Origin of the sequence: Streptomyces sp. NPDC002133 (assembly GCF_040296405.1) — a bacterium.
Lineage (GTDB): Bacteria > Actinomycetota > Actinomycetes > Streptomycetales > Streptomycetaceae > Streptomyces.
The window spans coordinates 1-56,523 of record NZ_JBEOXF010000032.1 but is presented as its reverse complement, the minus strand read 5'-3'; the positions used below and the strand labels follow the sequence as shown (position 1 = coordinate 56,523).

The 56,523-nt window shown below is 70.8% G+C and carries 53 protein-coding genes (1 of these 53 only partly in view); 18 read left to right on the top strand and 35 right to left on the bottom strand.

The annotated features are described in order from the left end of the window. On the bottom strand, window positions 1-744 hold the 5' end (the start) of the coding sequence (locus tag ABT078_RS26255; protein ID WP_351231783.1) for an MDR family MFS transporter. It extends 867 nt beyond the left edge of the window; 744 of the gene's 1,611 nt are visible here — the first part of the coding sequence; it begins with the start codon at window positions 742-744; its stop codon lies beyond the left edge, outside the window. Between the two features lie 132 nt (window positions 745-876). Here ABT078_RS26255 and ABT078_RS26250 point away from each other — a divergent pair, with 132 nt between their 5' ends. Beyond that, entirely contained in the window at window positions 877-1,440 is a 564-nt protein-coding gene (locus ABT078_RS26250) for a TetR/AcrR family transcriptional regulator (protein WP_351231781.1), read from the top strand. A gap of 26 nt (window positions 1,441-1,466) precedes the next feature. On the opposite strand, the gene ABT078_RS26245 is transcribed toward ABT078_RS26250, so the two are convergent. Beyond that, entirely contained in the window at window positions 1,467-2,117 is a 651-nt protein-coding gene (locus ABT078_RS26245) for a M23 family metallopeptidase (RefSeq protein ID WP_351231779.1), read from the bottom strand. Window positions 2,118-2,598: 481 nt separating this feature from the next. Between ABT078_RS26245 and ABT078_RS26240 the strand changes: the two genes are divergently transcribed. Next, window positions 2,599-5,583: an NACHT domain-containing protein gene (locus ABT078_RS26240; RefSeq protein ID WP_351231777.1), complete on the top strand. Its 2,985-nt coding sequence runs from the start codon at window positions 2,599-2,601 to the stop codon at window positions 5,581-5,583. Window positions 5,584-5,674: 91 nt separating this feature from the next. On the opposite strand, the gene ABT078_RS26235 is transcribed toward ABT078_RS26240, so the two are convergent. Then, window positions 5,675-8,203 carry an ATP-dependent Clp protease ATP-binding subunit gene (locus ABT078_RS26235; RefSeq protein ID WP_351231775.1) on the bottom strand — a complete coding sequence of 843 codons (2,529 nt, stop codon included), beginning with the start codon at window positions 8,201-8,203 and terminating at the stop codon, window positions 5,675-5,677. A gap of 428 nt (window positions 8,204-8,631) precedes the next feature. Here ABT078_RS26235 and ABT078_RS26230 point away from each other — a divergent pair, with 428 nt between their 5' ends. Beyond that, window positions 8,632-9,237, top strand: a complete 606-nt coding sequence (locus ABT078_RS26230; RefSeq protein ID WP_351231773.1) for an SCO3374 family protein — start codon at window positions 8,632-8,634, stop codon at window positions 9,235-9,237. Here the strand turns inward: ABT078_RS26230 and ABT078_RS26225 are convergent. From ABT078_RS26225 to ABT078_RS26175, 11 genes are all read right to left on the bottom strand, one after another. Continuing rightward, a complete protein-coding gene (locus ABT078_RS26225) occupies window positions 9,216-9,551 on the bottom strand; it encodes a histone-like nucleoid-structuring protein Lsr2 (protein WP_351231771.1) in 336 nt (111 codons plus the stop codon). The two genes, ABT078_RS26230 and ABT078_RS26225, sit on opposite strands and share 22 nt — an antisense overlap. A gap of 211 nt (window positions 9,552-9,762) precedes the next feature. After that, on the bottom strand, window positions 9,763-10,302 hold the full coding sequence (locus ABT078_RS26220) for an amino-acid N-acetyltransferase (protein WP_351231769.1): 540 nt from the start codon (window positions 10,300-10,302) through the stop codon (window positions 9,763-9,765). A 9-nt stretch (window positions 10,303-10,311) separates the two neighbouring features. Beyond that, on the bottom strand, window positions 10,312-10,785 hold the full coding sequence (locus tag ABT078_RS26215; RefSeq protein ID WP_351231767.1) for a BlaI/MecI/CopY family transcriptional regulator: 474 nt from the start codon (window positions 10,783-10,785) through the stop codon (window positions 10,312-10,314). 133 nt (window positions 10,786-10,918) lie between these two features. Beyond that, the gene (locus tag ABT078_RS26210; RefSeq protein ID WP_351231765.1) at window positions 10,919-11,107 is read right to left on the bottom strand and encodes a hypothetical protein; all 189 of its coding nucleotides are present in this window, start codon (window positions 11,105-11,107) and stop codon (window positions 10,919-10,921) included. Window positions 11,108-11,121: 14 nt separating this feature from the next. Next, window positions 11,122-11,757 carry a hypothetical protein gene (locus tag ABT078_RS26205; RefSeq protein WP_351231763.1) on the bottom strand — a complete coding sequence of 212 codons (636 nt, stop codon included), beginning with the start codon at window positions 11,755-11,757 and terminating at the stop codon, window positions 11,122-11,124. Between the two features lie 149 nt (window positions 11,758-11,906). Then, window positions 11,907-12,704, bottom strand: a complete 798-nt coding sequence (locus ABT078_RS26200) for a type III pantothenate kinase (protein ID WP_351231761.1) — start codon at window positions 12,702-12,704, stop codon at window positions 11,907-11,909. Continuing rightward, complete coding sequence (gene nadC / locus ABT078_RS26195; protein ID WP_351231759.1) at window positions 12,704-13,741, bottom strand: carboxylating nicotinate-nucleotide diphosphorylase; 1,038 nt, start codon at window positions 13,739-13,741, stop codon at window positions 12,704-12,706. The genes ABT078_RS26200 and nadC overlap by 1 nt, the downstream gene beginning before the upstream one ends. Continuing rightward, entirely contained in the window at window positions 13,738-15,540 is a 1,803-nt protein-coding gene (locus tag ABT078_RS26190) for an L-aspartate oxidase (protein ID WP_351231757.1), read from the bottom strand. Before ABT078_RS26190 ends, nadC begins: the two co-directional genes overlap by 4 nt. After that, window positions 15,537-16,547, bottom strand: coding sequence for a pantoate--beta-alanine ligase (panC, locus tag ABT078_RS26185; protein WP_351231755.1), 1,011 nt, complete (start codon window positions 16,545-16,547; stop codon window positions 15,537-15,539). The genes ABT078_RS26190 and panC overlap by 4 nt, the downstream gene beginning before the upstream one ends. After that, entirely contained in the window at window positions 16,544-17,482 is a 939-nt protein-coding gene (locus tag ABT078_RS26180) for a Rossmann-like and DUF2520 domain-containing protein (RefSeq protein ID WP_351231753.1), read from the bottom strand. The genes panC and ABT078_RS26180 overlap by 4 nt, the downstream gene beginning before the upstream one ends. Before the next feature lie 181 nt (window positions 17,483-17,663). Beyond that, on the bottom strand, window positions 17,664-17,876 hold the full coding sequence (locus ABT078_RS26175) for a hypothetical protein (RefSeq protein WP_351231751.1): 213 nt from the start codon (window positions 17,874-17,876) through the stop codon (window positions 17,664-17,666). Window positions 17,877-17,976: 100 nt separating this feature from the next. Between ABT078_RS26175 and ABT078_RS26170 the strand changes: the two genes are divergently transcribed. Further along, window positions 17,977-19,074, top strand: a complete 1,098-nt coding sequence (locus ABT078_RS26170) for a DUF5937 family protein (RefSeq protein ID WP_351231749.1) — start codon at window positions 17,977-17,979, stop codon at window positions 19,072-19,074. Between the two features lie 172 nt (window positions 19,075-19,246). Here the strand turns inward: ABT078_RS26170 and ABT078_RS26165 are convergent, their stop codons facing one another. Together ABT078_RS26165 and ABT078_RS26160 are read right to left on the bottom strand one after the other, a co-directional pair. After that, window positions 19,247-19,921 (bottom strand): response regulator, encoded by a 675-nt coding sequence (locus ABT078_RS26165; protein ID WP_351231747.1) that lies wholly within the window; start codon window positions 19,919-19,921, stop codon window positions 19,247-19,249. A 102-nt stretch (window positions 19,922-20,023) separates the two neighbouring features. After that, window positions 20,024-21,223 carry a sensor histidine kinase gene (locus tag ABT078_RS26160; RefSeq protein WP_351231745.1) on the bottom strand — a complete coding sequence of 400 codons (1,200 nt, stop codon included), beginning with the start codon at window positions 21,221-21,223 and terminating at the stop codon, window positions 20,024-20,026. 96 nt (window positions 21,224-21,319) lie between these two features. Here ABT078_RS26160 and ABT078_RS26155 point away from each other — a divergent pair, with 96 nt between their 5' ends. Both ABT078_RS26155 and ABT078_RS26150 read left to right on the top strand, forming a co-directional pair. Beyond that, window positions 21,320-22,375 (top strand): SAM-dependent methyltransferase, encoded by a 1,056-nt coding sequence (locus tag ABT078_RS26155; RefSeq protein WP_351231743.1) that lies wholly within the window; start codon window positions 21,320-21,322, stop codon window positions 22,373-22,375. 280 nt (window positions 22,376-22,655) lie between these two features. After that, the gene (locus ABT078_RS26150; protein ID WP_351231741.1) at window positions 22,656-23,798 is read left to right on the top strand and encodes an NADH-quinone oxidoreductase subunit D; all 1,143 of its coding nucleotides are present in this window, start codon (window positions 22,656-22,658) and stop codon (window positions 23,796-23,798) included. A 101-nt stretch (window positions 23,799-23,899) separates the two neighbouring features. Here ABT078_RS26150 and ABT078_RS26145 read toward each other — a convergent pair whose 3' ends face one another. The 4 genes from ABT078_RS26145 to ABT078_RS26130 all read right to left on the bottom strand — a co-directional run bounded on the left by ABT078_RS26145 (window position 23,900) and on the right by ABT078_RS26130 (window position 27,416). Next, complete coding sequence (locus ABT078_RS26145; RefSeq protein ID WP_351231739.1) at window positions 23,900-24,913, bottom strand: hypothetical protein; 1,014 nt, start codon at window positions 24,911-24,913, stop codon at window positions 23,900-23,902. Window positions 24,914-25,031: 118 nt separating this feature from the next. Next, complete coding sequence (locus ABT078_RS26140) at window positions 25,032-26,018, bottom strand: ABC transporter substrate-binding protein (protein ID WP_351231737.1); 987 nt, start codon at window positions 26,016-26,018, stop codon at window positions 25,032-25,034. A 28-nt stretch (window positions 26,019-26,046) separates the two neighbouring features. Next, on the bottom strand, window positions 26,047-26,724 hold the full coding sequence (locus tag ABT078_RS26135; RefSeq protein ID WP_351231735.1) for an ABC transporter permease: 678 nt from the start codon (window positions 26,722-26,724) through the stop codon (window positions 26,047-26,049). After that, window positions 26,724-27,416: an ABC transporter permease gene (locus ABT078_RS26130; protein ID WP_351231733.1), complete on the bottom strand. Its 693-nt coding sequence runs from the start codon at window positions 27,414-27,416 to the stop codon at window positions 26,724-26,726. Before ABT078_RS26130 ends, ABT078_RS26135 begins: the two co-directional genes overlap by 1 nt. 164 nt (window positions 27,417-27,580) lie before the next feature. On the opposite strand from ABT078_RS26130, the gene ABT078_RS26125 reads away from it, so the two are divergent. Beyond that, on the top strand, window positions 27,581-28,747 hold the full coding sequence (locus ABT078_RS26125; protein WP_351231731.1) for an ABC transporter ATP-binding protein: 1,167 nt from the start codon (window positions 27,581-27,583) through the stop codon (window positions 28,745-28,747). Here ABT078_RS26125 and ABT078_RS26120 read toward each other — a convergent pair. Beyond that, a complete protein-coding gene (locus ABT078_RS26120) occupies window positions 28,734-29,846 on the bottom strand; it encodes an alpha/beta hydrolase (RefSeq protein ID WP_351231728.1) in 1,113 nt (370 codons plus the stop codon). The genes ABT078_RS26125 and ABT078_RS26120 overlap by 14 nt on opposite strands. 171 nt (window positions 29,847-30,017) lie before the next feature. On the opposite strand from ABT078_RS26120, the gene ABT078_RS26115 reads away from it, so the two are divergent. From ABT078_RS26115 to ABT078_RS26090, 6 genes are all read left to right on the top strand, one after another. Then, window positions 30,018-31,943 carry a phosphatidylglycerol lysyltransferase domain-containing protein gene (locus ABT078_RS26115; protein WP_351231726.1) on the top strand — a complete coding sequence of 642 codons (1,926 nt, stop codon included), beginning with the start codon at window positions 30,018-30,020 and terminating at the stop codon, window positions 31,941-31,943. Window positions 31,944-31,992: 49 nt separating this feature from the next. Beyond that, window positions 31,993-32,889, top strand: coding sequence for a dihydropteroate synthase (gene folP, locus ABT078_RS26110; RefSeq protein ID WP_351231724.1), 897 nt, complete (start codon window positions 31,993-31,995; stop codon window positions 32,887-32,889). Continuing rightward, window positions 32,886-33,347, top strand: coding sequence for a nuclear transport factor 2 family protein (locus ABT078_RS26105; protein ID WP_351231722.1), 462 nt, complete (start codon window positions 32,886-32,888; stop codon window positions 33,345-33,347). Before folP ends, ABT078_RS26105 begins: the two co-directional genes overlap by 4 nt. Window positions 33,348-33,542: 195 nt before the next feature. Then, window positions 33,543-33,902, top strand: coding sequence for a dihydroneopterin aldolase (gene folB / locus ABT078_RS26100; RefSeq protein WP_351231720.1), 360 nt, complete (start codon window positions 33,543-33,545; stop codon window positions 33,900-33,902). Then, window positions 33,899-34,486: a 2-amino-4-hydroxy-6-hydroxymethyldihydropteridine diphosphokinase gene (gene folK / locus ABT078_RS26095; protein ID WP_351231718.1), complete on the top strand. Its 588-nt coding sequence runs from the start codon at window positions 33,899-33,901 to the stop codon at window positions 34,484-34,486. Before folB ends, folK begins: the two co-directional genes overlap by 4 nt. Window positions 34,487-34,526: 40 nt before the next feature. Then, window positions 34,527-35,012, top strand: coding sequence for a DUF3180 domain-containing protein (locus ABT078_RS26090; RefSeq protein WP_351231716.1), 486 nt, complete (start codon window positions 34,527-34,529; stop codon window positions 35,010-35,012). 753 nt (window positions 35,013-35,765) lie between these two features. On the opposite strand, the gene folE is transcribed toward ABT078_RS26090, so the two are convergent. The 6 genes from folE to dacB all read right to left on the bottom strand — a co-directional run bounded on the left by folE (window position 35,766) and on the right by dacB (window position 43,386). Next, window positions 35,766-36,371 carry a GTP cyclohydrolase I FolE gene (gene folE / locus ABT078_RS26085; RefSeq protein ID WP_351231714.1) on the bottom strand — a complete coding sequence of 202 codons (606 nt, stop codon included), beginning with the start codon at window positions 36,369-36,371 and terminating at the stop codon, window positions 35,766-35,768. A gap of 117 nt (window positions 36,372-36,488) precedes the next feature. After that, window positions 36,489-38,525: an ATP-dependent zinc metalloprotease FtsH gene (gene ftsH, locus ABT078_RS26080; RefSeq protein WP_351231712.1), complete on the bottom strand. Its 2,037-nt coding sequence runs from the start codon at window positions 38,523-38,525 to the stop codon at window positions 36,489-36,491. Between the two features lie 184 nt (window positions 38,526-38,709). Beyond that, window positions 38,710-39,249, bottom strand: a complete 540-nt coding sequence (gene hpt / locus ABT078_RS26075) for a hypoxanthine phosphoribosyltransferase (RefSeq protein ID WP_093660903.1) — start codon at window positions 39,247-39,249, stop codon at window positions 38,710-38,712. A 63-nt stretch (window positions 39,250-39,312) separates the two neighbouring features. Then, complete coding sequence (tilS, locus tag ABT078_RS26070; RefSeq protein ID WP_351231710.1) at window positions 39,313-40,401, bottom strand: tRNA lysidine(34) synthetase TilS; 1,089 nt, start codon at window positions 40,399-40,401, stop codon at window positions 39,313-39,315. Between the two features lie 187 nt (window positions 40,402-40,588). Continuing rightward, window positions 40,589-41,713 carry an Rv3626c family coenzyme F420 biosynthesis-associated protein gene (locus ABT078_RS26065; protein ID WP_351231708.1) on the bottom strand — a complete coding sequence of 375 codons (1,125 nt, stop codon included), beginning with the start codon at window positions 41,711-41,713 and terminating at the stop codon, window positions 40,589-40,591. Window positions 41,714-41,988: 275 nt separating this feature from the next. After that, entirely contained in the window at window positions 41,989-43,386 is a 1,398-nt protein-coding gene (gene dacB / locus ABT078_RS26060; protein ID WP_351231706.1) for a D-alanyl-D-alanine carboxypeptidase/D-alanyl-D-alanine endopeptidase, read from the bottom strand. Between the two features lie 136 nt (window positions 43,387-43,522). Here dacB and ABT078_RS26055 point away from each other — a divergent pair, with 136 nt between their 5' ends. Together ABT078_RS26055 and ABT078_RS26050 are read left to right on the top strand one after the other, a co-directional pair. Further along, entirely contained in the window at window positions 43,523-44,017 is a 495-nt protein-coding gene (locus tag ABT078_RS26055; RefSeq protein ID WP_019888410.1) for an inorganic diphosphatase, read from the top strand. Between the two features lie 159 nt (window positions 44,018-44,176). After that, window positions 44,177-45,823 (top strand): threonine/serine exporter family protein, encoded by a 1,647-nt coding sequence (locus ABT078_RS26050; RefSeq protein ID WP_351231704.1) that lies wholly within the window; start codon window positions 44,177-44,179, stop codon window positions 45,821-45,823. Window positions 45,824-46,040: 217 nt separating this feature from the next. Here the strand turns inward: ABT078_RS26050 and ABT078_RS26045 are convergent, their stop codons facing one another. Further along, window positions 46,041-46,739, bottom strand: a complete 699-nt coding sequence (locus ABT078_RS26045) for a DedA family protein (protein ID WP_351231701.1) — start codon at window positions 46,737-46,739, stop codon at window positions 46,041-46,043. A gap of 171 nt (window positions 46,740-46,910) precedes the next feature. Here ABT078_RS26045 and ABT078_RS26040 point away from each other — a divergent pair, with 171 nt between their 5' ends. From ABT078_RS26040 to gad, 3 genes are all read left to right on the top strand, one after another. Further along, window positions 46,911-47,279, top strand: coding sequence for a YbjQ family protein (locus ABT078_RS26040; RefSeq protein ID WP_351231699.1), 369 nt, complete (start codon window positions 46,911-46,913; stop codon window positions 47,277-47,279). A 102-nt stretch (window positions 47,280-47,381) separates the two neighbouring features. Continuing rightward, entirely contained in the window at window positions 47,382-48,653 is a 1,272-nt protein-coding gene (locus ABT078_RS26035) for an ion channel protein (protein WP_351231697.1), read from the top strand. 13 nt (window positions 48,654-48,666) lie between these two features. Beyond that, window positions 48,667-50,091, top strand: a complete 1,425-nt coding sequence (gad, locus tag ABT078_RS26030; RefSeq protein WP_351231695.1) for a glutamate decarboxylase — start codon at window positions 48,667-48,669, stop codon at window positions 50,089-50,091. A 170-nt stretch (window positions 50,092-50,261) separates the two neighbouring features. Here the strand turns inward: gad and tatC are convergent, their stop codons facing one another. The 7 genes from tatC to ABT078_RS26000 all read right to left on the bottom strand — a co-directional run bounded on the left by tatC (window position 50,262) and on the right by ABT078_RS26000 (window position 56,251). Then, window positions 50,262-51,110: a twin-arginine translocase subunit TatC gene (gene tatC / locus ABT078_RS26025; protein WP_351231693.1), complete on the bottom strand. Its 849-nt coding sequence runs from the start codon at window positions 51,108-51,110 to the stop codon at window positions 50,262-50,264. A 93-nt stretch (window positions 51,111-51,203) separates the two neighbouring features. Continuing rightward, window positions 51,204-51,470 (bottom strand): Sec-independent protein translocase subunit TatA, encoded by a 267-nt coding sequence (gene tatA, locus ABT078_RS26020; protein WP_351231691.1) that lies wholly within the window; start codon window positions 51,468-51,470, stop codon window positions 51,204-51,206. 200 nt (window positions 51,471-51,670) lie between these two features. After that, window positions 51,671-52,051, bottom strand: a complete 381-nt coding sequence (locus tag ABT078_RS26015) for a Sec-independent protein translocase subunit TatB (RefSeq protein WP_351231689.1) — start codon at window positions 52,049-52,051, stop codon at window positions 51,671-51,673. A gap of 263 nt (window positions 52,052-52,314) precedes the next feature. Further along, a complete protein-coding gene (locus tag ABT078_RS26010; protein WP_351231687.1) occupies window positions 52,315-53,460 on the bottom strand; it encodes an alpha/beta fold hydrolase in 1,146 nt (381 codons plus the stop codon). 203 nt (window positions 53,461-53,663) lie between these two features. After that, entirely contained in the window at window positions 53,664-54,137 is a 474-nt protein-coding gene (locus ABT078_RS26005) for a VOC family protein (protein WP_351231684.1), read from the bottom strand. Window positions 54,138-54,457: 320 nt separating this feature from the next. Continuing rightward, window positions 54,458-54,820 carry a cupin domain-containing protein gene (locus ABT078_RS42820; protein ID WP_502981321.1) on the bottom strand — a complete coding sequence of 121 codons (363 nt, stop codon included), beginning with the start codon at window positions 54,818-54,820 and terminating at the stop codon, window positions 54,458-54,460. An 834-nt stretch (window positions 54,821-55,654) separates the two neighbouring features. Continuing rightward, on the bottom strand, window positions 55,655-56,251 hold the full coding sequence (locus ABT078_RS26000; protein ID WP_351231682.1) for an ABATE domain-containing protein: 597 nt from the start codon (window positions 56,249-56,251) through the stop codon (window positions 55,655-55,657). Window positions 56,252-56,523: the final 272 nt, after the last annotated feature.

Here is a 56,523-nt window from a genome sequence, read left to right as displayed (position 1 = left end):
CATGATCACGGCGGAGCCCCAGGCGTACTCCGTACCGCCCCAGGTCGTGACGAGCACGATCGAGGTGATGCCGACGGTGAGCAGCGCGGCACCCAGGTAGTCGATCCGCACCTTGCCCGCGCTCCGGTCCCGCTTCGGCAGGTGCAGCACGACGGTGAGCATGGCGAGCGCGACCGCGCCGAGCGGCAGGTTGATGTAGAAGCTCCAGCGCCAGCCCCAATGGTCGGTGATGGTGCCGCCGACCAGCGGCCCGCCGATCATCGCGAGGGCCATGACGCCGGCCATCATGCCCTGGTACCTGCCCCGCTCGCGGGGCGGTATGAGGTCACCGATGATGGCCATGACGCCGACCATCAGCCCGCCCGCGCCCAGACCCTGCACCGCGCGGAAACCGATCAGCTGGCCCATGTCCTGGGCCATGCCGCTGAGCGCGGAGCCGATCAGGAAGATCACGATCGCGGTGAGGAAAACGCCCTTGCGGCCGTACATGTCGCCGAGCTTGCCCCAGATGGGGGTGGAGGCGGCGGTGGCCAGGGTGTACGCGGTGACGACCCAGGACAGATGCTCCAGGCCGCCGAGTTCGCCGACGATCGTCGGCATCGCGGTACCGATGATCATGTTGTCGAGCATCGCGAGCAGCATCGCGACCATCAACGCGAGGAGTACGACACGGACGCTGCGCTGACGCGCCCCGCCGGGTTCCTCGGGTATCGCCTTCGTCGCCGCTTCCTGTCCCGCCGCCATCGATCCCACTCCCTGGCCCCCGACCACTTACTTGCCGCCCGGCTAGTTCACTACACTGGGGAAAGTAGACCCGTAACTAGCCGGGCGTCAAGTAAGTAAATCGGTGATACGCGCGCCCCCCAGGAGAGCCCCATGGCCCGAGGCAACACCCGCCAACGCATTCAGGACGTGGCCCTGGAACTCTTCGCCGAGCAGGGCTACGAGAAGACCTCGCTCCGCGAGATCGCCGAGAGGCTGCAGGTCACGAAGGCGGCGCTGTACTACCACTTCAAGACCAAGGAAGACATCGTCATCAGCCTCTTCCAGGACCTGAACCGGCCGGTCGACGAGCTGATCGCCTGGGCCGAGGATCAGCCGCGCACCCTGGAGACCAAGCTGGAGATCCTGCGCCGCTACCAGGAAGCCCTTACCGGGGCCGCACCGCTCTTCCGTTTCATGCAGGAGAACCAGGCCACCGTGCGGGAGCTCAGCATCGGCGTGACCTTCAAGGAGCGCATGGTCACGCTGGTCCAGCTGGTCCAGGAGCCGGACCTCGGCATGACCGACCGGGTCCGCTGCGTCAGCGCGCTGTTCACCATGCACGCGGGCACGTTCTTCATGCAGAACGTCGAAGGCGACCCCGAGGAGAAGCGCGAAGCTGTCCTCGAGGTCGCCATCGATCTGGTGACCCAGGCCCACCAGGGGCCGCAGGTCTAGGCATCGGTCGCCATCGGCGGCAGGCGTCAGATGAAGACGCCGACGCCGCGCAGGAAGGTCGCCGGGTTCAGGGCGGAGCCGTAGTTCGGGGTCGTACGGATCTCGAAGTGCAGGTGCGGGCCGGACGAGTTGCCGGTGTTGCCGGAGAGGGCGATGACCTTGCCTGCGTTCACGCTCTGGCCCACGCCCACGTTGATCTTCGACAGGTGGGCGTACTGCGAGTACTTGCCGTTCGCATGCTTGATCACGATGGCGTTGCCGTACGCGGGGCCGTCGCCGCCGCCGTTCGGACCGGCCTTGACGACGACGCCGCCACCGGCGGCCTTGACCGGGGTGCCGACCGGAACGGCGAAGTCCTGGCCGGAGTGCTTGTGGGACCACATCGCGCCGCCCTGGTTGAAGCTGGCGGTCAGGGTGTAGCGGGAGACCGGCTTGACCCAGGAGCCGGCCTTCTTCGCGGCAGCGGGCTCGACGGCCACGTGGGCCTGCGCGGCAGCCTTCGCCTGCGCCTTGGCCTGCTGGGCGACAGCGACAGCGGGGGAGGCCTTCACCGTATCGGCGGCGGCCACACCGGCACCGGCTCCGACGACCATCACGGCGCCGAGTCCGGCAGCCACGACGGCGCCACGGGTACGGAGCACGGACAGGCGGAGACGGTTGATGTTGCGCTTCGACATGCGGGGAGAACCTCCGGGCTGATCGGGCAAGTACCGACCCGGCGCTTGAGCACCGGGTGCCCCACCTTGGTAACCCGGACCGCCAACTCGCCTCAAACACCCCATCTACGACATCTCGTCGTAGATGGGGCCGTGTGAGCGGGACCCTTGACGAGAGCCGACCACCTGTCCGGCATCGTCCGAAATCTCCTGACGAAGGCTGGTTTAACCCCATGTAGAGGCCGTGCAGGACGGATACCGGCCCCGGATCCCCTGCCTGCCCGCCACCACCGGGCCGAAAGTCCCTCCCGGTGCCCCCGAAAGCCCCCGAGCGGCACCCGGAACCCCCACTAAGAGGCCTAGTAGGCTCGGAACGGCCTGTGCGCCTTGTCACGACCGCGACCCGTCCGATGCGTCGTGGGTCACACCGAAAACGGCGATTTTCCGGGGGAAACGGCCCCTTTCAGGCCGGCCCGGGATCGAGGATCTGGGGGGATCACGCATGGAGCCCGCACTCGTCGGCACGCGGCTTGCCTCGGCGGCCATCGCGCCGCTCCTGAAGCAGCTCCTGGTACGGGAGGGCAGCGGCGCCGCGCTCACGGACAGGCCCGTGCGGCTCTCCGGGCTCGTCTCCTTCCGCGGCGAGAAGCGGACCCTGACGGAGAGGGACGTACGCAAACTGGCGGGCACCCTCGTCAGCCGCTCCCTGACCGAACGCGGCGAGCGCGCCGAGCGCCCGTTCCCGGCAGACGAGACCGAGGCCGTCACCGGCGCCCTCGCGCGCACCCTGCTGACCCTCGGCGACCTGGAGATGGACGACGTCCAGGCCGTACGCCTCGGCCACCGGGAGCTGGCACGACAGCTCCGTGCCGCGGTGGCGGGCGACGTCCACGGGCTGTCCGCGGATGCCTCTCTCTTCGTCGACTCGCTCACCGAGTGGGCCTGCCTGCACATCCTGCAGTTCTTCACCCAGCGCTCGTCCTTCGTCGCCCGCACCCTGATCGAACAGAGCCGGGCCCAGACGGAGATGATCGCCAAGATCGACGAGCTGATCCTGCGCACACCGCGCGCCGATGCCCGCGACGTGGCCTTCGAGCGCCGCTACCTCTCGTACATCGCGAAGAAGCACGGCAGCCTGACGATCTACGGCATCGACCTGCATGACTCGCCGGACGCCTGGCCGCTGGACGTGGCGTATCTGTCCCTGGAGACGCTGGAAGCCCCGCAAGCACACGAAGCGCTGGAAACCCCCGAGGCGACCGCACCGGCGCGGCGCCGGACGGAGCCATGGGCCGAACCCTCCTCGAGCACCCCGGCCGACGAGACCCTCGCCCGCCAGGACAGGGTCCTGCTGCGGGGAGTCGCGGGCTCCGGGAAGACCACGCTCGTCCAGTGGCTCGCCGTCTCCACCACCGGGCAGGACGGCGAGAGGCACGGGCGGACGGCCTACCTCCGCGACCGCATTCCCTTCGTGCTGCCCCTGCGCACCCTCACCCGCCATGGCGAGCGGCTCCCCGCCCCCGACCACTTCCTCGCCGCCGTCGGCTGCCCGCTCACTCCACCCGACGGCTGGGCCGACCGCGTCCTGTCCGCCGGACGCGGGCTGGTCCTCGTCGACGGCATCGACGAGATCCCCGAGGCCGAGCGCGAACGCACCCGCCGCTGGCTGCGCGACCTGCTCGCCACGTACGACGCCGGCAACCGCTGGCTCGTCACCTCGCGCCCCTCCGCCGTACGGGACCACTGGCTCACCCCCGAGGGCTTCACCGAGCTCACCCTCTCCCCCATGCGGCACACCGAGGTGACCGCCTTCGTCCGGCGATGGCACCGGGCCGCGGGCGCGGACGCCGCGTCGTACGAGAAGCCACTGCTCGACGCTCTCCGTACGAAGCGGGACCTCGCCCTCCTCGCCACCAACCCGCTGATGTGCGGCCTCCTCTGCGCCCTGCACCGCGATCGGCGCGGCTTCCTGCCGCGCGGCCGCAAGGCCCTGTACGAGGCCGCGCTGTCGATGCTGCTCGACCGCCGCGACCGGGAACGCGACATGGGCAACCCCTCCGGGGTCGACCTCTCCGAAGCCCCGCAGATCCAGCTGATCCAGCGCCTCGCGTACTGGCTCACTCTCAACGGGCGCACGGAAATGGACCGTTCACGCGCCGAGTCACTCGTCGTAGGCGCGATCCCGGCGGTCCCCGACGCCGCGGCCGCCGGCGAACCCCGAGCGGTCTTCGCCCACCTCCTCCACCGCAGCGGCCTGCTCCGCGAGGCCTCGCCCGGCGCTGTGAGCTTCGTCCACCGCACCTTCCAGGACCACCTCGCCGCCAAGGCCATCGTCGACGAATGGCACATCGGCGTCCTCACCCGGCACGCGGCGGACGACCAGTGGGAGGACGTCATCCGCATGAGCGTGGCCCATGCCCGGCCCCGCGAAAGCGCAGAGATCTTCGCGGAGTTGCTGGCAGCGGCAGACGCGGCCGAGGACCGCTTCATCCAGTTGCGCATCCTGGTGGTCGCGGCGGCGGCGATGGAACAGGCGACGGAGATCTCCCCGGACATCCGCGAGGCACTGCGCCGCCGTACGGCGGAGGTCATCCCTCCCCGGACGATCGAGGAGGCGCGCAAACTGGCCGCAGCGGGCCCGCTCGTTCTCGACCTGCTGCCCGGCCCGGACGCCGTATCCGACGACGAGTCGGCCCGCCTGACCGTCACGACCGCCTCGCACATCGCAGCCGACGCGGCCATCCCGTTCCTGGCCCGGTACGCGGCCCACCCGTCGCTGCGGGTGCGGTCCCAGCTCGCCTGGGCCTGGCACCGCTACGACACCGAGAAGTACGCCACCGAGGTGATCGCGGCCGTCGATCCGCACGGCCTTCAGTACACGATCCGCAACGCCGAGCAGGCCAAGGCCCTGGTCGCTCTCGGCGGCCGACGCGCGATCCACTTCCAGGGCGACCTTCCCGAGGAACTCATCGCCGAGACGGTGCAGGCGTGCTCACCCACGACAGTCCGCATCTCCCTCAACGCGGGGCTGAGCGACCTCGCCTGCCTCCGGGACGCCCACGCGTTGGTGAGGCTCGAACTCGACCGTTGCCGCGCGCTCACGGACCTCTCCCTTTCCGGCCTTCCCTGCCCTCCCTGCCCTCCCTGCCCTCCCTGCCCTCCCTGCCCTCCGGACGACGCGGAGCCCCTCGACCTCGTGATGGACGACGTGCAACTGGCGCTCGCCGACGTCGTGCCACCGGTCAGCGGTCTCCGTCTCGAGCTGCGCGGCCCGGAACCGTCCCTGCGCCTGGTCCCGCACCTTCTGCCGGGCGTGAACTCCGTCGTCGTGGTGCATCTCTTCCGGCGGGACCAGCAGGTGGATCTGTCGCCGCTCCGCGCGCTGGAGCAGCTCCGGAAGGTCCATGTGCTGGGAGACCGCAGCAGCGTCTCGGGCACGGACGGCTTCCCGCCCCACGTCCTCGTGACGTTCGACGAGTCGCGCTAGGCCCAGAGCCGCCGCCCGGCGCGGAAAAAGGGGCTGCCCCGGACCCTCAGGTCCGGGGCAGCCCCTTCGGTCGCTCGGCTCAGCGCCGGCGTCACGCGTCCTTCGACAGGTTCGGACCGCTGCCGCCGCCCGCCGCCGACTCGATCGGCGGGACGTCCGGCAGGGCCGACTTCTCCTCGCCGCGGAAGGTGAACTTCTTCTCCTCACCCTCGCCCTCGGTGTCGACGACCACGATGTGGCCGGGGCGCAGCTCGCCGAAGAGGATCTTCTCCGACAGCAGGTCCTCGATCTCGCGCTGGATCGTCCGACGCAGCGGTCGGGCGCCCAGGACCGGGTCGTAGCCCTTCTTCGCCAGCAGGAGCTTCGCCTCCTGGCTGAGCTCGATGCCCATGTCGCGGTCCTTCAGCCGCTCGTCCACCTTGGCGATCATCAGGTCGACGATCTGGATGATGTCCTCCTGCGACAGCTGGTGGAAGACGACCGTGTCGTCGACGCGGTTGAGGAACTCGGGCCGGAAGTGCTGCTTCAGCTCTTCGTTGACCTTCGCCTTCATCCGGTCATAGGTGCTCTTGGTGTCGCCCTGGGCGGCGAAGCCCAGGTTGAAGCCCTTGGAGATGTCCCGGGTCCCGAGGTTGGTCGTCATGATGATGACGGTGTTCTTGAAGTCCACGACCCGGCCCTGGGAGTCGGTCAGACGACCGTCCTCCAGGATCTGGAGAAGGGAATTGAAGATATCGGGGTGGGCCTTCTCGACCTCGTCGAAGAGGACGACGGAGAACGGCTTCCGGCGCACCTTCTCGGTGAGCTGGCCGCCCTCTTCGTAACCCACGTATCCGGGCGGGGAGCCGAAGAGACGGGAAACCGTGTGCTTCTCGCTGAACTCCGACATGTCGAGGGAGATCAGCGCGTCCTCGTCGCCGAAGAGGAATTCGGCGAGCGTCTTGGAGAGCTCGGTCTTACCGACACCGGACGGGCCGGCGAAGATGAACGAGCCGCCGGGGCGCTTCGGGTCCTTCAGGCCGGCACGGGTGCGCCGGATCGCCTGGGAAAGCGCACGGATGGCGTCCTTCTGGCCGATGACCCGCTTGTGGAGCTCGTCCTCCATGCGGAGCAGACGGGAGGACTCCTCCTCCGTCAGCTTGAAGACCGGGATGCCGGTGGCCGTGGCGAGGACCTCGGCGATCAGATCGCCGTCGACCTCGGCGACGACGTCCATGTCGCCGGCCTTCCACTCCTTCTCCCGCTTGGCCTTCGCCGCCAGCAGCTGCTTCTCCTTGTCGCGGAGAGACGCCGCCTTCTCGAAGTCCTGGGAGTCGATCGCGGACTCCTTGTCCCGGCGGACGGCCGCGATCTTCTCGTCGAACTCGCGGAGGTCCGGCGGCGCGGTCATCCGGCGGATACGCATCCGGGAGCCGGCCTCGTCGATCAGGTCGATCGCCTTGTCCGGGAGGAAGCGGTCCGAGATGTACCGGTCGGCCAGGGTCGCGGCCTGGACCAGGGCCTCGTCCGTGATGGAGACGCGGTGGTGCGCCTCGTAACGGTCGCGCAGACCCTTGAGGATCTCGATGGTGTGCGGCAGCGACGGCTCCGCGACCTGGATGGGCTGGAAGCGGCGCTCGAGGGCCGCGTCCTTCTCCAGGTGCTTGCGGTACTCGTCCAGCGTCGTCGCACCGATGGTCTGCAGCTCACCTCGCGCCAGCATCGGCTTGAGGATCGAGGCGGCGTCGATCGCGCCCTCGGCGGCGCCCGCACCCACCAGGGTGTGGAGCTCGTCGATGAACAGGATGATGTCGCCGCGGGTGCGGATCTCCTTGAGGACCTTCTTCAGGCGCTCCTCGAAGTCACCGCGGTAGCGGGAGCCGGCGACCAGCGCGCCGAGGTCCAGGGTGTAGAGGTGCTTGTCCTTGAGGGTCTCGGGCACCTCGCCCTTGACGATGGCCTGCGCCAGGCCCTCGACGACCGCCGTCTTGCCGACGCCGGGCTCGCCGATGAGCACCGGGTTGTTCTTCGTCCGGCGGGACAGCACCTGCATGACCCGCTCGATCTCCTTCTCGCGCCCGATCACCGGGTCGAGCTTGGACTCACGAGCGGCCTGGGTGAGATTCCGGCCGAACTGGTCGAGGACGAGGGAGGTCGAGGGCGTGCCCTCGGCCGGGCCGCCGGCCGTGGCGGCTTCCTTGCCCTGGTAGCCGGAGAGCAGCTGGATCACCTGCTGCCGCACCCGGTTGAGGTCGGCCCCGAGCTTCACGAGGACCTGGGCGGCGACGCCCTCGCCCTCGCGGATCAGGCCGAGCAGAATGTGCTCCGTGCCGATGTAGTTGTGGCCCAGCTGAAGAGCCTCGCGGAGCGACAGCTCCAGGACCTTCTTGGCACGGGGGGTGAAGGGAATGTGCCCGGACGGAGCCTGCTGGCCCTGGCCGATGATCTCCTCCACCTGCTGGCGGACCGCCTCGAGCGAAATCCCGAGGCTCTCCAGGGCCTTAGCGGCGACACCCTCACCCTCGTGGATAAGGCCCAGGAGGATGTGCTCGGTGCCGATGTAGTTGTGGTTGAGCATCCGGGCTTCTTCCTGAGCCAGGACGACAACCCGCCGCGCGCGGTCGGTGAACCTCTCGAACATCGTTAATCGCTCCTCAGAGCGGTCAGTCAGTAAGGGGTCGATCCCCTCCCTGTCCTTCCGCAGCTTAGTCCCGCAAGCGGGGACCGCTCATTCCAACTGCCGACACCCGTCGCTGCCCTCCTGCCCCGAACGCCGACAACTGCTCTAACTTGATGGTGCGAGACGATGTTCCCGCAGGCCAGGCAGTTACCCGTGCCACCTGTACGCCGATGGCGAACGTGAGACCCCGAAGACTGCGTGTCGCCCGTCCTCACTAGGGATGTCTTACCCGCAAGCACTGACACTCCATGCGGCGAACGCCGGTTCCCTCAGCTATGGGCGAACATCCTTGCGTCGCCGAATACGTCGACATCCCCAGTTTCGGCCACACTGTGCAATCCGCCAGCAACAATGCGTAACCATCAGGTGGGCTCGGAAGTTCCCGGGGCATGGACTCCCATGTCCCGCTCGCCCATCTGTCGCTGCCGGTACCGGCGCCGCTCGACGACGGCGTCGCGCGCTGGTACGAGAACGAGCTCGGGTGGGCCACGGCCGGGGGTCGGCCGGTGCAGCTGCCGACCGGGCTCCGCTTCGATGTACTGGAGCTCCCTGCCGATGCGGGATTCGCCCTGCTCAGGCGGCACGAACGGACCGGCCCGGTCGCGATCACGGGCAGGGTCCCCCGGGCGGGGGGCCGGGCGAGGATGCGGCTGCTGGTGGCCGCGGGCAGCGCCGAGGAGCTGCCGGGGCTGCTCGACTGGCTGGAATGGGGCGGGATCGGTCTCGATCTGACCGCCCTCGGCACGGGTATGCGGATGTCCGCCCCGGCACCGCCCGGCTTTCCCGTCGCGCAGGGGGCCGCCCGGTGGGTGCGGCCCCCGGAACCGGGGCGCGAGGTGGAGCCGTCACTGCCGACGCTCGCCCCCGTCGGGCAGAGTGCCGGACCCGGGGGCGTTGGGGGCACCCCCGACCTCGTACGGCTCGTGGCCACGGCGGCGCATGCATGCCACCGGGCCCGGTTGCTGCGTGCGGCTCAGCCGTTGGCCTTCTCGTAGGCCTCGCGGATCTCGGCGGGAACGCGGCCGCGGTCGTTGACGCTGTAGCCGTTCTCCTTGGCCCACTTGCGGATCTCCGCCGTGTCCTTGCTGCCCGTCGCGGCCGCGCGGCCCTTGCCACGGCCCGTCGCGGCACGGCCACCGGTCCGCCGCCCGCCCTTGGTGTACGGGTCGAGGAGGCTGCGGAGGTTGTCGGCGTTGGCGGTGGTGAGGTCGATCTCGTAGGTCTTGCCGTCCAGCGCGAATGTCACGGTCTCGTCCGCCTCGCCGCCGTCGAGGTCGTCGACAAGAAGGACCTGAACCTTCTGTGCCACCGGATTTCCTTTCATCGAAAATGCAGTACGCGGAAAGGAAACCGCTTTTCCCTGGAAAACACAAACCCTCGGCAGAGGTTCAGAACCTCGAGAACGCGGGAAACATGCGCGATTCGGACATAGAGACCGGTCGTCGTTCCGGCCCGTCTTCCGACCGCTGTTCCCGACGGCCTTCCGATCCACGTTCCGGTCCGCGTTCCGCCCGGTTCGATCACAGGTGCAGAAGCATGCGGCTGTTGCCCAAGGTGTTCGGCTTCACTCGTTCGAGGCCCAGGAACTCGGCGACACCCTCGTCATAGGAACGCAGGAGCTCGCTGTACACATCTCCGTCGACCGGTGTCTCACCGATCTCCACGAAGCCGTGCTCGGTGAAGAAGTCGACTTCGAAGGTGAGGCAGAAAACCCGGCGCACTCCCAGCCAGCGAGCGGTGTGCAACAGCTGCTCCAGCACCTGACGGCCGATGCCGTGACCCTTCACCTGAGGGTCCACTGCCAGAGTGCGCACTTCGGCGAGATCTTCCCACATGACGTGGAGAGCGCCGCAGCCGACCACTCGGGCGTCGGCATCGCGTTCCGCGACCCAGAACTCCTGGATGTCCTCGTAAAGCGTCACCGTCGCTTTGTCGAGCAGGATGCCTTCGCTCACGTAAGGATCGACGAGCCGGCGCACGGCCGGTACATCGCTGGTCCTGGCCCGCCGTACGGTGACGGCATTTGCTGCGGCATTGGGAAGCGGATGCACTGAGGACATGAGCGGACGCTATCGCCCCGCTCCACCCGCCTCGTCGTCGCCCTCACCGCGCTGTTCGGGAGGCGCTTGCCCGGAGGCCTCACGGGGCTCTTCCCTCGCGCCTTCCGCAGCCCCTTCCTGGATCTGGGGCTGAACGATGCGCATCGCGTCCTGGAGCGCCTCGCGTTGCTCCTGCGACATCATGCCGAAGAAGGCGACAAGGGCCGCCGCGGGGTTGTCACTCTTCGACCATGCTTCGTTCATCAGTGCGGCCGAGTACGCGGGCCTGGTGGAGACCGCGGTATATCGATAGGCGCGCCCTTCGACTTCCCTGCGCACCCAGCCCTTCTGATGGAGATTGTCCATTACCGTCATGACGGTCGTGTAGGCGATGGACCGTTCCTGCTGCAGATCTTCCAGGACTTCCCGCACGGTCACCGGGCGGTTCCATTGCCAGATCCGTGTCATGACGGCGTCTTCGAGCTCTCCCAATTGGCGGGGCACATCGCCACCATAGTGGGAGATGTCTGAATGGATGGCTATTGACGTAGTTCTGGTACGAAAAAGGACGTACGGCCGTGGGCGGCCGTACGTCCATGAGGAGGGTCGGGACCTCCAGGGCCGGGCAGCCCCGGATTCAGGCCCCGGTCGGGCGGTCCGCCGGGGTGGACGGCCCGGCGGCCTCCGTGCGGGCGATCGCCGCGTCCACGGCGTCGTCCTCCTTGGCCTTGTTGGGTCCGCCCTGGCTCTTGACGATCGTCACGACGAGACCGATGAAGAAGGCGGCCATCACGACGGGGGGCAGGAGCGCGGATACGTAGTCCATGTCCTCCAGAGTAGCTATCCGGCAGCCCGCTCCTCCGGCGGGGGCGTGGGCTTGCGGCGCGGGGGGAAGACCTCGCCGGGCGTGGGGATCGGACGGTCCGGTCGCGGCGCGGGAGAGGGGGCGGGGGACGGCTTCGGGGCGGCAGGGCGGGGCTCCGGTTTGTCGCCTGCGGCGGCCAGCCCACCGGGGAGGGCCGTCAGTCGCGCCCGGGAGGCGGGCGCGGCCGGCGCGGCGGAGGTCGTGGTGCGGCGGGCGAGGCGGGCGCGCACCGACTGTTCCGCGAGGCCCTGGCAGCGCTCCAGCAGCTCGGCCGCGACGGGCGTGCGGTGCTGGAGGCCGCGCAGGGCCGCGAGATCCTCGGGGCGGGGGTCGTAGCCGGCGGCCAGGGCGTCCTGGAGGAGCTCCAGATAGCCGCCGGACGAGCCGGGGAGTGCGGCACGGTAGCGGACGAGGTCGGCGAGCAGGAACGCGCGCAGCCGCTCCGCCTCGCTCACGGCCTCGTCCACGGACTCGGCGAGCCGCAGACAGTCCTGGACGACGTTCTCGCGGGGCTGGGCGGGATTGAGGGCGACGGCGAGGGCGCGTCGGAGCACACGCAGCTCGTCCGCGCTGAACGCCATGCCGCCACGGGATCCGTATGGCGTGGGCATGCGCCGACAGTACGCGCTAATCGGACAAAATTCGTTTACCCCGGATACGTGGCGCGGCGCCGCTTCGCGTGACGGCGCGTGCCCGGCCCGTACGGCGCGGACGCGGCGCTCGCCGGCCGACCCGTGCGGCGCCCGCGGCGAGCGGGCGGTCACATACGGGAGACGTTCCGCTCGTACACGAGCCGCAGGCCGATCAACGTCAGCCACGGCTCGTGCTCGTCGATCGCGGAGGACTCGGCCAGCACGACCGGCGCCAGTCCGCCGGTGGCGATCACGGTGACGTCCTCCGGATCGTCGGCCAGCTCGCGCTTCATGCGCTCCACGACACCGTCCACCTGGCCCGCGAAGCCGTACACGATGCCCGACTGCATCGCCTCCACGGTGTTCTTGCCGATCACGCTGCGCGGGCGCGCCAGCTCGATCTTGCGGAGCTGGGCGCCCCTGACGCCGAGGGCATCGACCGAGATCTCGATGCCGGGGGCGATGACGCCGCCCGCGTACTCCCCGCGCGCGCTCACCGCGTCGAAGGTCGTGGCCGTGCCGAAGTCGACGACGATCGCCGGTCCGCCGTAGAGCTCGACGGCGGCGACCGCGTTGATGATGCGGTCGGCGCCGACCTCCTTGGGGTTGTCCGTGAGGACCGGCACACCCGTCTTGACGCCGGGCTCGACCAGGACGGCGGGGACGTCGCCGTAGTAGCGGCGGGTCACCTCGCGCAGCTCGTGCAGCACGGAGGGGACGGTGGCGCAGATGGAGATGCCCTCGATGCCGTCGCCGAGCTCCACGCCGAGCAGCGGATGCATGCCCATCAGGCCGTTGAGGAGCACCGCGAGTTCGTCGGCGGTGCGGCGCGGGTCGGTGGAGACGCGCCAGTGCTCCACGATGTCCTCGCCGTCGAACAGGCCGAGGACGGTATGGGTGTTGCCGACATCGATGGTGAGCAGCATCAGTCCCGGGCCTCTCGCAGGTCGAGGCCGATGTCGAGAATCGCGGACGAGTGGGTGAGGGCGCCGACGGCGAGGTAGTCGACGCCGGTCTCGGCGTACGCCCGGGCGTTGGCCAGCGTGAGCCGGCCGGAGGACTCGAGGACCGCGCGGTTCTTGACGAGGGCGACCGCCTCTTCGGTCTCGGTCGGGGTGAAGTTGTCGAGCAGGATCAGGTCGGCACCGGCGTCCAGGACCTCACGGACCTGGTGGAGGGTGTCGACCTCGACCTCGATGGGGAGGTCCGGGGTGCCGAGCTCGACGAGCTTCTCCCGTACGGCCTTGAAGGCCTGGGCGACGCCACCCGCGGCGACGACGTGGTTGTCCTTGACGAGGGCCGCGTCGGACAGCGACATGCGGTGGTTGACGCCGCCGCCGCAGCGCACGGCGTACTTCTCCAGGGCGCGCAGGCCCGGGGTCGTCTTGCGGGTGTCGCGCACGCGGGCGTTGGTGCCGCCAAGGAGGTCGGCCCAGGCACGGGTGGCGGTGGCGATGCCGGAGAGGCGGCAGAGGATGTTGAGGGCACTGCGCTCGCCGGTGAGGAGGTCCCGGGTGCGGGCGGTGACGGAGAGCAGCTTCTGGCCCGCCTCTACGCGGTCACCGTCCTCGACGTGCCGCTCGACCTCGAACGCGTCGGTGCAGACGATCGAGAGGACCGCCTCGGCGACGCGCAGGCCCGCGACGACGCCGGCATCCCGGGCGGTGAAGTCGCCGGTGGCGACGGCGTCCTCGGGGACGGTGGCGACGGTCGTGATGTCCACGCCGCCGTCGAGGTCCTCCTCGATCGCGAGGTGCGCGATGTCCTCGACCTGGACGGGGTCGAGGCCCGCCTCGGCGAGGAGCTCGGCGAGGGCGGGGTCCAGACCGCACTCGTACACCCCCTCGGCGCAGCCGCAGTCCTCGCCGCAGCCGCCCGCCGTGTCGTCGGACGCGGAGGCGGGTGCGCTGATCTGGATCAGAGGTACGTCCACGGGCTCCGGACGTTCTTCGGGCGTGCTCACTGTTGCGGCTCCCTGGGGGCAAGGGGGGTGACGGGGGGAAAGGACTCGGTGCCGGTGCGGCGCACGACGAGATGTCGGTCAGGAGTGAGCCGTACGACAATATGGCGCCGCCACTCCGCGTCGTCGCGGTCGGGGTGGTCCTCGCGCCAGTGGCACCCGCGGGTCTCCGCGCGCTCGCGAGCGGCGGCGACGAGGACGCGCGAGACGAGCAGGAGGTTGGTGGCCTCCCAGGCCTCCACGCCGGGCTCGGCGGACTTGTCGAACTCCTCGGCACCGTTCACCGCGGACAGGTGCAGCGCCTCCAGCGCCTCGGCGGCGCCGTCGAGGCTCGCGGCGGACCGGAGCACGCCGGCGCCGTGGGTCATGATCTGCTGGATCTCGTGCCGCGCCTCGGGGAGGAGCAGTGGCACGGGGGGCTGCGCGGGCGTCGGGTCCGGCGCGGACGCGGCAGGCCCGGCGGGCGACGGATCGGTCGCGACCGCCGTGGCGATGCGTTCCGCGAAGACCAGGCCCTCCAGCAGCGAGTTGGAGGCCAGGCGGTTGGCGCCGTGGACGCCCGTGCAGGCGACCTCACCGCAGGCGTAGAGCCCGGGGACGGTGGTGCGGCCGTGGAGGTCGGTGCGGATGCCGCCGGAGGCGTAGTGGGCCGCGGGGGCGACCGGGATCGGCTCGGTCACCGGGTCGATGCCATGGGCGCGGCAGGCCGCCAGGATCGTCGGGAAGCGGGTCTCCCACATCTCGGCGCCGAAGTGGCGGGCGTCGAGGAACATGTGGTCCGCACCCTGCTCCTGCATGCGGCGCATGATGCCCTTGGCGACGATGTCGCGGGGGGCGAGCTCGGCGAGCTCGTGCTGCCCGACCATGAAGCGGATGCCGGAGGCGTCGACGAGATGGGCGCCCTCGCCCCGGACCGCCTCGGAGACCAGGGGCTGCTGGCCCTCGGATTCCCGGCCCAGGAAGAGGACCGTCGGGTGGAACTGGACGAATTCGAGGTCGCTCACCTCGGCACCGGCCCGGAGCGCGAGTGCGACCCCGTCGCCGGTGGACACCGACGGGTTGGTCGTGGCCGAGAAGGCCTGCCCCATGCCGCCGGTCGCCAGGACCACGGCGGGTGCGTGGACCGCGCCGACGCCGTCGTGCTGGCCCTCGCCCATGACGTGCAGGGTGATTCCTGACGCACGGCCGTCCTCGTCCGTCAGCAGGTCGATGACCAGCGCGTGCTCGATGATGCGTATCGCCCGCTCGCGTATCGCCGTGACCAGCGCCCGCGAGATCTCGGCGCCCGTGGCATCGCCGCCCGCGTGCGCGATCCGGCGCCGGTGGTGGCCGCCCTCGCGGGTGAGCGCGATGTCCCCGCCCGCGTCCAGGTCGAACTGCGCGCCCGTCCCTATCAGCCGCCGCACCGCGTCGGGGCCCTCGGTGACCAGGGTCCGTACGGCCTCCTCGTCGCACAGCCCGGCCCCCGCGACCAACGTGTCCGCCAAGTGCTGCTCGGGGGTGTCGCCGTCGCCGAGCGCGGCCGCGATACCGCCCTGGGCCCAGCGGGTGGAGCCGTCGTCGAGGAGGGCCTTGGTGACCACGACCGTACGCAGCCCCGCGGCCGTGCAGCGCAGTGCCGCCGTCAGGCCCGCGACCCCGGAGCCGACCACGACGACATCGGCGTCGATGGCCCAGCCGGGAGCGGGGGCGTTCAGCCGTACGCCGGGGCCGGGCGCGGGGCAGGCGCCGGGGCCGTCGTCGGTGCGGAGGGCGGCGCCGGTTCCGGTGCCGGAGTCTTGGCCACTTCCGGTCGCGGTCATGCGGGCGCTCCGAAGGTCAGGGGAATGTTGTCGATCAGCCGCGTCGATCCGATCCGCGCGGCGACGGCCAGGACGGCCTCGCCCTCGTACGCGTCCGGGACCTCGGTGAAGTCGGCAGGGTCGACCAGCGCCAGGTAGTCCAGGTCCAGCGGCGGCACCGCCTTGGCCACCTCCTCCAGCACGGCACGTGCGGCCGCCCGTACGGCATCGGCCCCACCGCCCGGCTGGGCCGCGGCCACCGCGTGCGCATCGGCGGCCGCACGGGCCTCGCCGAGCGCGGAGAGCGCGGCGGCACGGGCCGTCGGCGCCGGGGCGGACTCGGCGCGGGCGCGCAGCGCCTGCTGGGCGGCGAGCCGGTCGTGGGCGGCGAAGAGGGCCCGGGAGAGCGCGAGCGCGGTCCTCCGCTCGTCGGGCGCCAGGTAGCGGTTGCGGCTGGAGAGCGCGAGGCCGTCCGACTCGCGCACGGTCGGGACGCCGACGATCTCCACCGGGAAGTTCAGATCGCGGACCATCCGCCGGATCAGGGCCAGCTGCTGGGCGTCCTTCTGGCCGAAGAGCGCGACGTCGGGCCGGGTGAGGTGGAGGAGCTTGGCGACCACCGTGAGCATGCCGTCGAAGTGGCCGGGGCGGAACGTGCCCTCGAGGAGCTCGCCCATCGGACCCGCGGAGATCCTGACCTGCGGTTCGCCACCGGGGTAGACCTCGTCCACGGACGGGGCGAACACGAGGTCCGCGCCCGCCTCCTGCGCGGTCTTCACATCGGCGTCCAGGGTGCGCGGGTAGCGGTCGAGGTCCTCGCCCGCGCCGAACTGCAGCGGGTTGACGAAGACGGTGACGACGACGGTGCCCTTGCGGCCGACGTGCTCACGGGCCGTGCGGACGAGGGTGGCGTGGCCCTCGTGCAGCGCGCCCATGGTCATGACGACGGCAACAGGACCGCCCGGCGAGCGGTCGAGGCGGTCGTTCAGCTCGTCGCGCGTGTGGATCAGCCCGGCGTCACGGCTCATCGGTTGTCTCCCTCGGCCAGTACCCCCAGCAGGTCCTCGGCCAGCTCCGGCTTGAGCAGTCCGTGCGCCAGCGCGCGGTCCGCGGTCGTACGGGCCATCGCCAGATAACCGGCGACGGTGCCCGGCGCGTGCTTGCGCAGCTCCGCGACGTGCGCCGCCACCGTGCCGGCGTCGCCGCGCGCGACCGGGCCCGTGAGCGCGGCGTCGCCCGAACGCAGGGCGTTGTCGAGCGCCGCGCCGAGGAGCGGGCCGAGCATGCGGTCGGGCGACGAGACGCCCGCGGCGCGCAGCAGCTCCATGGACTGGGCCACCAGGGTGACGAGGTGGTTCGCACCGATGGCGAGGGCCGCGTGGTAGAGCGGTCGGGCCTCCTCCTCGATCCACTCGGGCTCGCCGCCCATCTCGATGACCAGCGCCTCGGCCGCGAGCCGCAGCTCGGCGGGGGCGGTGACCCCGAAGGAGCAGCCGGCCAGCCGCTGCACGTCGACGCTCGTCCCCGTGAAGGTCATGGCGGGGTGCAGCGCGAGCGGGAGGGCGCCGGCCCGGCGGGCGGGGTCGAGCACGGTCGTGCCGTACCGCCCGGACGTGTGCACGAGGAGCTGGCCGGGGCGCACTGCTCCGGTCTCGGCGAGGCCTTCGACCAGGCCGGGCAGGGCGTCGTCGGGAACCGTGAGCAGCACCAGCTCGGCGCGGGCGAGGACCTCGGCGGGTGCGACCAACGGCACGTCGGGCAGCAGGACGGCGGCGCGGCGACGGGAGGCGTCGGACACGCCGGAGACCGCGATCGGGCGATGGCCCGCCAGCTGGAGCGACGCGGCGAGGGCCGGGCCGACGCGGCCTGCACCCACGACACCCACGGTGAGGCGGGCCGGGCGGTCCCTGGGGTCGAGTGGCTCGGATGCGGGCGGGGTGGATGAGGGTGGTGGTGCGTTCACGCGGCGATGGCCTTCCGTTCCAGTCCGCGGGGGGTACCGGACGATTCTTCGTCATGCTACGCCAGCGTTTCGACGAGGCTTCGGGTTGTCCACAGCCTGTGGAGGCGCACGGGGTTGGCGCGCGCCGGTGCCGGGGTCCGGCGGCGCTGGGACGCGCTGGACGCGGTCGACAGGGTGCGCCCTAGGAACAGCGAGGGCTCCCCCGGTGGAAAAGGCGGGTCGTGGCCGTGCGGAGGGGATGGAGGGGGCGTCCTGCGAGGACCTTGGTGAAGCGGTGGTGGTCGCGGAGGGACCGGAGCGTCCGCCAGTCTTCGCGGCCCGGAGGCGGCGGCACAGGGGTGCCGTGCCGGGCGGCGCGGTAGGTGTCCAGGAGGTGCTGCTGGATGGCGTCCATGCCTTCAGGCTCCGTCCGCACCGCTGCTCTCGCGCGTCGATTGACCGGCACCGTCAAACGGCGCGACGGACCGCCCCGTCTACCCCGCACCATAGGAACCGTGAGCGTCACCATCGACATCGCGGGCCTGCCTCCCGAGCGCGTCCTCTTCGAGATCTCGCCCCTCGCCGAGCTGGGCGTCGCCCTGCACGCACTGGCCGAGCCCGGGCACCACCCGGGGCTGCACGGCTGGGCGACAGCCACCGCGGCCGGGCTGAAGCCCGATCTCGCCGACCGGCTGCACGAGGCGGACTTCCTGTGGACGTCGACCTTCTCGGACGTGTTCATGCCGTTCTCCGGCATACGCGGCGACGGCCGCACGGGCGCCACCCTCGCCGAGGAGCTGGACATGATGGACCGGCTCGACGACGAGCGGTTCGTCGCCTGCACCATGGAGTTCACCTGCTCCAGTTGGTACGCCGTGGGCGGCCCCGTGAACCGCGACCGTGCGCTGGAGCTCGCCGCCACCCGCGGCCCCAAGCAGCTGGACTTCGCCCGGCGGCTGCTGGACGACCCCGCCTCCGTACGAACCTGGCTGCGGCGCCTCTTCGAGGACTGTGAACAGGCCTTCTTCGCCGACACCTGGAACCGCGTCCGCACCCAGCTCGCCGCCGACGCCCGCCACAAGACCGAGATCCTGCGCCACAAGGGCCTCGCGGAGGCGCTGCGTGCCGTGTCCCCCGCGCTCTCGCTCGACGAGGCGACGGGCCGTATCGAGGCCGACAAGCTGACGGTGGGCCACACGACCGCCCTCGACCCCGCCGTCGGCGCCGGGGTCACCTTCCTGCCGTCCAGCTTCGGCTGGCCGCATCTGATGGTGCTGCACGCGCCCGGCTGGCGGCCGGTCGTGCAGTATCCCGTCGCCGCTCCCGAGCTCCCCGGCCTCGCCTCGGTGCAGCTGCTCAAACTCCGGATGGAGGCACTCGCCCACCCCATGCGCATGCGGCTGTGCCGCAACCTCGCCCGTGCCCCGTACACGACGGGCGAGCTGGCCGACGCGCACGGCATCACCCCGCCGGAGGTCTCGCGCCATCTGTCGGTCCTGAAGAAGGCCGGTCTGATCACGACCCGGCGGCACGGCCGGTACGTGCTGCACCAGCTGGACGTCTCGGTCGTGGCCCGGCTCGGCAGCGACTTCCTGGAGACCGTCCTGCGCTGAACCGGAGGCCGGTCGAAGCGGAGGGCCGGTGAGGGCAGGGTCGGTCGAAGCGGAAGGCCGGACGTAGCGGAAGGCCGGTCGAAGCGGATGCGGGACAACGGCCGGCCCTCGCCCCGGGCGGCCTGTGCCGCAGCGGCGTGTACGTGTTCGATCGCGGAGTGGGCGGGACCGCTCAGACCGCCCCGCCGCCCGCCCGCACCAGGCCCGTCTCGTACGCGAGCACGACCACCTGCACACGGTCGCGCAGGTTCAGCTTGGTGAGGATGCGGCCGACGTGGGTCTTGACCGTGGCCTCGGACAGAACGAGCCGTGCGGCGATCTCACCGTTCGACAGGCCCTGTGCGACCAGCAGCATGACCTCGCGCTCGCGGTCGGTGAGCCGCGCCAGCTCCTTGTGCTGAGGCGGCCCGCCCGGTGACGGCAGCATCGGCGAGAACCGGTCCAGGAGGCGGCGGGTCGTGGACGGCGCGACGACCGCGTCGCCGCTGTGCACGGAGCGGATGGCGCCGAGCAGCTCGCCCGGCGGCACGTCCTTCAGCATGAAGCCGCTGGCGCCCGCCTTGAGCCCGGAGAAGGCGTACTCGTCGAGGTCGAAAGTGGTCAGGATGATCACCTTCGGTGCGTCCGGCTCCGCGCAGATGCGGCGCGTCGCCTCCACGCCGTCGAGCTTCGGCATGCGTACGTCCATCAGCACCACGTCCACGGCCGTCGAGCGAAGGATCTCGATCGCCTCGGCCCCGTCGCCCGCCTCGGCCACGACGTCCATGTCCGGCTGCGCGGCGAGCACCATGCGGAATCCCGTGCGCAGCAGCACCTGGTCGTCGACGAGCATCACGCGGATCGTCATGTGCAGGGTCCCTTGTCTCGTGGGCGTCTCGTGGGCGTCTCATGGGCGTCTTCCGGCGTCACATGGACGTCTTCGGGCGCCTCGTGGGCTTCTCGTGGGCTTCTAGTGGGCGGGCTTGAGCGGGAGCAGTGCGCTGATCCGGAACCCGCCGCCCGGCCGTGGCCCCGCGTCGAGCGTGCCGCCGACCATACCGACGCGCTCCCGCATGCCGATGAGGCCGTGGCCCCTGCCGTCCGCGCCGCCGTCCTCGTACATCTCGTGCGAAGCTCCCCGGCCGTCGTCCTCGACCAGCAGCCCGAGCCCGTCGTCGAAGTACACGAGCCGCACGCTCGCCCCGGCGTCCGGGCCGCCGTGCTTGCGGGTGTTGGTGAGGGCCTCCTGCACGATGCGGTACGCCGTCAGCTCCACTCCGCTCGGAAGCGGCCGCGGGGTGCCCTCGATCTTGAAGTCGACGGCGAGGCCGGCATGGCGCACCTGCTCGACCAGGTCCTCGATCTGCCGGACGTCCGGCTGCGGCACGTACTCCCCGCTCTCCGGGGCGTCGCCGGTGCGCAGCACGCCCAGCAGCCGGCGCATCTCGGCGAGTGCCTGGCGGCCGGTGCTGGAGATGGTCTCCAGGGCCTGCCGCGCCTGGTCGGGCGCGGCGTCCAGGACGTACGCGGCGCCGTCGGCCTGGACCACCATCACCGAGACGTTGTGCGCGACGACGTCGTGGAGCTCGCGGGCGATCCGGGCGCGCTCGCCGGCGACGGCGACCTTCGCCTGCGCCTCGCGCTCCTTCTCCAGCCTGGAGGCGCGCTCCTCCAGCTGGGCGAAGTACGCGCGACGGGTGCGCAGCGAGTCACCGAGCACCCAGGCGAGCGCGAACGGGACGCTCATGACGACCGTGAAGAAGATCCTTCCGCCGATGCCGGTGTTCTCGACGGGCCAGCGCATCTGGGAGAACGTGGCCGCGGACAGTCCGCCGACGAGCGCCAGGTGGGAGGCCCAGCGAGGGCCGTCGTGCGCGGCGACCGTGTAGATGATCACGAGTATCGCGAAGTCCGCCGCATTGACGTGGATGTCGAGCGCGAGCTGGGCGACGCCGAGAGCGGCCACGAGCAGCAGCATCTTCTCGGGTGCGCGGCGGCGCAGCGCGACGGTGAGGCAGAGGAGCAGGACGATGACGGCGGCCGCGATCCTGGGCTCGTTCCCCACGTTCCCCTGGACCACCCACAGCATGGAGAACCCGAAGAGGAGGACGGCCCAGAAGCTGTCGACGCCTGTCGGGTGTCTGCGGATGAAGTCGTAGAGACGCTGCACGTAACCCAGCGTAGGGAAAGCGGAAAGGTGCACGGGTCAACCGGAGGGCCGATCCGGTCGGCGGACGCCTACTCCGCAAGGTGGAGACTGGCACGCGTGACGAACGAGCCGACAAATCAGGCGACGGACGATCCGGCCGCGGGCTGGCTCCCCTGGCGACAGGCGACCGAGCGGGCGCTGTACGGCCCCGACGGGTTCTACCGGCGACCGGAGGGGCCGGCCGGTCACTTCCGTACGTCGGTCCACGCGTCGCCGCTCTACGCCTCCGCGGTCGCCCGGCTCCTGGCCGAGACCGCGGAGTCCTTGCCGGGCGCCTCCGGGATCATGCTGGTCGACATGGGCGCCGGGCGGGGGGAGCTGCTGACGGCCGTGCTGGCGGCGCTCCCCGGCGGGCGGCTGCCGGACGGTCGTCCCGTACGGGCCTGCGCCGTCGAGCGCGCAGGGCGCCCGGAGGAGCTGGACCCGCGCATCGACTGGGTCGAGCGGCCGCCGACGGGGGTGACCGGGCTGCTGTTCGCGAACGAGTGGCTGGACAACGTACCGGTGGACGTCGCGGAGGTGGACGAGGCGGGAGTCGCCCGGTACGTCCTGGTGCACCGCCCGGACGGCGAGGAACGCCTCGGGGAGCCGGTGACCGGGGCGGACGCGGAATGGCTGGACCGCTGGTGGCCGCTGATGGAGCCCGGAGCTCGGGCGGAGATCGGGCGGCCGCGCGACGAGGCGTGGGCGGCGGCGGTCGCGACGCTCGACGCGGGGCTTGCGGTCGCCGTCGACTATGCGCACCGCGCGGGGGCGCGGCCGCCCTTCGGAACGCTGACGGGCTTCCGCGCGGGACGGGAGGTTCCTCCGATCCCGGACGGCAGCTGCGACATCACCGCGCACGTGGCACTGGACGCGTGCGCGGGTGCCACGTCGGCCGGGACCGGCACGGGCTTCGAACTCGTGCCCCAGCGCGAAGCCCTGCACCGACTCGGCGTCACGGGCGATCGCCCGCCCCTGGCCATGGCGTCGTCCGATCCCGTGGCGTACCTGCGCGCCCTGTCGTCGGCCGGCGAGGCAGCCGAACTGACCGCGCGCGGCGGCCTCGGCGACTTCACCTGGCTGCTGCAGCGGGTACCGGCGGATCCGCCCCCACCTCTCCCCTTCCGGTAGCCGGGGCGCCGGCCCCGGACCCCGCGCCTTCGGGCTCCGCCCCGGACCACTGCCCCCGCGATCTGTCCCGGACGCCCTGTCGGGCGCGGGCGAGGCGTCCCTCCAAGCCCGTCGGCGCAGGAGGCCCGACGGCGCCACACGGACCGCGGGCCCGCTCGGGGTCCGGGGCCGGCGCCCCGGACCCCGCGCAGCGGCCTCGGAGCCGATCCGGGCCGGTCGAGGGTGTCCGCACCCTGGGCGGGGCCCCACCATGTCCGCGCCGCGAGGGATACTGTCGCCCATGACGGAGACGACGATCGGCATCGGCGGCGCAGCCGAGAGCACCGACATGGTGCTGAACATCGGCCCGCAGCATCCCTCCACCCACGGCGTGCTCCGCCTCCGTATCGTCCTCGACGGAGAGCGCATCCTGCACGCCGAGCCGGTGATCGGCTACATGCACCGGGGCGCGGAAAAACTCTTCGAGGCGCGCGACTACCGGCAGATCGTGATGCTGGCCAACCGCCACGACTGGCTGTCCGCCTTCTCCAACGAACTCGGCGTCGTCATGGCCGTCGAGCGCATGCTCGGCATGGAGGTCCCGGAGCGGGCGATCTGGACGCGGACGCTCCTCGCCGAGCTGAACCGGGTCCTCAACCACCTGATGTTCCTCGGCTCGTACCCCCTCGAACTGGGCGGAATCACCCCGGTCTTCCATGCCTTCCATGAGCGCGAGGAGCTCCAGGCCGTGATGGAGGAGGTCTCCGGCGGCCGGATGCACTACATGTTCAACCGGGTCGGCGGCCTCAAGGAGGACCTGCCCGCCGGCTGGACCGGCCGGGCCCGGGAGGCGGTCGCCGACGTCCGCTCCCGCATGGACGTGTACGACCGGCTCGTCCTCGGCAACGAGATCTTCCGCGGGCGTACACGCGGCGTCGGCGTCCTTACCCCGCAGGCCGTGCACGCGTACGGCGTCTCCGGCCCGATCGCCCGCGCCTCGGGAGTCGACTTCGACCTGCGACGCGACGAGCCGTACCTGGCCTACGGCGAGCTCCAGGACACCCTCAGGGTCGTCACCCGTACCGAGGGCGACTGTCTGGCCCGCTTCGAGTGCCTGCTGGAGCAGACCCACAACGCGCTCGACCTCGCGGACGCCTGCCTGGACCGGCTCGTCGAGCTGGCGCCCGGGCCGATCAACCAGCGCCTGCCGAAGGTCCTGAAGGCCCCCGAGGGCCACACCTACGCCTGGACCGAGAACCCGCTCGGCATCAACGGCTACTACCTGGTCTCCAAGGGCGAGAAGACCCCGTACCGGCTCAAGCTCCGCTCGGCGTCCTTCAACAACATCCAGGCGCTGACCGAGCTGCTGCCGGGCACGCTGGTCGCCGACATGGTGGCGATCCTGGGGTCGCTGTTCTTCGTGGTCGGCGACATCGACAAGTAGCCCGGCGGGCACGGCCGGGAGCCCGGACGCCGCACGGTTCCCGACATACCGGGAGCCCGGACGCGTCTTGTCGTGCAGACTCGTCCGGGCTCCCGGGTGCGTCAGGAGATCGCGCTGCGCAGCTCCGCCACGTCCAGCTGCTCGGTCTCGTCGTGCGCCGTCAGGTCGATGACCTTGCCCACCGCGCGGTCCGCCGTCTTCCCCCGGGGCTTCGTCTCGGGGCTCCCTCCGGCGGCGGCCAGCGCCTCTTCGCCCACCACGTCCGCGAGGTCCTCGTTCTGGACCGCCGAGAGCTGGGCGGCGGCCTCTGTCGCACCCGCGCCGGCGCCCGTGCCGAAGAAGTCGAAGCCGCCCAGGGGGCGCGGGGCCTGGCGTGCGGTGTACGGAACGATCGCCGCGGCAACCGGCACCGGAATCCTCGCGGGAACGGCGGACGACGGGCGGGTGTGCTGCTCTCCCCCGGCGGCCGCCGCGTGCTTCCCCTGCGGCTCGTCCGCCTCCCGCGCCCGCTCGGCGAGATCGCGCCGACGGGCCTCCTCGACGGTGTGCCTGGCCTGCTGGGCCGCCGCGTTGCGCGACAGTTCCTCCAGGGCCTTGGCGGCGCGCAGATACGCGGACGGCGTCGGCGTGGAACCGGCGGGGAGAAGCTCCTTGGGCGCGGCGGCCTCGATCGCGAGCTGCCGGCGGCCTTCGAGCGCGCTGGCCCGCTCCGTCTCGGCGGTCGCGTACCGCCGCAGCAGCGCGGCGTGCTCGTTGCGCAGTCCGGCGAGTTCGACCCGCTTGGACCGGAGCTTCGCGTCCAGTTTGAGGCGCAGCTCGCGGGATTCGTCGAGGTCGGCCTCCAGCTCGGCTATGCGCTCCTCGGTTTTCCAGGCGTCGCTGGCGCGCAGACGGGTGAGGTCGGCGACGCGACGGCCCGCGCTCCGGTCCCAGCTGCGCATGAGCACCGCGCCGGTGACCGCGGCTGCCGCCGCTGCCGCGACGAAGGTGCGCAGCACGACGGGATCCGCGAAAAGCCAGGCGCCGGCGGCACAGAGAACCGAAGCTCCCGCGACCGCGGAGGGCGGGAGGAGCCGGTGCAGAGGTGGGGAATGGCGGTGGCGTCCACGTGGCATGGCCTGAAATTTACCGTGCGTAGGCGACGAATGGGGGGTCGGCCCGGCAATCTCTTGGCGACTTTGCCGCACCGGGCCGACTTCCTTTACCCGCCGCTTACTTGAGCGGCCCCCTCGGCTACTTCTTGATCAGGCCCTTGGACTCCAGATACTCCCTGGCGGCGTCCTCCGGCTTCGCGCGCTCCGCGTCCACCTTCCGGTTCAGCTCCACGAGATCCTGCGTCGTCAGCGTCTCGGTGAGCTTGCCGAGCACGTCGGCTATCTCCTGCGCTCCGGCGTCCTTGGCGTTGACCACCGGCAGTACGTTGTCCGCGTTCTGGAGCTTCTTGTCGTCCTCCAGAAGCACGAGACCGAAACTCTCCAGCGTGGCGTCGGTGGTGGTGGTGAGCACCAGATGATCCTCACCGTCCTTGACCGCCTGCTTCGCCTGCGGAGTACCGACGCCCTTCGGATCGATGCCCGCCACATCGATCCCGTAGGTCTTCTTCAGACCGGGCGCGCAGAACGGCCGTACTTCACACTCGTCCCCGGCCGCGATCCTGACCTTGATCTTCGACTTGCCAAGATCGGAAAGAGTCTTGAGCTTGTTCTTCTCGGCGAATTCCATGCTCACCGCGAACGCGTTCTGGTCGACCGCCCCGCCCGCGGGCAACACCTTCAGCCCGCGCGGCTCCGCGAGCTTCTGCAGCCCCGCGACGGTGGCCGCGACATCGCTGGACGCCACCGGCTTCTCCTCCGGGGCCTTCGGGCCGTTCGCCTTCGCGTTGAGGAATTCCGCGATGGTCGCCGCGTATTCCGGTACGACGTCGATCTCGCCCTTCTCCAGCGACGGTTCGTACAGCTCCCGGTTCTTCACGGTGGTGACAGAGGTGCTGTACCCGGCGTCGCCCAGCGCCTGCGCGTAGAGCTCGGCGAGCACCTTCGACTCGGTGAACGCCGCGGCGCCGACGACCAACGTGCCCTTCTTGCCGCCGCCCGCGTCACCGCCGGAGCCGCCGCTACCGCCCTTCTCCTGCTCCAGGCTGTCGCCGCCGCACGCGGCCAGCGAGCCGACGAGGGCAACGAAGCCCAGCACCGCACCCGCGATACGCGAGGTCCTGCTCATGAGGTTCACCATCCAAGGGAGTGAGTCGTCACACGGATTTCCGCAGGGGGCGCAGGGGACTGCAGACGCGGTCCACCAGCACCAGCACGGCCTCCACCAGGAGGGCGAGCACGGCCACGAGCAGAGCGCCCGCAACCACTTGAGGCGTGTTGTACGTGTTGAAGCCGGCCGTGATGATGCGGCCGAGGCCGCCCTGACCGACCATCGCCGCGATCGTCGCCGTCGCGACGACCTGGACGGCGGCGGACCGCAGCCCGGTCATCAGCATCGGGTACGCGAGGGGCAGCTCGACCCGGGCGAAGAGCTGCCGGCCCGACATCCCCATGCCGCGAGCGGCTTCCACGACCGAACGGTCCACTTCCCGCATGCCCACATAGGCGTTGGTGAGCAGTGGCGGTATCGCGAACAGCACCAGCGCGATGACGGTCGGGACATATCCGGCAGTGCGCAGCGGCGACACCATGAACAGGGCGAGCACCGCGAAGACCGGGATGGCCCGCCCCGCGTTGGAGACATTGACGGCGAGGGCACCGCCGCGTCCGACGTGGCCCAGATACAGGGCGACCGGCAGGGCGACCGCGCAGGCCAGTGCGAGGGCGACCCCGCTGACGTACAGATGCTCCCCGAGGCGGTGCCAGGCGCCGCTCTCCCCAGCCCAGTTGGACGCCGTGGCCAGCCACGACCAGGCGTCGGCCAGTATCCCCATCAGTGGGCCTCCCGCGTCCGGCCGGTGCCTATTCGGGTCCAGGGCGTCAGCAGCCGCTGGACGCCGAGCAGCAGCAGATCGGCGACGACGGCCAGCAGCACACAGAGCACCGACGCGGTCAGCACCTGGGCCTTGAAGAAGCTGGGCAGCGCGTCCTCGATGAGATTGCCGAGACCGCCGCGACCGACGATCGAGCCGACGGTGGTGAGCGCGACCGTCGACACCGTGGCGATCCGCAGGCCCGCCATCAGCGCCGGGAGGGCCAGCGGAAGCTCGACCTCCCACAGCAGCCTGCCCGGCCCGTACCCCATCCCCCGCGCCGCCTCACGCGCCTCCTGCGGCACGGCCTCCAGGCCGGCCAGGATGTTCCGCACGAGGATCGTCAGCGAATACAGCACCAGGCCCGTGATCACCAGGGCGGCGGAAAGCCCGAAGAACGGCAGCAGCAGCGAGAACATCGCCAGCGACGGAACCGTGTAGAGCACGGTCGTGAGACCGAGGACCGGACCCGTCAGGCGCGGACTGCGCCGGGCGAGCAGCGCCAGCGGAAAGGCTACGGCCAGCCCGATCAGCACCGACACCACCGTGATCCAGACATGCTGGACTGTGGCGTCGATCAACTCCTGGCTGCGGGAGCGGAGGTATTCACCGCAGATCCAGTCGTTCGTGACCAGGCAGTTCTGCCCGCTCATGTGCCCCACCCCCCGTCGCCCGTCGCCCACCGCCCGCCGTCGAACCATCGAATGTCCGACCGAAACCGACCCTAACCCCCGCCACTGACAATCGCCGAGGAGCTTCGCGTTCCGGCAACACGCCCTTCACACATGACCGGTCCCCACCCGCCACAATGGGACGCATGATCCGATTCGAGCACGTCACCAAGCGCTACCCGGACGGCACCACGGCCGTCGACGACCTCACCTTCGAGGTCGCCGAAGGCGAACTGGTGACGCTCGTCGGACCCTCCGGCTGCGGCAAGACGACCACGATGAAAATGGTCAACCGGCTCATCGAGCCCACCAGCGGCCGGATATTCCTCGATGGTCAGGACATATCCACCGCGGACCCCGTCGAGCTGCGCCGCCACATCGGCTACGTCATCCAGCAGGTCGGGCTGTTCCCCCACAAGACCGTGCTGGAGAACACCGCCACCGTGCCCCATCTGCTGGGCTGGAAACGCGCCAAGGCCCGGGAGCGCGCCGCCGAGCTCCTCGATCTCGTCGGCCTGGACCCCCGGACGTACGGCGACCGCTATCCCGAGCAGCTCTCCGGCGGCCAGCGCCAGCGCGTCGGCGTGGCCAGGGCGCTGGCGGCCGACCCGCCGGTCCTGCTGATGGACGAGCCCTTCGGCGCGGTCGACCCGGTCGTCCGCGACCACCTCCAGAGCGAGTTCCTCAGACTCCAGGCGGCGGTCCGCAAGACGGTCCTCTTCGTCACGCACGACATCGAGGAGGCCGTGCGGCTCGGCGACCGCATCGCCGTCTACGGACAGGGCAGGATCGAGCAGTTCGACGCCCCGGCGACCGTGCTGGGCGCGCCCGCCACGCCGTACGTCGCGGACTTCGTCGGCGCGGACCGCGGGCTGAAGCGGCTGTCCGTCACCCCCATCGAGGAGGGCGACCTCGAACAGCCCCCGGTCGTCCATCTCCACGACCCGCTGCCCCGCGAGCTCGGGGCACGCTGGGCCGTCGTCCTCGACGGCGAGGACAAGCTGCACGGCTGGATCTCTGCCGATCAGGCCGCGGTCGGCAAGGGAGCCGTCCGGGACCACGCCCGCCGGATGGAGGCCTGGCTGCCCGTCGGCGCCTCGCTCAAGCACGCGTTCGCCACGATGCTGCAGCACGACGCGGGGTGGATCGCGGTCATCGACCGGGAGGAGACGGGACGTTTCCTCGGCGTGCTGACCCCGGCCCGGCTCCACGAGGCGCTGCGCCGCTCCATCGACGCGGACGCGCAGGACATCCCCCGTACCGAAGTGGAACTGCAGACGGTGGGCGCCGTGGAGAAGGTCACACCGCGCTGAGGCGGCCGCTCATCCACACCAGCGCCGGAGGGATCTCCCGTTTCCAGGTGGTGAAGTTGTGCCCGCCGCTGTCCAGCGTGATGGACGAGACCCGGGCGGGCGCCCTCACCTTCTTGACGAAGTCGAGCGTCCCCTTCAGGTTCCCCTCGCCCTGCCGGGACGTGGTGACGAGGAAGGACGACTTCCCCTGCGGCAGGTGGTCCAGGCTCCACAGCAGATTCGCCCGGTCCCGCTCCTTCCTGTTCCCGTGGAAGAGATCACCCGTCGTCATGTCCTCCGCGGCCTTGTAGTACGCCGACAGACCCGCGCCCGCCGCGAACCGCTCCGGGTGGTGCAGCGCGATCTTCAGCGCGCAGTAGCCCCCGGTCGAGTTCCCCATGAAGCCCCAGTTGCGGGGCTCGGTGCCGACCCGGTACGTCTCCGACACGGCGGCCGGCAGGTCCTTCGCGAAGAACGTCTCGGTCTGCGGTCCGCCCGGAATGTCGACGCACTCGGTGTCGCGCGGCGGTGCGACCGTGGGCCGCAGCATCACCAGGATCATCGGCTGCATCTTCTTGCCCTTGGCCTGCTGGTACGCCGTTCTCGGGTACTTGAGGCCCTTGAGCAGATTCTCCGCGGTGCCCGGGTAACCCGTCAGGACGACCGCCGCGGGAAAGGTCTTCTTCGCGTACGCCGGCTGGAAGTACTCGGGCGGCAGATAGACGTACGCCGGGCTGTCGATGCCCGACTTCTCGCCCTCGATCACGACCTTCTGGATCTGCCCGCCCACCGCGGGCCGCCAACCGCCCGGCACGTCCAGCTGCTGCTTGCCGGTCACCTTGATGTGCTCGCTGCTCAGCGAGTGGTCGACGACCACGCCCATCTCCTGCTCCCTGCCGAGCAGATCGGCCCAGGAGCCGTAGAACAGAAAGGACTTGTTGGCCGCGAGACCGGCCGAGGCGAAGAGCGCCAGCTGCGTCGCGAGCAGCAGCCCCACCCTGCCGAGCACGGCGCGCCAACTGCGGCGGGACAGCCGTGGCCACAGCCAGATCGTCGTGGCGAAGAGAGCCACGGCGGCCAGCACGGCCAGCGCCAGAACGGTGTTGCTGGTGAGACCCATGGGGCGATCGAGCTTCTTCCGTGAGACGGGAACGAACGGCGTGAACGTGAGATTTTCCTGAGAGGCGATGAACCCGCTCCCCGGAAGTGCCGTCCTAGAGGGCGCAAATTGTCCGAGCCGCCTGTTCTGCGGCAACGGACTCCACGATCTCTCTCGGAGCCACGGGAAGCGATGTCTGTCACGGTAGATGGGGATAAGTCGGGGCTGGTTCCGGTTCGGGTACGCCGGATCCTCAGGGGCCCCCGCGCCGAATCCGTACCCGCGCTGGTCGGCACGGCCTGCACCTTCATCGGCCTGATCGACATCGCCGCAGGCGTGTTCCCGCGCTTCCGGCACAGCCGGATGCACGCCTTCGCCGAGGTGCTCCCCGGCGCCCTCGGCCCGTTCGCCGCCGCGCTCTCGCTCAGCGCCGGCGTCCTGCTGCTGCTCCTCGCCCACGGCCTCAAGCGGAACAAGCGGCGCGCCTGGCGGGCCGCCGTCGTCCTGCTGCCGGCGGGCGCGGTCGCCCAGTTCCTGTACCGCCACTCCGTCATCGGCGTGCTGCTGTCGCTGGCCCTGCTCGCGCTGCTGCTGCGCCACCGCGGCCAGTTCGCGGCGCTGCCCGACCCGAGCAGCCGCTGGTGGGCACTCGCCAACTTCGTCCTGATGGGCGCCGGTTCCCTCGGCCTCGGCCTGGTGATCGTCAGCGCCCACCCGTACAAGGTCGTCGGCAGCCCCAGTCTCACCGACCGCCTCGAACACGTCCTGCTCGGCCTCTTCGGCCTCGAGGGCCCCGTCGACTACCGGAGCGGCGTCGACTGGACCGTCGGCTACTCGTTGGGCGCGCTCGGCCTGCTCACCGCCGTCACCACCATCTACCTCGCGTTCCGCCCCGAGCAGCCCGCCGCCCGGCTCACCGAGGACGACGAGGCCCGGCTGCGCGAACTCCTCGCCAAGCACGGCGGCCGCGACTCCCTCGGCCACTTCGCGCTCCGCCGCGACAAGGGCGTCGTCTTCTCCCCGAGCGGCAAGGCCGCCGTCTGCTATCGCGTCGTCTCCGGAGTGATGCTCGCCAGCGGCGACCCGATCGGCGACGTCGAGGCCTGGCCAGGCGCCATCGAGCGCTTCATGGACGAGGCCAAGGCCCACTCCTGGACCCCCGCCGTGATGGGCTGCTCCGAGACCGGCGGCGAGGTGTGGACCCGTGAGACGGGCCTGGACGCCCTCGAACTCGGCGACGAGGCGGTGGTGGACGTCGCGGATTTCTCGCTCAGCGGGCGCGCGATGCGGAACGTGCGCCAGATGGTGAAGCGCATCGAGCGGAACGGTTACGAGACCCGCGTCCGCCGCGTCCGTGACCTGTCCGACGGCGAACTGGAGCGGATACGACGCGCCGCCGGGGACTGGCGCGGTACGGACACCGAGCGCGGCTTCTCCATGGCCCTCGGCAGGATCGGCGACCCCTCGGACGGCGACAGCGTCATCGCCACCGCCCACAGGACAGAAGGGGCCGCGCGATGGGGGTCCCCCGAGGCCGCCGGCCCTGGGAGAGCCTCAGGCAGGGCGGCGGCGGGAGACGGGTGGGCGGACGACGCCGGTGCGGCATCCCCGTACGGCGACCTGAGGGCTGTCCTCCACTTCGTCCCGTGGGGCACCGACGGCATGTCCCTGGACCTCATGCGGCGCGACCGCTCCGCCGACCCCGGCATGAACGAGCTCCTGATCGTCGCCGCCCTGCAGGCGTCCCCGAAGCTCGGCATCGAGCGGGTCTCGCTGAACTTCGCGATGTTCCGCTCCGCGCTCGCACGCGGCGAGAAGCTGGGCGCCGGACCGGTGCTGCGCACCTGGCGCGGGCTGCTGGTCTTTCTGTCCCGCTGGTTCCAGATCGAGTCGCTGTACAAGTTCAACGCCAAGTTCCGGCCCCGCTGGGAACCCCGCTTCGTGGTGTTCCGCAACACGCGCGACCTGCCGCGGATCGGCTTCGCCGCGATGCAGGCGGAGGGCTTTGTGACCATCGCCCTGCCCCGCCCCTTCCGCCGCCGGCGGACCCGCACCGCACGCCCCTGCGCCCACATCCGCCCGGCCACCACGGCAGAGCGCGAGGTCCGCGCCGCGTAGGAGAGCGCCAGCGGCATGGGAGAGCGGTGCACGGGCCTAGGCTGGACGCATGAGTACCTTGCGCGGACGGGGCACGGCCACGGGCCTGCCGGAGTGGGACCGCTGTGCGGTCATGGGAGTCGTCAACGTGACACCTGACTCCTTCTCCGACGGAGGGCGCTGGTTCGACACCACGGCCGCGGTCAAGCACGGCCTCGAACTCGTCGCCGAGGGCGCCGACCTCATCGACGTCGGCGGCGAGTCCACCCGGCCCGGCGCCACCCGGGTCGACGAGGACGAGGAACTGCGCCGCGTGCTCCCCGTCGTACGGGGCCTGGCGGGCGAAGGCGTCACGGTCTCCGTCGACACCATGCGTGCCTCGGTCGCCGCCCAGGCGGTCGCGGCCGGCGCGGTGCTGGTCAACGACGTCTCCGGCGGCCTCGCCGACCCGCAGATGATCCCGGCCGTCGCCGCCGCCGAGGTGCCGTTCGTCGTCATGCACTGGCGCGGCTTCAGCGAGGACATGAACAGCCGTGCGGTGTACGGGGACGTCGTCGCCGAGGTCGTCGCCGAGCTGCGCGAGCGCATGGACGCGGTCGTCACCGGCGGTATCGCCGCCGAACGGATCGTGATCGACCCGGGCCTCGGCTTCGCCAAGCACGCCGAGCACGACCTCGCCCTGGTGGCCCACCTCGCCGACCTGCGCGCCCTGGGCCGCCCGCTGCTGGTCGCGGCCTCCCGCAAGCGGTTCCTCGGCCGTGTGCTGGCCGAGGGCGCCGCCACCCCGCCCCCGGCCCGCGAACGCGACGCGGCCACCGCCGCGGTCTCCGCGATCGCCGCGCACGAGGGCGCCTGGGCGGTCCGGGTCCATGAGGTAAGGGCCACGGCGGACGCCGTACGCGTCGCCAGGGCCGTCGAGGGAGCCAGAGCCGTCGGGGGAGCCGCGTCCGCCGAGGGAGCCCGGTGACTTCCCGCACGGACGTCGAAGGGGTCGAGGCGGCCAACACCGCCTTCTACGAGGCGATGGAGCGCGGCGACTTCGAGGAGATCTCCACACTCTGGCTGAACGGCGCCGGCGGCGACGACATCTCGTGCGTCCACCCGGGCTGGCCGGTGCTCTCCGGGCGCGGCGAGGTACTGCGCTCGTACGCGCTGATCATGGCGAACACCGAGTACATCCAGTTCTTCCTCACCGACGTGCGGGTGAGCGTGGCCGGCGACACGGCCGTCGTCACCTGCACCGAGAACATCCTGAGCGGCGGTCCCGCGGAGGAGGCCGGCGAGCTCGGGCCGCTCGTCGGGCAGCTCGTGGTGGCCACGAATGTGTTCCGGCGCACACCGGACGGGTGGAGGATCTGGTCACATCACGGTTCACCTGTTCTGGCCGAATCCGACGAGGAAGAGGACGACGAGCCCGGCCCCTGAGCGGGTAAGTGCCCTGGTGGAAGGTTGTTTTCCGGCGGACGGGGTAGGCGCGGCGCTATCAGTCGCCGGCAGATCTGTCCATAGCCCCCATGGGCGGGCGCTGTCGGTGTCCGCAGGTAGATTCGATTCCGTGCACCGCTGCCGCCCGCACGCGGGAGCGTGCGCGCAAGACCTACGACAGCAGGAGTGATTCGCGTGGATCGTGTCGCGCTGCGCGGCCTCAAGGCCCGCGGGCACCATGGCGTCTTCCCCCGGGAACGCGAGGAGGGCCAGACCTTCATCGTGGACCTGGTCCTCGGCATCGACACCCGCCCCGCGGCGGCCGACGACGACCTGGCGAAGACCGTGCACTACGGGGTGGTGGCGGAGGAGGTCGTGGACGTCGTCCAGGGCGAGCCCGTGGATCTGATCGAGACGCTCGCGGAGCGGATCGCCCAGCAGTGTCTCAAGCACCAGGGAGTCCAGGAGGTAGAGGTCGTCGTGCACAAGCCGGACGCCCCGATCACCGTCCCGTTCGACGATGTGACCGTCACGATCAACCGGAGCCGAGCATGAGCGACCCCACCGTGCAGCCCGTGCCCGCCGCCGTGGTCGAGCAGGTCGACGCCGCGGACACCACCCTGTCGAACCCCAAGCGGGCCGTCATCGCCCTCGGCGCGAACCTCGGCAACCGGCTGGACACGCTCCAGGGCGCCATCGACGCTCTGGAGGACACACCCGGCGTACGGGTGAAGGCCGTCTCACCCGTCTACGAGACGGAGCCCTGGGGCGTCGAGCCGGGCTCCCAGCCCTCGTACTTCAACGCGGTGGTCGTGGTGAAGACCACGCTGCCGCCCAGCTCCCTGCTGGAGCGCGGCCAGGCGATCGAGGAGGCGTACGACCGGGTGCGCGAGGAGCGCTGGGGTCCGCGGACGATCGACGTGGACATCGTGGCGTATGCGGACGTGGTCTCCGACGATCCCGTCCTCACCCTGCCGCACCCGCGGGCGCACGAGCGCGCGTTCGTGCTGGCTCCCTGGTACGACGTCGAACCGGAGGCCAAGCTGCCGGGTCGCGGGCCCGTCGCGGAGCTGCTGGCGACCGTGGGCCGGGAGGGCATCGTGACGCGCGCGGACCTGGAACTCCGTCTGCCCGATTAGTCGTTACGCTCTTCAGGGTCGCCAACACGAAGGACACGCGGTGAAGCAACTACGGCTCGGGGTACTGGCCGGGCTCTTCGTGGTGGCCGGGGTGCTGTCGTGGGGCGCCGCGCGGCTGTGGGACTCGTTCGGCACGCTGCCGAGCGTGCCGATCGCCGCGCCGATCGTCCTCGCGGCGATCGCCGCGGTGCTGACGGCGACCGCGCTGTCGCTCCGGTCCCGCCTGCGCGCCCAGCGAGAGCGCCGGCCCGGCGCGAAGGGCGTCGAACCGCTGATGGCGGCACGTGCCGTCGTCTTCGGCCAGGCGAGCGCCCTGGTCGCGGCCCTCGTGAGCGGCATGTACGGCGGCGTGGGCGTCTTTCTGCTCGGCTCCCTCGACATCCCGGCCCGCCGTGACCAGGCGATCTACTCGGCGTTCTCCGTCCTGGCGGGCTTCGCAGTGATCGCCGCGGCGTTCTTCCTGGAGCGGGTCTGCAAGCTCCCGGAGGACGAGGACAACGGCAAGGGCCAGGTCCCGGCGGCGTGACCGGCCCGATCCGGGCTCACCACTGCTCACGGACCAGGCACCCGTTCACGAGGAACGTCGGGTACGAGTCCAGCCGGTAGCCGTGGAGAGCGAACGTCCGGGACGGCAGGCTTTCGGACCTCCAGGAGCCGATGCGCGTCGCCGCCCCGTGTACTGCCCCATGGCGTCAGCGGGATGCGACAAGACCACTCCGCACTGAACCCCGGGACATCACGCCGAAGACGGCCGGACGGTCCTGTGACCGGCTCCAGCCGGGCAGGGCGGCCCGGTCGCAGCTGTCAGGCAGGTCGCGTACCGCGAGGCGAACCTTCGTCGTTCACGACGAGGAAGACGTCGTACTTGTCGGCGCCGTCCGCACAGGGTGAGCGCGGCAAAGGCCACTCCTGACGAAACGGTCGCCGATGTGGCCGTCGTCGCGCCGATGAAGTAGCCGAACTCGTCGCTCGGTACGCCCAGGCGCGCTCGGCGCAGCTTGCACGCATGGGGCCACGCGGCAACGGTCCCGGCCGTGTCCCTGGCGTGTACCCGGTCGTAGGGCTTACCCACCAGCTGCCCCGGCGCCGCAATGAATGTGGCGCGGTGCGTGACCGCCTCGACCACTTCACGTACCTGACGGCTGTCACCCCGGTGACAGCCGTCCGAGCCATGCACTTCCCGTCGACCGGCGACCGGGGGCCCTGCCCGATCGCGATCCCCCCTGATCAGCGGTCAACTCCGTTGATCGGGACCGCACCTGGCACCACTGGCAATCGGTTATCGCGCCAGTATCAGGCTCATCGCCTCGGCGCGCGTCGAGGCCTCCCGCAGCTGACCACGCACCGCCGAGGTCGTGGTCTTGGCGCCGGGCTTACGGATGCCGCGCACCGACATGCACATGTGCTCGGCCTCGATCACGACGATCGCCCCCCGGGCCTCGAGGATCCGCATGAGCGAGTCGGCGATCTGCGTCGTGAGCCGTTCCTGCACCTGTGGGCGGCGCGCGAAGACCTCGACGAGGCGTGCCAGTTTCGACAGCCCTGTGATCTTGCCTGTTGTGGCCGGGATGTACCCGACGTGCGCGACACCGTGGAACGGCAAGAGATGGTGTTCGCACAGACTTACGATCTCGATGTCCTTCACCAGGACCATCTCGTCGTGGCCCAGGTCGAACGTCGTCGTCAGGACGTCCTCGGGCTTCTGCGTCAGGCCCACCAGGAGCTCCTTGTACGCCCGGGCCACCCGCCCCGGCGTCTCGCGCAGCCCCTCACGGTCCGGGTCCTCGCCGACCGCGATGAGGAGTTCACGCACGGCGCTCTCGGCACGCTTCTCGTCGAACTCGCCGATCGTGCCCTCGCCGTCCAGCGTCACCGGGTCGGTCATGTCTGCCTCGTTCCTGTCCTCTGGCATGGCGCGAAAACGCCGCGCCTCCCAGGCTAAAACCTGGGAGGCACGGCGTTAATTCCGGGTTTCGGGCCGGTGGGCCCGAGAACCGCCTGGTCAGGCGTCCGGGCGCTCCTCCTGGACCGCCTCGGCCGGGGCCTTGGTGACATCGGTCACCGTGGTGCTCGAAGCGCTCACCGCGCTCGCCGCCGCGCCGTTGGTCAGTGCCAGCTCCTTCGGGGAGAGCACGGGCGGGCGGGTGGACGGCGTACGCCGTGAGGAGCCGGTCCACGCCGGGCGGGCCGGGCGCTTCACGATCTGCGCGAAGATCTCGGCGATCTCCTCCTTGCCGAGGGTCTCCTTCTCCAGCAGCGCGAGGACCAGGTTGTCGAGAACGTCGCGGTTCTCGACGAGGATCTCCCAGGCCTCGTTGTGCGCGGTCTCGATGAGCTTCTTGACCTCTTCGTCGACCAGCGCCGCGACCTCTTCCGAGTAGTCGCGCTGGTGCGCCATCTCGCGACCGAGGAAGGGCTCGGTGTTGTCGCCGCCGAACTTGATGGCGCCGAGCCGCTCGGTCATGCCGTACTGCGTGACCATGGCGCGGGCCGTGGCCGTGGCCTTCTCGATGTCGTTCGCCGCGCCCGTGGTCGGGTCGTGGAAGACGAGCTCCTCGGCCGCGCGCCCGCCCAGCATGTATGCCAGCTGGTCGAGCATCTCGTTGCGCGTGGTCGAGTACTTGTCCTCGTCCGGGAGCACCATCGTGTAGCCGAGGGCCCGGCCGCGGGACAGGATCGTGATCTTGTGGACCGGGTCGGAGTTCGGGGAGGCCGCCGCGACCAGGGCGTGGCCGCCCTCGTGGTACGCGGTGATCTTCTTCTCCTTGTCGGACATGATCCGGGTCCGCTTCTGCGGGCCCGCCACGACGCGGTCGATCGCCTCGTCCAGCATGTGGTTGTCGATCAGCTTCAGGTCGCTGCGAGCCGTCAGCAGGGCGGCCTCGTTCAGCACGTTCGACAGATCGGCACCGGTGAAGCCGGGGGTGCGGCGGGCGACGGCCGAGAGGTCGACGTCCGGGGCGACCGGCTTGCCCTTCTGGTGGACCTTGAGGATCTCCAGACGGCCCTGCATGTCCGGGCGGTCGACGGCGATCTGCCGGTCGAAGCGGCCGGGGCGCAGCAGTGCCGGGTCGAGGATGTCCGGCCGGTTCGTGGCGGCGATCAGGATGACGCCGCCCTTCACGTCGAAGCCGTCCATCTCGACGAGGAGCTGGTTCAGGGTCTGCTCGCGCTCGTCGTGGCCTCCGCCGAGACCGGCGCCGCGGTGGCGGCCCACCGCGTCGATCTCGTCGACGAAGACGATCGCCGGGGCGTTCGCCTTGGCCTGCTCGAAGAGGTCACGGACTCGGGAGGCACCGACACCGACGAACATCTCGACGAAGTCGGAGCCGGAGATCGAGTAGAACGGGACACCTGCCTCGCCCGCGACGGCGCGTGCGAGCAGCGTCTTGCCCGTGCCGGGCGGGCCGTACAGCAGTACGCCCTTCGGGATCTTGGCGCCGACGGCCTGGAACTTCGCCGGCTCCTGCAGGAACTCCTTGATCTCGTGGAGCTCCTCGACGGCCTCGTCGGATCCGGCCACGTCGGCAAAGGTGGTCTTCGGGGTGTCCTTGGTGATGAGCTTGGCCTTGGACTTGCCGAAGTTCATGACCCGGGAGCCGCCGCCCTGCATCTGGTTCATCAGGAACAGGAAGACGACCACGATGAGCACGAAGGGCAGCAGCGAGAGCAGCACCGAGAGGAACGGGCTCTGCCGCTCCGGGGAGACGGTGTAGCCCTTCTCGATCTCGCCGGCCTCGTACTTCTTCTGCAGGGTGTTGGCGAGCTCGACGCCCTGGTTGCCGATGTAGCTGGCCTGGACCTTGTCGCTGCCGTCGACCTTCTGGCCGTCCTTCAGCTCGACCTTGATGATCTGCTCGTCGCCGGTGGTCAGTTTGGCCTGCTCGACCTGGTTCTTGGAGATCGCCTGGACAACCTCGGCGGTGTCCACCGTCTTGTAGCCGCCCGACGAGCCGACGACCTGCATCAGCACGACCACGGCGAGGACGGCCAGCACGATCCACATGACCGGCCCACGGAAGTATCGCTTCACGTCCATCCATACGGAGCGGTGTCGCTCCGTCCCTCCTGCCCGTAGGTAAATGCTGCTATGAGACTGCTGCTGTGAGACTTAACTGAAAAGACTGTTCTTCGGACGGTACCCCAGCATTGTCACCCGGGACCGCCTTCCCATGCTCCAACGGCGGGAAGGCAGCCAGGGTTCCCCGGGGCGCGTCCGCGTCTCAGCCTCCGTACACGTGGGGCGCGAGAGTGCCCACGAACGGCAGATTGCGGTACTTCTCGGCGTAGTCCAGGCCGTAGCCGACGACGAACTCGTTCGGGATGTCGAAGCCGATCCACTTGACGTCGATCGCGACCTTGGCGGCGTCCGGCTTCCGCAGCAGCGTGCAGACCTCCAGGGAGGCCGGCTCACGGGAACCGAGGTTCGACAGCAGCCACGACAGCGTGAGTCCGGAGTCGATGATGTCCTCGACGATCAGGACGTGCTTGCCCTTGATGTCGGTGTCCAGGTCCTTGAGGATGCGGACCACTCCGGACGACTGGGTGCCCGCGCCGTACGACGACACGGCCATCCAGTCCATCGTGACGGGTGTGGACAGCGCACGCGCCAGGTCCGCCATCACCATCACGGCGCCCTTGAGGACTCCGACGATGAGCAGGTCCTTGCCCGCGTACTCTGCGTCGATCTTCGCGGCCAGCTCGGCCAGCTTCGCGTCGATCTCTTCCTTGGTGATGAGGACCGATTTGAGATCGGCGCCCATGTCCTTCTCGTTCACCCGCGTCGCTTTCTGTCTCGGCGTCCCGGCGCTCGGCCCGCTGCCGGTTCAGCCTTGCCGAATGACCAGTCTGCCACCCTGACGGCGGGCCTCGACGCGGCCGGGCAGATTGATGGCCCCCTGGCCGCGCCAGCCGGTGATCAGCCGCTCGACCTCCTCGATATGCCGCGCGAAGAGCGAACCCGCAGGTGAACCGGCTGCGACCAGGGCCCGGCGGAGCACCCTGCGACGGACGGCCGGGGGCAGTCCGTAGAGCTTCGCGCAGTCGAGAAGGCCGGTTTCGTCACGTACGGACGAGTCCGCGTCGGCGGCCCAGGCGTCCAGGGCGTCGGCATCGTCGCGGGAGAGCTGGGCGGTGCGGGCCAGAGCCTCGACGACGCCCTTGCCGAGCGCCTTCTCGAGGGCGGGCAGCCCTTCGTGGCGCAGCCGCGAGCGGGTGTACGCGGGGTCGGCGTTCATCGGATCGTCCCAGACGGGCAGATGCTGCACGAGGCAGGCCTTGCGGGCGGTCTGCCGGTCCAGGTGGAGGAAGGGACGGCGGTAGCGGCCGGAGGGGGACACGGCGGCCATGCCGGAGAGCGAGCGGGTCCCGGAGCCGCGGGCGAGGCCGAGCAGAACCGTCTCCGCCTGGTCGTCGCGGGTGTGGCCGAGCAGGACGGCGTCCGCGCCGAGCCGTTCGGCGGCCTCGTCCAGGGCGGCGTAGCGGGCGTCGCGGGCGGCGGCCTCGGGGCCGCCGTCGCGGCCGACGGTCACGGCGATCGCCTCGACGGGGTCGAGGCGCAGGTCGGTGAGGCGGGCGGCCACCTCCGCGGCGCGCAGGCTCGAGCCGGCCTGCAGCCCGTGGTCGACGGTGATTCCGCCGGCGCGCACGGACAGCTTGGGGGCCTCGAAGGCGAGGGCGGAGGCGAGCGCCATCGAGTCGGCCCCGCCGGAGCAGGCGACGAGGACGAGCGGTGATCGGTCGGGGCCCTGCCCCTCCGTGTGGCGCCGGTCCGCGGAGCGCCCGCCCGCGTGGCGCGCGGTGCTTGTGGTGACGCCGACTGCGGTGCGTGGGATCTCGGTCAGTTCGTTGAGTACGTCGTGGAGTACGCGGCGGACCGCCAGGCGTATCGCCGCGACCGCAGGATGGGGACCCATGTCCGGTGCCCTTCGTGAAGTTGGGGGTGCCTCGTCGGAGTCATGACGGGGGGATCAGTCACTCAGAGTGCATCGATGGTGACAGAACCGGGGCGTTCCCCGAGCATTGCACGCCTACCCATCGCCCACGGTCCCTCGGATGGGTGATTAGGGAGGCGTCCTCCTGCCGTCGGCCGCATGCCGCTCCTCAGTCTGCCTTACGGTGCACCCTCGCGATCCAGTCCGCCGGTTTGGCGATCTCCGCCTTGGTGGGCAGGGTGTTGGGCGAGGTCCAGACCCGGTTGAAACCGTCCATTCCGACGTCCTCGACGACGGCCCGGACGAAGCGCTCGCCGTCCCGGTACTGGCGCAGCTTCGCGTCGAGGCCGAGCAGCTTGCGCAGGGCCATGTCGAGGCGCGAGGCACCACGGGCGCGGCGTTGCTGGAACTTCTCCCTGATCTCGCCGACGGACGGCACGACCTGCGGGCCCACGCCGTCCATCACGAAGTCGGCGTGGCCTTCGAGCAGGGACATCACGGCGGTCAGCCGGCCGAGGATCTCCCGCTGCTCGGGTGTCTGCACGATCTCCACGAGGGAGCGGCCCTCGTTCTCCTCGCCCTCGGGCCGGCCTCCGGCGAGCGACTGGGCGGCTTCGCGCAGCCGCTCCAGCACGGTCATGGGGTCGACGTCGGTCTCGGCAAGGAACGCCTGGATCTCGCCCTCCAGGTGGTCGCGCAGCCAGGGCACCGCGGTGAACTGGGTGCGGTGCGTCTCCTCGTGGAGGCAGACCCAGAGCCGGAAGTCGTGCGGGGCGACGTCCAGCTCGCGCTCGACGTGGACGATGTTCGGCGCGACGAGGAGGAGGCGGCCGTTGGAGCCCGGGGCACCGGGCAGTTCGCGGGTGGAGGGGGCGAAGGTCTCGTACTGGCCGAGGACCCGGGACGCCAGGAACGAGAGCAGCATCCCCAGTTCGACACCCGTCACCTTGCCGCCGACGACGCCGAACATCGCGCCGCCGGGAGTCGCGGAGCGGCGCTCATGCATCTTGTCCAGCAGCGGTTTCAGCAGTTCGCGGAAGCCTGCGACGTTGGCCTTCACCCAGCCGGCCCGGTCCACGACGAGGACCGGGGTGTCCTCGGGCTCATGCCCTTCGGGGATCATCCGGGTGAAGGCCCGGACGTGCTCTTCGGACGACTTGGCGTGCCGGCGCAGCTCGGCGACGACGGCGCGTGCCTCGTCCCGGCTGACGTCGGGGCCCGGCCGTACGAGGCGGGTCGCGGTCGCGACCGCGAGGTTCCAGTCGACCATCTCGGCACCACCGATGCTCGTCATGCGTCAACCGTACGTTGTCGACGCCATGGTGCGAGCGGGTTGCGCCCCACCGGGCGGCGGTTCCGGGGCCAGGAGCCTGGAGTCTGCGGGGGGTCCTCCCCACCCCGGCCCCTTCCCGAACCGGGTCACGCCCTCAGGCCCCGGGGCACGCCCGATGCCGGTCCGGCCGGCCCCGGGTGTCCGTCCCCGATCGCCGGACGGGCTGGATCCGGAGCCCGGCAGGCGATCGGGGCGCGGGGGTTCGAGGGCGGGGCGGAGCCGGACTCCGTCACCCGTCACCCGATGAGGGCCGCCGCCATGCGGTCCAGGGCCGGTCGGCCGGCGCCGTAGGCGGGGGTGCTGCCGGCCATGAAGGCGAAGGCGAGCAGCCGGCCGTCGCGGGCGACGACCGTGCCGGCCAGGGTGTCCACGCCGGTGAGGCTGCCGGTCTTGGCGCGGACCAGACCTGCGGTGCGGGCCTCGGAGCGGCCGCTGAGGGTGCCGGTGAAGCCGGCGACCGGGAGGCCGGTGAGGACGGGGCGGAGCTCCGGGTGCGCGGGGTCGGCGGCGCGGGCGAGCAGTGCGGTGAGGAGACCGGCGGAGACCTTGTCCGCGCGGTTCAGCCCGCTGCCGTCGGCCAACCGGGCGTGGGCCACGGGCAGTTTGAGCTGCTTCAGCCGTTCGGTGACGGCGATCTGCGCGCCGGCGAAGCTCGCGGGGCGGCGGCCCGCGATCGCGGTCTGGCGGGCGAGGGCCTCCGCGAGATCGTTGTCGCTGTTGGTGAGCGTCCTTTCGACCAGGGCGGACATCGGCGCGGAGAGGGTCTTGGCGACGGGGACGGCCTTGGCCGGGGCCTTGCCCGGGTTCGGGCCCGCCTCGGTGTTGATGCCGCGCACGCCGAGCAACCCGACGAAGGCGGAGGCGGTGTCGCGCGCGGGGTCACCGCCGCGCGGCGCGGGCCCGCTGGTGGAGTTGTCGAGCCGTCCCTCGTTGAGCATCAGGGGGCTGACCGGGGCGATGTTGTTGTTGGGACCGATCGGGTGGCGGGCGGGCCCCGAGTAGAGCGAGGTGTCGTACGACAGCCGGATCGTGCTGACGCCGTGTTCGCGCAGCGCGCGCGCGGTGGAGTCCGCCAGGGTGCGCAGCCGGGGCATGTCGAGGGTGGGGTCGCCGCCGCCGACCAGGGTGATCCCGCGGTAGTCGGGGGCGGCGACGACCGTGGTGGGGATGCGGTGCGCGGGTCCGGTGGCGGAGAGCGCGGCGACCGCCGTGGCGATCTTGATGGTGGACGCGGGGGTCATGAGGGTGCCCTCGCTCTTCCCGTACACCTGCTTGCCCGTGGCGACGTCGACGACCGACGCGGTGAGCACGGGGCCGAGTCCCGGGGTGCGGAGCAGCGGCGTGAGGGCCTTGGCGACGGGCCCGGGGGCCGGCGGGGCGGCCGGGGCCACGGGCGCGGAGAGCACTCCGGGGGCGCTCGGCGCGGGCGCGGGCCCGGGCGGCGCGGCAGGTGCGGTCGCGGGGGGCTGGTGATGTGCGCCACCTGTGCGGGCCAGGGCAGCGGCCCGGTCACGCTCGGCCTTACGCTGACCGGAGTCCCAGGGACCGGCCGCGGCCACCGCCCCGGCCGCGACGGCGAGGCCTACCACGGCCGCGCCTGCCGTGAGCTGCCACGTTCTGCGGTCGGGTACCACTGACCAGCCCCTTTCGCGATCACACACCTGCGTAGGGGACACTTAATCACTGCGCCCTGCCGCGAGCATGGCACCCGGCGGGTCCGCCGGGCACAGCGTCACCTACATATGTGTTGATCATGGAGGAGTGCCACCCGTGGAGTTCGACGTCACCATCGAGATCCCGAAGGGGTCGCGGAACAAGTACGAGGTGGACCACGAGACCGGCCGGATCCGTCTGGACCGTCGCCTCTTCACCTCGACCAGCTACCCGGCCGACTACGGCTTCGTCGAGAACACCCTCGGCGAGGACGGCGACCCGCTGGACGCCCTGGTCATCCTTGACGAGCCGACGTTCCCCGGCTGCCTGATCAAGTGCCGCGCCATCGGCATGTTCCGCATGACGGACGAGGCCGGCGGCGACGACAAGCTGCTGTGCGTCCCGGCCTCCGACCCGCGTGTGGAGCACCTGCGGGACATCCACCACGTGTCCGAGTTCGACCGCCTCGAGATCCAGCACTTCTTCGAGGTCTACAAGGACCTGGAGCCCGGCAAGTCCGTCGAGGGCGCGAACTGGGTCGGCCGCGCCGAGGCCGAGGCCGAGATCGAGGCCTCCTACAAGCGTCTCGAGGCGCAGGGCGGCGCGCACTGACGCGCACCCGATGAGCTGGCCGGGCGGTGCACCCCAGACGGGGTGCACCGCCCGTCGCATACTGGGCGCAGCACAGTGCCTCGGCCTGGGCGCAGCACAGTGCCTCGGCCTGGGCGCAGCACAGTGCCCAGTCGCGGAAGAGGAATCGGGAGAGCGGTCGTGGCGGAGCCGGAGAGGCCGGCGGAGGACCGGAAGCCGCAGTCGGACGAGGCCCACAGCGCCTTCACCCCGCCGGGGGGTGTGGAGCAGCCGGGACCGCCCGAGGAGGACCATCCGTCCTCCGAGTTCGCCGTTCCCAGGGGCCTGTCGGCCGAGCCCGCGGCCGAGCGCGAGGGCTCGGCGTTCGCCCGGCCGTCGACGTACCGGGCGAAGGAGTCCCCGCCGGCCTACACGCCGGCCTACGGCTCCCCGGTGATCCAGCTGTCCAAGGACGCCCCGTGGCAGGACCGGATGCGCGCGATGCTGCGGATTCCGGTGAGCGAGCGGCCGATGCCGGAGCCGGTGCAGCCGCCGGGCGAGACGGGGCCCGCCGTGCCGCGCGTGCTCGACCTGACGCTGCGCATCGGCGAGCTGCTGCTCGCTGGCGGTGAGGGCGCCGAGGACGTCGAGGCGGCGATGCTCGCCATCACCAGTTCGCACGGGCTCGACCACTGCGAGCCGACCGTCACCTTCACGCTGCTGTCGATCACGTACCAGCCGTCGCTCGTCGAAGATCCTGTGACGGCGAACCGTACGGTGCGGCGCCGGGGCACCGACTACACCCGGCTGACCGCCGTCTACCAGCTCGTCGCCGACATCAGCGCCGAGGACCACGACGTCAAGCTGGACGAGGCGTACCGGCGCCTGGCGGAGATCCGCCGCAACCGGCACCCGTACCCCGGCTGGGTGCTGACCTCGGCGGCGGGCGTGCTGGCCGGGGCGGCATCGGTGCTGGTGGGCGGCGGGCCGCTGGTGTTCCTGGCGGCCGCGGTCGGGGCGATGCTGGGCGACCGGCTGGCGTGGCTGTGCGCGGGGCGCGGGCTGCCGGAGTTCTACCAGTTCATGGTGGCGGCGATGCCGCCCGCGGCGATCGGGGTCGCGCTCAGCGCGCTCCACGCGGATCTGCGGCCGTCCGCCGTCATCACCGGCGGACTGTTCGCGCTGATCCCGGGGCGGGCACTGGTGGCGGCCGTGCAGGACGGTCTCACCGGCTTCTACATCACGGCGTCGGCGCGGCTGCTGGAGGTCGCCTACTTCTTCGTGGCGATCGTGGTCGGCGTGCTCACCGTGCTGTACGTGGGCGTGCAGTTCGAGGCGAACCTCAGTCCGGAGGGGTCGCTGAGCATCGTCGAACGGCCCGTGGTGCAGATCCTGGCGTCGATGGTCCTGTGCCTGACCTTCGCGATCCTGCTGCAACAGGATCGCTCCACCGTCCTGATCGCGGCGGCGAACGGCGGGGTCGCATGGGTGATCTACGCGGCGATCGCCGTGACGGCGGGAGGCTCGGCCGTCCTGGCAACGGCCGTGGCGGCGGGGCTGGTCGGTCTCTTCGGGCAGTTGCTGGCGCGCTATCAGCAGACCTCGTCACTGCCGTACGTGACGGCGGCGATCGGTCCACTGCTGCCCGGTAGCGCCATGTACTTCGGGGTCCTGCACATCGCGCAGAACAACATGGACCTGGGCTTCGCCTCGCTGGCGAGGGCGGTGGCCCTGGCGCTGGCGATCGCGATGGGGGTGAACCTGGGCGGCGAGCTGGCCCGGTTGTTCCTGCGCAGCCCGGCGGCGGCAGGCAGGCGCCGCGCGGCCAAGCGGACGCGTGGCTTCTAGCGGCTCAGGGCCCTGCGGCGGCGAGTGGGCCGAGGGGGCGCGCGGCCCGCGGCCGGAGGCCGCTGTCGAACACGGCGAAAGGGAAGCCGCGACCATGTGCGGCTACCGCCGCGCGAGGAACCGAGCAGGATCGGCCGTCGACGCACGCCGAAGCGACCAGGGCCCGGTTCTCCCCCGCCGGAGGCAAAGGAAGAACCGGGCCCTCAGCAGCAGGGCCTCAACGCTTGGCGTGGCGGCCGCGCGAGGCGTTCTGCGCCGCCCGGGCAGCGGCCTCCGGGTCGGCCGCGGCCGCCTTCTTGCCCTTGGACCGGGCGCGAAGGAACTCGATCACGATCGGGAGGACCGAGATGAGCACGATGGCGATGAGAATCGCCTCGACGTTCTTGTGGACGAAATCGACCTTGCCGAGGGCGGCGCCGAGCAGCGTGACGCCCGCGCCCCAGAGAGTGCCGCCGATGATGTTGTAGGTGACGAACGAGCGGTAGTTCATCCGGCTGACACCGGCGATGATCGGCGTGAACGTCCGCACGATGGGCACAAAGCGGGCCAGGACCAGGGACTTCGGGCCGTACTTCTCGAAGAACTCGTGGGCCTTCTCCACGTTCTCCTGCTTGAAGAGCCTGGAGTCCGGGCGCTTGAAGAGGGCGGGGCCGACCTTGCGGCCGAAGAGATAGCCGACCTGGTCGCCGATGATCGCGGCCAGCACCACGAGCGTGCAGACCACCCACAGGGGCTGCTTGATGACATCGGTCGTCACCAGCAGACCCGTCGTGAACAGCAGCGAGTCGCCGGGCAGGAAGAATCCGATGAGCAGTCCGGACTCGGCGAAGACGATGACGAGGACGCCGATCAGACCGAACGTGGCGATCAGATAGTCCGGGTCCAGCCAGCTCGGTCCGAGCGCAAGGGTGTTCACGAGGTCCGGGCTCCTGTGGTGTTGAAGGTCGATCGGCTGCGTGCACGTGTGCCGTACGGCGGGTCGGTCGGCGTGTCGGCAACCCAAAGCTATCAACGCATCCGGGTGACCACGGGTTCCACCGGCCCTCTCCGGATGCGGGGTGAACTGACGGCAACGAAGCTGTGCCCCATGGGCATCGATGACTACGGCGGCGGACAGGGCAAGCACCCCGATGTGCTGGTCGTCACGACGAACGACGTGCCGGGCCACGACGTGCAGCACGTGATCGGGGAGGTCTTCGGGCTCACGGTCCGCTCGCGGCACCTGGGCAGTCAGATCGGCGCGGGGCTCAAGTCGATGATCGGCGGCGAGCTGAAGGGCCTGACGAAGACCCTCGTGGAGACGCGCAACCAGGCGATGGAGCGCCTGGTCGAGCAGGCACGGGCGCGTGGCGCGAACGCGGTGCTCATGTTCCGCTTCGACGTCACCGAGGCGGCCGACGTGGGCACGGAGGTCTGCGCCTACGGCACCGCCGTGGTGATCGCCCCGCGGGCGTGATGCGCGTCCGTACCGGGTCGGGCGCCGGTGGGCGTACCGAGGAGCCCGGGTGCGCGGTGAGTTCACCGATTGTGCACCATTCGTGCCGTTATCGTGAGCCGCGTGACGACGACCGACCATCCCCCGGCGGCAACCCCGGCGCGGGCGCTGCTGCCGCTGGTCCTCCCCGCGCTGGTCGTCGGCGCCGCGTCGAGCCTGCTTCTGCTCGCCGTGACCGAAGTCTCGGACCAGCTCAAGAACGTGCTGTGGGAGGTCCTGCCCGATGCCATCGGCATCGGCCGGTACTCGGCACCCTGGGTGATCGCCGTGCTCACGGCGACGGGCCTCGCGGTCGGGCTCGTGGTGTGGAAGGTGTACGGGCACGCCGGGCCCGATCCGGCCACGACGGGGCTCGTCGACCCGCCGCTGCCCGCCTCGGTTGTGCCGAGCCTGCTGCTGGCTGCCATGCTCGCGCTGGCGGGCGGCGTCAGCCTGGGCCCCGAGAACCCCATCACCGCCGCGAACATCGCGCTCGCGGCCTGGCTGGGCAGCAAGGCGATGCGCGGCTCGGACGCGGAGCTGTGGGCGGCGCTGGCGGCAGCGGGAACGGTCGGGGCGCTGTTCGGCACGCCCGTGGCGGCCGCGCTGATCCTCACCGAGTCCCTCGCCGCACGCCCGGCACCCGGCGCGCTGTGGGACAAGCTGTTCGCCCCGCTCATCGCGGGCGGGGCCGGTGCACTGACCACCGTACTGATCGCGCATCCGACGTTCGATCTCTCGCTGCCGGCGCTGTCGGGGTCGCGCTGGGGCGATGTGCCGGCGGCACTGGCGGTCTCGTCGCTGGGCGCGCTGGTGGGGATGGCGGCCGTCCATGCGTTCCCGTACCTCCATGCCGCCTTCCGGCGGCTCGGGCACCCCGTACTGACACTCACCGTCGGCGGGCTGGTGCTGGGGCTGCTCGGGGCCCTGGGTGGCGAGCTCACGCTGTTCAAGGGCCTGGAGGAGGTGAAGGTGCTGGCGGCGGACCCGTCGGGCTGGTCGTCCGGGCAGTTCGCGCTGATGACGATCGTGAAGCTGGCCGCCCTCACGGTCGCGGCGACGTGCGGGTTCCGTGGCGGGCGGATCTTTCCCAGCATCTTCGTGGGGGTCGCCCTGGGTCTTGGCGTGAGCGCGCTCGTGCCCGAGGTGCATCCGACGCTCGGGGTGGTCTGCGCAGTGCTCGGGGTGCTGCTGGCGGTGACCCGGCAGGGCTGGCTGAGCCTGTTCGCCGCGGCGATCCTGGCCGCCGACCCACACGTCTTCCCGCTGCTGTGCATCGCCCTGCTGCCGGCCTGGCTGCTGGTGACCGGGCGGCCCCAGATGCAACTCCACGACGACGGCACACCCCTGCGCTGAAAGGCGATCGGACATGGCACTGCACAAGGGCGGTACCCATCGCGAGGAGAGCGAGGAGCGCCGCAGGCTCTCGCTCAACCCGTTCTACGGGGAGGCGGATCCGACCGGTTCGATGACCTCGGCGCCGCCCAAGCACCAGCTGCCGGACGGGCCGATGGCGCCCTCGACGGCCTATCAGCTGGTCCACGACGAGTTGATGCTGGACGGCAACTCGCGGCTGAACCTGGCCACGTTCGTCACGACGTGGATGGAGCCGGAGGCCGGCGTGCTGATGGCGGAGTGCCGCGACAAGAACATGATCGACAAGGACGAGTACCCGCGGACGGCCGAACTGGAGCGGCGCTGCGTGGCCATGCTCGCCGACCTCTGGCACGCGCCGGACCCGCCGTCGACGGTGGGCTGCTCGACGACGGGGTCGAGCGAGGCCTGCATGCTCGCCGGGATGGCACTGAAGCGTCGGTGGGCGAAGCGGAACGCGGACCGGTACCCCGGTACCGGAGCCCGGCCGAATCTCGTCATGGGCGTCAATGTGCAGGTCTGCTGGGACAAGTTCTGCAACTTCTGGGAGGTGGAGCCGCGGCTGGTCCCGATGGAGGGCGACCGCTTCCACCTCGACCCGCAGGCGGCGGCCGACCTCTGCGACGAGAACACGATCGGCGTGATCGCGATCCTGGGGTCCACCTTCGACGGGTCGTACGAACCCGTCGCCGAGGTCTGCGCGGCGCTGGACGGGCTGAAGGAGCGCACCGGCCTGGACATCCCGGTCCATGTGGACGGGGCGTCCGGAGCGATGGTGGCGCCCTTCGTGGACGAGGACCTGGTCTGGGACTTCCAGCTGCCGAGGGTGTCGTCGATCAACACCTCGGGGCACAAGTACGGGCTGGTCTACCCGGGGGTGGGGTGGGCGCTGTGGCGCTCGCCGGAGGACCTCCCCGAGGAGCTGGTCTTCCGGGTCAACTACCTCGGCGGCGACATGCCGACGTTCGCGCTCAACTTCTCGCGGCCCGGCGCCCAGGTGGTGGCGCAGTACTACACCTTCCTCAGGCTCGGCCGCGCGGGCTACCGGGCAGTGCAGCAGACCACCCGGGACGTGGCGCGGAGTCTGGCCGAGAAGATCGACGCACTGGGCGACTTCCAACTGCTCACCCGAGGTGACCAGTTGCCGGTCTTCGCCGTCACGACGGCCCCGGGCGTCAAGAACTTCGACGTCTTCGACGTGTCCCGGCGACTGAGGGAGAACGGCTGGCTGGTTCCCGCCTACACCTTCCCGCCCAACCGCGAGGACCTTTCGGTCCTGCGATTCGTCTGCCGCAACGGCTTCTCGGCGGACCTCGCGGCGCTGCTGGTGGAGGATCTGAAGCGTGTCATGCCGGATCTGCGGGTGCAGACCGCACCCCAGAGCAAGGACAAGGCGGTTGCCACCGGCTTCCACCACTGAGGCGCAGGCGCAGGCACGGGCACGGGCCCAAGAACGGCACGGTCACAGGCACAGGCACAGAGCAGGGGAACGGCACGCGCCACGCACCCGCTCCTCCCCTCTGTGCCGGGTCCGTGGGGACACGGGCGGCGTGGCCCGCCGCGTGCCGGCTGCCTGCCCGGAGCGGCGCGTCACGGCCGGCCGATGGAGGTGCTGTCGCGGGGGACGACGGGCGCCGGTGTCAGGCCCATGGGGGATGCTTGCGTGTCCTGCAGGCTTCCGCCCGGCTCGGCTCTGCCGGTGCGCTTCCGGCGGCGATCGTTGCACCAGGCGGTCGCGCACGCTCCGAGGTACAGCAGGCTGATGGGTACGGCGAGCAGCAGCATGCTGAGCGGGTCCGTGCTGGGAGTGGCGAGCGCTGCGAAGGCGGCGATGCCCATGAGCATGCCGCGCCACCAGCCGATCATCCGGCGCGCGGTGATCACGCCGCCGAGGTTGAGCAGCACGAGGAAGACCGGGAGTTCGAAGGAGAGACCGAAGACGAGGACCATGCGGGTGGCCAGGTCGAGGAAGTCGTCGACGGGCAGGAGGTTGGTGGTCTCGTCCGGGGTGAAGGAGATCAGCACGCGTGCCGTGGTGGGCAGGATCCAGTACGCCACCGCGGCGCCTGACAGGAACAGGGGGATACCGGCCCCGAGGAAGACCAGTGTGTACTTCCTCTCGTGGCGGTGCAGCCCTGGCGCGACGAAAACCCACAACTGATACAGCCACACCGGGCTCGCGGCGACGACTCCCGCGGTGATCGACACTTTCAGCGCGAGGGAGAAGGGTGAGAGAAGACCGTTGAGGGAGATCACGCCGCAGCGCTCCGCATCGGTCCCGCCGCCCAGTCCGCCCGGGGCACAGCCAGGCAGGGGATCGATGAGGAATCCGATCAGTTGCTTGTAGAAGAGGGCTGCGACGACCGTGACGAGCAGGATCGCTCCGACCGCCTTGATCAGGCGGTTTCGCAGCTCGCGGAGGTGCTCTCCCAGGGGCATCCGTGCAGCGTCGTGCGATGTAGGGGTGGGCATGGGCAGTCACGGTCCCTTCATGTGCGGCCCGCACAGGTGTCTGTCAGTGGTTCCGGCTCTTCAACGCCGGTGAGGGACGTCTGCCTCAGCCGCTTCCGGGGCCGCGTGTCGGCCGTCGGCCACGGACTGCAGGGCAGGGGTGGCGGCGGACCCGTCGGTGTGCGCTTCGCCCGCCTCGTCCTTGCGCATGGCTTTGGTCTCGCTCTTGAGAATCCGCAGCGACTGCCCGAAGGAACGGGCCATATCGGGAAGGCGCTTGGCGCCGAAGAGGAGCAGGACGACGACGAGGATGAGGATGATCTCGGGGGCTCCGAGCCTGCCGAACATGGGCGTTTCCTTTCTGAGGGACGAAGGCGCAGGAGCGGCGCTCCTGTGCCGTTGGCCCGGCTGCCGGCGGATGCGGGAGCCTTGCCCTGGGTGCTGATCGGTGCCTTGACGGACGGGTCGGCGACGACCGCAGCAGCTGGTGGGTGGGGCGGCGGCAGGGCGCCGTTATGGCCCCTCCGGTTCCCGGCGCCGGTGGTTGCTCAACGCCGGTGGTCGGCGGTTGTGGCGGTCGGGCCCGGTCCGGCGGACTTCCCGGAGTCCTTCGAGGCCTTTGTCGCGGCGCTGCCGAGCGGTTCTTCGAAGTCGAAGCCGGCAGCCGGCTCGGTCAGGGCCAGGCTCTCGTCACTCAGCAGCTTCTTGGTCACGAGTGCCTTCGGATTGAGGTCCTCGAGGTTCAGGTCCTTGAGCTCAGGGGGGAGTTCGTCGCGAATGCTCGCCTGAGCACTCTGCGAAAGCTCGCGGACCTTGCGCAGCGTACGAGCGGTGTCGGACACCAGCTTGGGCAGCTTGTCGGGCCCGACCAGAACGACGGCCAGCACGATCAGCGTCACAACTTCGAGCGGGCCGATGTCGGAGAACATCTACGACTCCCGTCTGGGATGGTGAAGGGTCCGTCGTTCCCGGGCAGGCGCCGCAGCGCCTCGAGCCGGTTGTACGGACACGGCGGCCGCCCGAATGCGGAGCGGCCTCGCGACGGCGTGGGGGCTGTCCCGGCCTACCGCCCGGATGCGCCCGCGCCATCACGTGGCGTTCGCCTGGTCCTGTCCGCCGGGACACCGGCGGACAGGACCGACACGGCCGGCAGCTCCGCGTCAAGAGCGGCGGGACGTCCGGGCAGTTCCCACTAGCGAAGCGAGCGGGACGCGGCGGCAGTGCGGTACGGGGCCAGGAACTCGGTCAGCGCCGCCAGCATCTCCTTGGGTGCCTGCTCGGCGACCCAGTGGCCGGAGCCGGGAATGACCACGCCCCGCACGTCGCCGGCGAGTTTCTGCATCTCGCCCGCGACCGCTGGACCCCAGCTCTCCGATCCGCCGATCGCCAGGACGGGCATCGCCAGCTTCCTCTTCGCGCGCTCGCCGTTCTGCGTGACGGTGGCGTCCCACGCGCGGTAGAAGCCGAAGCTGCCGCGCAGGGCCTCGGGGTCGGAGAACAGCCGGAAGTAGTAGTCGCGCGCGTAGTCGGGCAGCCTCTCCCCGCCCTGGATGTCGAACTCGTAGCCGAAGAAGAGCTCTTCCCGTCCCCTGACGAGCTTCTCGGTCAGCTCGTGGTCGACCCGGTTGAAGGGGATGTGCCAGAGCCTGTTGTTGAGCGGCGCCGGCTCGAACAGGAGCGGTGAGGCCTCCTTGCGCGGAGGCCCGGGGACCTCGGCGAGGGCCAGGTACTCGACCCGGTCCGGGTGATCCGCGGCCAGCGCGTAGCTGATGATCATCCCGGTGTCGTGGCCGGCCACCGCGAACCGGTCGTAGCCGAGCGCGTCCATCAGCGCGACCAGGTCGTCGGCGAGGGTGCCGGTGTCGTACCCGCCCTTGGGCTTCTCGGTGAGCCCGATACCGCGCTGGTCGACTGCGATGACCGTGAAGTCCCGGGCCAGTGCGGGCATCACCATGCGCCACGCGTACCAGTTCTCCGGCCAGCCGTGTACCAGCAGCAGCGGCGGTCCGTCGCCTCCGATGACCGCGTGCTGGCGCAGTCCGCCCGCCTGGATGAACCGGCTGGTGAACGTCTTCCCGAACCCTGCGGGGAGTCGCGGAGCCGTGGAGACCGAGCCGAAGCCCTTCGGCCTGCGGATGGCGGAGGCCTCGGTGGCGGCGGTGGTGGCGGTGGCAGACGGCGCGAGTCCCCCGACCAGCGAGATGCCGGTGGCGGCTGCGGCAGAAGCAGCCGCGCCGCCGACGAAGGCGCGTCGCGAGAACCCGCGCCGGGCGCGGTGCGACGACGGCTCTCGTCCGGGGCCGTCCTGGGCCGGCGGCTCCGTGGGAGGCATGTTCATGAGAATTTCCTTTGGCAATGTTTCTCGAGCGTCACGGCGTGGGCGGGACCTCGATATCGAGGAGCGCGCGCGATTGAGGAGCGTGTGCGCGCGGTGCCGGGATCCGGCCGCCGGCCACGCCGGGGCTGCGTTCGAGGGCTGAACGGACGGGCCGCCACCAGGCTGGTCGCGGCCCGTCGCACCTGTGAGTGACTGACGCGGTGTCAGCGGCCCGGGAACCGCTGCTTGATCTCCTGCAGCACCCAGCCGTTGCCGTCGGGGTCACTGAAGGTGGCGAAGGAGCCGTAGGAGGCGCGGTCGGGGTGCAGGCCGGCAAGCCGCCCCTGTCCCTCGACCTGGTGGGTGACCTCTCCGGCCTCGTGGCCGTGGTACAGGAGTCCTCCGGCGTCGTGGAACACCTCGCTCACCTCGATGCCGCGACCGACGAGCTCCGCGCGGGCCTCCTCGATGTCGAAGACGGCGAGGTACAGGCCCTGTGCCGAGCCCGGCGCCGCAGAGGTCATCCCGGTGCCGAACATGATCGAGCACTCGGAGCCGGGCGGCGTGAGGTGCACCGCGCGCCAGTCCTCACTGACGGCCTTGTCGACATCCAGACGGAATCCCATCGCCTCGTAGAAGGCCTTGGCCCGATCGACATCGGAGACGGGCAGCACGGTGACTTCGAGCTTCATGTACATGTGGGGCTCTTTCTTTCTTTACGTCGGTGAATCTCGCACCCGCGAGTCACCGGTTCCATGGGTGCCCGGGGTCGGCACCGGGGCGCTTGTTCCCGGGTCCACTCCGCGAGCGGGTGCGGCCCGGTCGTCGACGCGACCCTTCAGCCGCGCCCCCGGAGCGGCTCGCATGTCCCTCTCCGTCCGAGCGCCGAGACCGGCGAAGCGGCGGCTTGTCGGCTACCACCGCGCCGAAGGTGCCTGCGCGGCACGTGCGGGACGGGAGAAGGGCTCGGGCGGGCCGCGCCGAGGCTCTTCAGCATGGCGGGGTACGTTCGCCATAGTTAGGACCGTAAGCCGTTAGCACATAACATGCAACTTCTCGAGGGGAGGCGAACGTCACTACCTGGCCTGCGCGGGCCGTCGGGCTCGGCCGAGCAGTTCGACGGCAAACCCAGCGCGGGCCGTTTCGCCTGCGCCTTCGGGAGACGGACGACGGCCGGCAGGCCGGACAGCAACGGGTGACGGCGCTCTTCGCTCATTTCCTGACGCCCGCACAACGGCACGGTCACTTCGTCGTCGAGCGAGAGTGCCCTGATGGAGGTGACGGTGCGGGGGTCGCCCCCGGGCGCTTCGGCCGGGAGGCGGCACCAAGTCGGCGTGCGGTCAGGTCGCGGTGCCGGCGCGGCACCGAGTACCGGTCTCACCGGCAGTCACAGCGGCACGTCCGAGGACGGACGGCGCGGCAGCGCGGCGAAGAGAGCGCCGACCCGAGCAATCGCGGGCGACATCCACGGCACCCGGCACGCCCTCCCCCCACCAGGGCGGATCAGGTTCTGGCGGGCTTGGCGTCGCGGTGGACCACAGCGGCGCTGAGCGCCTCCTCGAGCGCCTGGCAGATCTGCCGGCCTCAGCACACCAGTTGCGCCGCGGCGGGCAGGCCGCGCTCGAGGACCCGGTTCAGCAGTGTCCCCTCGACCAGCTCGATCACCAGGTACGCGAGGGGCCGGCCGCCTGCGCCTCGCCGACGTGTGTTGGGTGACGACGTGCTCGTGGCACAGAGCGACCGCGGCCCGCACCTCCCCGTACAGGCGCGTGGCCGGCGTCTCCTCGCCCGGCCGGGCGAGGGCCTTGACCGTGACGGGGCGGTTCGAGCCGCTCGTCGACGCCGCGCCGGACTTCGCCCGTCCCGCCGGCGCCGAGAAGCCGGCCGACAGCCGCCCGCCAGACGGTGCGCGCGGTGGTGTTCGACTACAGGGCGGTCGTGGGCACGCCGACGCGCGCGTACGACGGGATCACCGAGGTGTTGCACTGACTGGAGGAACGGGATGTGGTCCGGGTACTGCTGACCCACGACCTGATGGACGCCGCAACCGTCACCGCCGCGTCCGGACCTTCCCGGCCCGCCCTGAAGGCGTTGGGCACGGCGTGGTCCCCGCCTGCGCACGCAGGGCGGGCGGACTGCCGAACGGTGCAGGCGGACACCGCATCCCCAGGGGCGGCAAGCTCCCCCTCACGCCTCACGGCGCTGTCGGGTCGGCTCAGTGAGTGGCACCCAGTTCCTTCTTTCTCTGCCGGTAGGCCCGCATGGACGCACGCGAGCCGCATTTCGTGCCGCAGAAGCCGGCAGAGCTGTTCCTCGTCCGGTCGAAGAAGCCGAAGTGACACGGCTCGTGCCGGCACGCCCGCACCCTGTCCCACACGCCTGCCTGGGCGAGTTCGGTGACGTTCGCCAATACGGTGCCGAACAGCCCGGGGACGCCGGTCTGTGCGGTCTCCAAGGACGCCCCCGAGGCCGTGACGACCGTCATCAGCGGATACCGGGACGCGATAAGGCGCAGGTACTCCTCCGCCTGAGCGAGTACCTCGGGTGTGGTGTCCTTGTCGCCGGAGTGAGTGAGCAGCACACTGATCAAGGCTTCGCGCAGCTCGCGCGCGGCGGCCGCGTCGGCCTCCGTGACGCGGGCGGTCTGCGAGGCCATGGCGTTTTCCAGCAGCCATGCGTGCAGGTCCTGGGCGCTTCCGAAGCGCTCCTTCAGCCGGTGGGGTCCGGCGGGGTGCGTGTTGACGAATTGCAGGACGACATCAGCCTCCGGCGGCTGGGCCAGCGGGCTGCGCTCGGTCGTTATCGGGGGCATCGTCGACCTCCTTGCTCGAAGGAAGGTTAAGCCATCCCGGGTTATGTGCGAAACCATTACGGTGGCAATTTTCTTCCCGTGAGGTGCGGTGTCCCTCCCAGGGCGCGGAGCGGAGCCCGGACGGAGGCCCGGCAGGGCGCGTGTGACTGTGCCGGCGCGTCGCTGATGCCGTGGCCGCGGGCGGCGTCCCAGGACCCGCCCGGCAAACGAAGCGCCGGCTAGGTGGCCGAAACCGTGCACGAAGTCATCGTGGAGCCGACCGATGGCCAAAC

Bases quoted from the DNA above. Each gene is read 5' to 3' on its own strand.
- ABT078_RS26140 (WP_351231737.1), bottom strand. From the start codon at position 26,018: ATGAGCAGGACCTCGCGTATCGCGGGTGCGGTGCTGGGCTTCGTTGCC.
- ABT078_RS26040 (WP_351231699.1), top strand. From the start codon at position 46,911: ATGGGCATCGATGACTACGGCGGCGGACAGGGCAAGCACCCCGATGTG.
- gad (WP_351231695.1), top strand. From the start codon at position 48,667: ATGGCACTGCACAAGGGCGGTACCCATCGCGAGGAGAGCGAGGAGCGC.
- ABT078_RS26230 (WP_351231773.1), top strand. From the start codon at position 8,632: ATGGACTCCCATGTCCCGCTCGCCCATCTGTCGCTGCCGGTACCGGCG.
- folE (WP_351231714.1), bottom strand. From the start codon at position 36,371: ATGACCGACCCGGTGACGCTGGACGGCGAGGGCACGATCGGCGAGTTC.
- ABT078_RS26015 (WP_351231689.1), bottom strand. From the start codon at position 52,051: ATGTTCTCCGACATCGGCCCGCTCGAAGTTGTGACGCTGATCGTGCTG.
- ABT078_RS26010 (WP_351231687.1), bottom strand. From the start codon at position 53,460: ATGAACATGCCTCCCACGGAGCCGCCGGCCCAGGACGGCCCCGGACGA.
- hpt (WP_093660903.1), bottom strand. From the start codon at position 39,249: ATGGGCGCCGATCTCAAATCGGTCCTCATCACCAAGGAAGAGATCGAC.
- ABT078_RS26145 (WP_351231739.1), bottom strand. From the start codon at position 24,913: ATGCCACGTGGACGCCACCGCCATTCCCCACCTCTGCACCGGCTCCTC.
- ABT078_RS26130 (WP_351231733.1), bottom strand. From the start codon at position 27,416: ATGAGCGGGCAGAACTGCCTGGTCACGAACGACTGGATCTGCGGTGAA.
- ABT078_RS26125 (WP_351231731.1), top strand. From the start codon at position 27,581: ATGATCCGATTCGAGCACGTCACCAAGCGCTACCCGGACGGCACCACG.
- ABT078_RS26065 (WP_351231708.1), bottom strand. From the start codon at position 41,713: ATGACGAGCATCGGTGGTGCCGAGATGGTCGACTGGAACCTCGCGGTC.
- ABT078_RS26240 (WP_351231777.1), top strand. From the start codon at position 2,599: ATGGAGCCCGCACTCGTCGGCACGCGGCTTGCCTCGGCGGCCATCGCG.
- tatC (WP_351231693.1), bottom strand. From the start codon at position 51,110: ATGCCCCTGGGAGAGCACCTCCGCGAGCTGCGAAACCGCCTGATCAAG.
- ABT078_RS26210 (WP_351231765.1), bottom strand. From the start codon at position 11,107: ATGGACTACGTATCCGCGCTCCTGCCCCCCGTCGTGATGGCCGCCTTC.
- panC (WP_351231755.1), bottom strand. From the start codon at position 16,547: ATGAGCCGTGACGCCGGGCTGATCCACACGCGCGACGAGCTGAACGAC.
- ABT078_RS26150 (WP_351231741.1), top strand. From the start codon at position 22,656: ATGACGGAGACGACGATCGGCATCGGCGGCGCAGCCGAGAGCACCGAC.
- ABT078_RS26000 (WP_351231682.1), bottom strand. From the start codon at position 56,251: ATGCCCCCGATAACGACCGAGCGCAGCCCGCTGGCCCAGCCGCCGGAG.
- ABT078_RS26135 (WP_351231735.1), bottom strand. From the start codon at position 26,724: ATGGGGATACTGGCCGACGCCTGGTCGTGGCTGGCCACGGCGTCCAAC.
- ftsH (WP_351231712.1), bottom strand. From the start codon at position 38,525: ATGGACGTGAAGCGATACTTCCGTGGGCCGGTCATGTGGATCGTGCTG.
- ABT078_RS26205 (WP_351231763.1), bottom strand. From the start codon at position 11,757: ATGCCCACGCCATACGGATCCCGTGGCGGCATGGCGTTCAGCGCGGAC.
- ABT078_RS26245 (WP_351231779.1), bottom strand. From the start codon at position 2,117: ATGTCGAAGCGCAACATCAACCGTCTCCGCCTGTCCGTGCTCCGTACC.
- tatA (WP_351231691.1), bottom strand. From the start codon at position 51,470: ATGTTCGGCAGGCTCGGAGCCCCCGAGATCATCCTCATCCTCGTCGTC.
- folK (WP_351231718.1), top strand. From the start codon at position 33,899: ATGAGCGACCCCACCGTGCAGCCCGTGCCCGCCGCCGTGGTCGAGCAG.
- ABT078_RS26220 (WP_351231769.1), bottom strand. From the start codon at position 10,302: ATGTCCTCAGTGCATCCGCTTCCCAATGCCGCAGCAAATGCCGTCACC.
- ABT078_RS26175 (WP_351231751.1), bottom strand. From the start codon at position 17,876: ATGGACGCCATCCAGCAGCACCTCCTGGACACCTACCGCGCCGCCCGG.
- ABT078_RS26115 (WP_351231726.1), top strand. From the start codon at position 30,018: ATGTCTGTCACGGTAGATGGGGATAAGTCGGGGCTGGTTCCGGTTCGG.
- tilS (WP_351231710.1), bottom strand. From the start codon at position 40,401: ATGGGTCCCCATCCTGCGGTCGCGGCGATACGCCTGGCGGTCCGCCGC.
- ABT078_RS26250 (WP_351231781.1), top strand. From the start codon at position 877: ATGGCCCGAGGCAACACCCGCCAACGCATTCAGGACGTGGCCCTGGAA.
- ABT078_RS26190 (WP_351231757.1), bottom strand. From the start codon at position 15,540: ATGACCGCGACCGGAAGTGGCCAAGACTCCGGCACCGGAACCGGCGCC.
- ABT078_RS26005 (WP_351231684.1), bottom strand. From the start codon at position 54,137: ATGTACATGAAGCTCGAAGTCACCGTGCTGCCCGTCTCCGATGTCGAT.
- folP (WP_351231724.1), top strand. From the start codon at position 31,993: ATGAGTACCTTGCGCGGACGGGGCACGGCCACGGGCCTGCCGGAGTGG.
- ABT078_RS26165 (WP_351231747.1), bottom strand. From the start codon at position 19,921: ATGACGATCCGCGTGATGCTCGTCGACGACCAGGTGCTGCTGCGCACG.
- ABT078_RS26120 (WP_351231728.1), bottom strand. From the start codon at position 29,846: ATGGGTCTCACCAGCAACACCGTTCTGGCGCTGGCCGTGCTGGCCGCC.
- ABT078_RS26200 (WP_351231761.1), bottom strand. From the start codon at position 12,704: ATGCTGCTCACCATCGATGTCGGCAACACCCATACCGTCCTCGGCCTG.
- ABT078_RS26235 (WP_351231775.1), bottom strand. From the start codon at position 8,203: ATGTTCGAGAGGTTCACCGACCGCGCGCGGCGGGTTGTCGTCCTGGCT.